This is a genomic window from Sphingopyxis sp. GW247-27LB, assembly GCF_002277025.1.
GTDB lineage: Bacteria > Pseudomonadota > Alphaproteobacteria > Sphingomonadales > Sphingomonadaceae > Sphingopyxis.
Genome location: NZ_NIWD01000007.1, coordinates 1 through 56907 on the forward strand (window position 1 = coordinate 1; position 56907 = coordinate 56907).

54 protein-coding genes and 5 pseudogenes (1 of these 59 only partly in view) are annotated in these 56907 nt (G+C 60.6%); 32 read left to right on the top strand and 27 right to left on the bottom strand.

Annotation, left to right across the window (positions count from 1 at the left end; translation table 11 throughout):
- Positions 1-88: 88 nt before the first annotated feature.
- Positions 89-1440, top strand: a protein-coding gene (locus CD928_RS06465; protein ID WP_095386316.1) for an IS3 family transposase whose coding sequence is annotated in 2 segments (ribosomal slippage) — positions 89-425 and positions 425-1440 — 1353 coding nt in all. Because the reading frame shifts where the segments join, the coding sequence is not laid out codon by codon here.
- Between the two features lie 835 nt (positions 1441-2275).
- On the opposite strand, the gene istB is transcribed toward CD928_RS06465, so the two are convergent.
- Both istB and istA read right to left on the bottom strand, forming a co-directional pair.
- Positions 2276-3004 (bottom strand): IS21-like element helper ATPase IstB, encoded by a 729-nt coding sequence (gene istB / locus CD928_RS06475; RefSeq protein WP_031304487.1) that lies wholly within the window; start codon positions 3002-3004, stop codon positions 2276-2278.
- Positions 2991-4452 (bottom strand): annotated as a pseudogene (gene istA, locus CD928_RS06480) (IS21 family transposase). The gene istB and the pseudogene istA overlap by 14 nt, the downstream one beginning before the upstream one ends.
- A gap of 318 nt (positions 4453-4770) precedes the next feature.
- Between istA and CD928_RS06485 the strand changes: the two are divergent.
- Positions 4771-5001, top strand: a complete 231-nt coding sequence (locus CD928_RS06485) for a hypothetical protein (RefSeq protein WP_095386317.1) — start codon at positions 4771-4773, stop codon at positions 4999-5001.
- 4 nt (positions 5002-5005) lie between these two features.
- On the opposite strand, the gene CD928_RS06490 is transcribed toward CD928_RS06485, so the two are convergent.
- The 18 genes from CD928_RS06490 to CD928_RS06575 are packed head-to-tail and all read right to left on the bottom strand — an operon-like array spanning position 5006 to position 23001.
- The gene (locus tag CD928_RS06490; RefSeq protein WP_095386318.1) at positions 5006-7708 is read right to left on the bottom strand and encodes a conjugal transfer protein TraG N-terminal domain-containing protein; all 2703 of its coding nucleotides are present in this window, start codon (positions 7706-7708) and stop codon (positions 5006-5008) included.
- A 39-nt stretch (positions 7709-7747) separates the two neighbouring features.
- Positions 7748-9172: a conjugal transfer protein TraH gene (locus tag CD928_RS06495; protein WP_095386319.1), complete on the bottom strand. Its 1425-nt coding sequence runs from the start codon at positions 9170-9172 to the stop codon at positions 7748-7750.
- A gap of 1 nt (position 9173) precedes the next feature.
- Positions 9174-10010, bottom strand: coding sequence for a conjugal transfer protein TraF (locus tag CD928_RS06500; protein ID WP_095386320.1), 837 nt, complete (start codon positions 10008-10010; stop codon positions 9174-9176).
- Complete coding sequence (locus CD928_RS06505) at positions 9991-11712, bottom strand: conjugal transfer protein TraN (RefSeq protein ID WP_095386321.1); 1722 nt, start codon at positions 11710-11712, stop codon at positions 9991-9993. Before CD928_RS06505 ends, CD928_RS06500 begins: the two co-directional genes overlap by 20 nt.
- Complete coding sequence (gene trbC, locus CD928_RS06510; RefSeq protein WP_095386322.1) at positions 11709-12473, bottom strand: type-F conjugative transfer system pilin assembly protein TrbC; 765 nt, start codon at positions 12471-12473, stop codon at positions 11709-11711. The genes CD928_RS06505 and trbC overlap by 4 nt, the downstream gene beginning before the upstream one ends.
- Positions 12470-13438 carry a conjugal transfer pilus assembly protein TraU gene (traU, locus tag CD928_RS06515; protein WP_095386323.1) on the bottom strand — a complete coding sequence of 323 codons (969 nt, stop codon included), beginning with the start codon at positions 13436-13438 and terminating at the stop codon, positions 12470-12472. Before traU ends, trbC begins: the two co-directional genes overlap by 4 nt.
- 56 nt (positions 13439-13494) lie before the next feature.
- A complete protein-coding gene (gene traW, locus CD928_RS06520) occupies positions 13495-14139 on the bottom strand; it encodes a type-F conjugative transfer system protein TraW (RefSeq protein WP_095386324.1) in 645 nt (214 codons plus the stop codon).
- Positions 14136-14660 (bottom strand): S26 family signal peptidase, encoded by a 525-nt coding sequence (locus CD928_RS06525; RefSeq protein WP_095386325.1) that lies wholly within the window; start codon positions 14658-14660, stop codon positions 14136-14138. Before CD928_RS06525 ends, traW begins: the two co-directional genes overlap by 4 nt.
- Complete coding sequence (locus CD928_RS06530) at positions 14647-15042, bottom strand: TrbI F-type domain-containing protein (protein ID WP_255247062.1); 396 nt, start codon at positions 15040-15042, stop codon at positions 14647-14649. The genes CD928_RS06525 and CD928_RS06530 overlap by 14 nt, the downstream gene beginning before the upstream one ends.
- Positions 15043-15050: 8 nt before the next feature.
- On the bottom strand, positions 15051-15446 hold the full coding sequence (locus tag CD928_RS06535) for a hypothetical protein (RefSeq protein ID WP_095386327.1): 396 nt from the start codon (positions 15444-15446) through the stop codon (positions 15051-15053).
- 32 nt (positions 15447-15478) lie between these two features.
- Complete coding sequence (gene traC, locus CD928_RS06540) at positions 15479-18025, bottom strand: type IV secretion system protein TraC (protein WP_095386328.1); 2547 nt, start codon at positions 18023-18025, stop codon at positions 15479-15481.
- Positions 18025-18780, bottom strand: coding sequence for a conjugal transfer protein TraV (locus CD928_RS06545; RefSeq protein WP_095386329.1), 756 nt, complete (start codon positions 18778-18780; stop codon positions 18025-18027). The genes traC and CD928_RS06545 overlap by 1 nt, the downstream gene beginning before the upstream one ends.
- Before the next feature lie 5 nt (positions 18781-18785).
- On the bottom strand, positions 18786-19676 hold the full coding sequence (locus CD928_RS06550; protein WP_095386330.1) for a DsbC family protein: 891 nt from the start codon (positions 19674-19676) through the stop codon (positions 18786-18788).
- The gene (locus CD928_RS06555; protein WP_095386331.1) at positions 19673-21007 is read right to left on the bottom strand and encodes a TrbI/VirB10 family protein; all 1335 of its coding nucleotides are present in this window, start codon (positions 21005-21007) and stop codon (positions 19673-19675) included. The genes CD928_RS06550 and CD928_RS06555 overlap by 4 nt, the downstream gene beginning before the upstream one ends.
- Complete coding sequence (locus CD928_RS06560) at positions 21000-21758, bottom strand: type-F conjugative transfer system secretin TraK (RefSeq protein WP_095386332.1); 759 nt, start codon at positions 21756-21758, stop codon at positions 21000-21002. The genes CD928_RS06555 and CD928_RS06560 overlap by 8 nt, the downstream gene beginning before the upstream one ends.
- The gene (locus CD928_RS06565) at positions 21758-22330 is read right to left on the bottom strand and encodes a type IV conjugative transfer system protein TraE (protein ID WP_095386333.1); all 573 of its coding nucleotides are present in this window, start codon (positions 22328-22330) and stop codon (positions 21758-21760) included. Before CD928_RS06565 ends, CD928_RS06560 begins: the two co-directional genes overlap by 1 nt.
- 12 nt (positions 22331-22342) lie before the next feature.
- Positions 22343-22630 carry a type IV conjugative transfer system protein TraL gene (gene traL / locus CD928_RS06570; protein WP_007013892.1) on the bottom strand — a complete coding sequence of 96 codons (288 nt, stop codon included), beginning with the start codon at positions 22628-22630 and terminating at the stop codon, positions 22343-22345.
- Between the two features lie 26 nt (positions 22631-22656).
- On the bottom strand, positions 22657-23001 hold the full coding sequence (locus CD928_RS06575; protein ID WP_095386503.1) for a TrbC/VirB2 family protein: 345 nt from the start codon (positions 22999-23001) through the stop codon (positions 22657-22659).
- A gap of 348 nt (positions 23002-23349) precedes the next feature.
- On the opposite strand from CD928_RS06575, the gene CD928_RS06580 reads away from it, so the two are divergent.
- The 4 genes and pseudogenes from CD928_RS06580 to CD928_RS06595 all read left to right on the top strand — a co-directional run.
- Positions 23350-23811 (top strand): transcriptional regulator, encoded by a 462-nt coding sequence (locus CD928_RS06580; protein WP_095386504.1) that lies wholly within the window; start codon positions 23350-23352, stop codon positions 23809-23811.
- 49 nt (positions 23812-23860) lie between these two features.
- The gene (locus CD928_RS06585) at positions 23861-24124 is read left to right on the top strand and encodes an AlpA family transcriptional regulator (RefSeq protein ID WP_095386334.1); all 264 of its coding nucleotides are present in this window, start codon (positions 23861-23863) and stop codon (positions 24122-24124) included.
- A 431-nt stretch (positions 24125-24555) separates the two neighbouring features.
- Positions 24556-25313 (top strand): IS5 family transposase gene (locus CD928_RS06590; protein ID WP_095386335.1). Its coding sequence is split into 2 segments (ribosomal slippage): positions 24556-24889 and positions 24889-25313, totalling 759 coding nucleotides; the frame shifts between segments, so codons are not numbered across the junction.
- Positions 25314-25807: 494 nt separating this feature from the next.
- Positions 25808-26248 (top strand): annotated as a pseudogene (locus CD928_RS06595) (excinuclease ABC subunit A); the annotation flags it as partial.
- A gap of 424 nt (positions 26249-26672) precedes the next feature.
- Here the strand turns inward: CD928_RS06595 and CD928_RS06600 are convergent.
- Positions 26673-26846: pseudogene (locus CD928_RS06600) on the bottom strand (IS3 family transposase); the annotation flags it as partial.
- Positions 26847-26933: 87 nt separating this feature from the next.
- Here CD928_RS06600 and CD928_RS06610 point away from each other — a divergent pair.
- Positions 26934-27134 (top strand): annotated as a pseudogene (locus tag CD928_RS06610) (transposase); the annotation flags it as partial.
- Positions 27135-27216: 82 nt separating this feature from the next.
- Here the strand turns inward: CD928_RS06610 and CD928_RS06615 are convergent.
- A complete protein-coding gene (locus CD928_RS06615) occupies positions 27217-28125 on the bottom strand; it encodes a LysR family transcriptional regulator (RefSeq protein ID WP_141237113.1) in 909 nt (302 codons plus the stop codon).
- Between the two features lie 309 nt (positions 28126-28434).
- Here CD928_RS06615 and CD928_RS06620 point away from each other — a divergent pair, with 309 nt between their 5' ends.
- The 20 genes and pseudogenes from CD928_RS06620 to CD928_RS06715 all read left to right on the top strand — a co-directional run.
- Positions 28435-28749 carry a non-heme iron oxygenase ferredoxin subunit gene (locus CD928_RS06620; protein WP_095386337.1) on the top strand — a complete coding sequence of 105 codons (315 nt, stop codon included), beginning with the start codon at positions 28435-28437 and terminating at the stop codon, positions 28747-28749.
- 51 nt (positions 28750-28800) lie between these two features.
- Entirely contained in the window at positions 28801-30321 is a 1521-nt protein-coding gene (locus CD928_RS06625) for an aldehyde dehydrogenase (RefSeq protein WP_095386338.1), read from the top strand.
- A complete protein-coding gene (locus tag CD928_RS06630) occupies positions 30318-31379 on the top strand; it encodes a 2Fe-2S iron-sulfur cluster-binding protein (protein WP_095386339.1) in 1062 nt (353 codons plus the stop codon). The genes CD928_RS06625 and CD928_RS06630 overlap by 4 nt, the downstream gene beginning before the upstream one ends.
- A gap of 26 nt (positions 31380-31405) precedes the next feature.
- Positions 31406-32656 carry an aromatic ring-hydroxylating dioxygenase subunit alpha gene (locus CD928_RS06635; RefSeq protein ID WP_095386340.1) on the top strand — a complete coding sequence of 417 codons (1251 nt, stop codon included), beginning with the start codon at positions 31406-31408 and terminating at the stop codon, positions 32654-32656.
- Between the two features lie 14 nt (positions 32657-32670).
- Positions 32671-33138 (top strand): aromatic-ring-hydroxylating dioxygenase subunit beta, encoded by a 468-nt coding sequence (locus CD928_RS06640; RefSeq protein WP_176473485.1) that lies wholly within the window; start codon positions 32671-32673, stop codon positions 33136-33138.
- Positions 33139-33187: 49 nt separating this feature from the next.
- Positions 33188-34093 carry a VOC family protein gene (locus tag CD928_RS06645; protein ID WP_095386342.1) on the top strand — a complete coding sequence of 302 codons (906 nt, stop codon included), beginning with the start codon at positions 33188-33190 and terminating at the stop codon, positions 34091-34093.
- Between the two features lie 481 nt (positions 34094-34574).
- A complete protein-coding gene (locus CD928_RS06650) occupies positions 34575-37076 on the top strand; it encodes a TonB-dependent receptor (protein WP_255247064.1) in 2502 nt (833 codons plus the stop codon).
- A gap of 38 nt (positions 37077-37114) precedes the next feature.
- Positions 37115-38095, top strand: a complete 981-nt coding sequence (locus tag CD928_RS06655) for a dihydrodipicolinate synthase family protein (protein ID WP_217983735.1) — start codon at positions 37115-37117, stop codon at positions 38093-38095.
- A 10-nt stretch (positions 38096-38105) separates the two neighbouring features.
- Positions 38106-38705, top strand: coding sequence for a 2-hydroxychromene-2-carboxylate isomerase (locus tag CD928_RS06660; protein WP_095386344.1), 600 nt, complete (start codon positions 38106-38108; stop codon positions 38703-38705).
- Positions 38706-38729: 24 nt separating this feature from the next.
- Positions 38730-40061 (top strand): aromatic ring-hydroxylating dioxygenase subunit alpha, encoded by a 1332-nt coding sequence (locus tag CD928_RS06665; protein ID WP_217983736.1) that lies wholly within the window; start codon positions 38730-38732, stop codon positions 40059-40061.
- 40 nt (positions 40062-40101) lie between these two features.
- Positions 40102-40677 (top strand): aromatic-ring-hydroxylating dioxygenase subunit beta, encoded by a 576-nt coding sequence (locus CD928_RS06670; RefSeq protein ID WP_095386346.1) that lies wholly within the window; start codon positions 40102-40104, stop codon positions 40675-40677.
- 79 nt (positions 40678-40756) lie between these two features.
- Positions 40757-41578, top strand: a complete 822-nt coding sequence (gene hcaB, locus CD928_RS06675) for a 3-(cis-5,6-dihydroxycyclohexa-1,3-dien-1-yl)propanoate dehydrogenase (protein WP_095386347.1) — start codon at positions 40757-40759, stop codon at positions 41576-41578.
- A 27-nt stretch (positions 41579-41605) separates the two neighbouring features.
- Positions 41606-42514, top strand: coding sequence for a fumarylacetoacetate hydrolase family protein (locus CD928_RS06680; RefSeq protein WP_095386348.1), 909 nt, complete (start codon positions 41606-41608; stop codon positions 42512-42514).
- A complete protein-coding gene (locus tag CD928_RS06685; protein WP_176473486.1) occupies positions 42450-43547 on the top strand; it encodes a 2Fe-2S iron-sulfur cluster-binding protein in 1098 nt (365 codons plus the stop codon). Before CD928_RS06680 ends, CD928_RS06685 begins: the two co-directional genes overlap by 65 nt.
- The gene (gene gtdA / locus CD928_RS06690) at positions 43537-44586 is read left to right on the top strand and encodes a gentisate 1,2-dioxygenase (RefSeq protein ID WP_095386349.1); all 1050 of its coding nucleotides are present in this window, start codon (positions 43537-43539) and stop codon (positions 44584-44586) included. The genes CD928_RS06685 and gtdA overlap by 11 nt, the downstream gene beginning before the upstream one ends.
- A 70-nt stretch (positions 44587-44656) precedes the next feature.
- Positions 44657-45319, top strand: a complete 663-nt coding sequence (locus tag CD928_RS06695) for a fumarylacetoacetate hydrolase family protein (RefSeq protein WP_255247065.1) — start codon at positions 44657-44659, stop codon at positions 45317-45319.
- Between the two features lie 15 nt (positions 45320-45334).
- A complete protein-coding gene (locus CD928_RS06700) occupies positions 45335-46591 on the top strand; it encodes an aromatic ring-hydroxylating dioxygenase subunit alpha (RefSeq protein ID WP_095386351.1) in 1257 nt (418 codons plus the stop codon).
- A gap of 1 nt (position 46592) precedes the next feature.
- Positions 46593-47084, top strand: a complete 492-nt coding sequence (locus CD928_RS06705) for an aromatic-ring-hydroxylating dioxygenase subunit beta (RefSeq protein ID WP_095386352.1) — start codon at positions 46593-46595, stop codon at positions 47082-47084.
- 12 nt (positions 47085-47096) lie between these two features.
- Positions 47097-47738 carry a maleylacetoacetate isomerase gene (gene maiA, locus CD928_RS06710; RefSeq protein ID WP_095386353.1) on the top strand — a complete coding sequence of 214 codons (642 nt, stop codon included), beginning with the start codon at positions 47097-47099 and terminating at the stop codon, positions 47736-47738.
- Positions 47739-47897: 159 nt separating this feature from the next.
- Positions 47898-48162: pseudogene (locus CD928_RS06715) on the top strand (transposase); the annotation flags it as partial.
- A 235-nt stretch (positions 48163-48397) separates the two neighbouring features.
- On the opposite strand, the gene CD928_RS06720 reads toward CD928_RS06715, so the two are convergent.
- The 5 genes from CD928_RS06720 to CD928_RS06740 form a co-directional block, all read right to left on the bottom strand.
- Positions 48398-48871: an IS110 family transposase gene (locus CD928_RS06720; RefSeq protein ID WP_217983737.1), complete on the bottom strand. Its 474-nt coding sequence runs from the start codon at positions 48869-48871 to the stop codon at positions 48398-48400.
- Between the two features lies 1 nt (position 48872).
- Positions 48873-49019 carry a hypothetical protein gene (locus CD928_RS06725; RefSeq protein WP_176473487.1) on the bottom strand — a complete coding sequence of 49 codons (147 nt, stop codon included), beginning with the start codon at positions 49017-49019 and terminating at the stop codon, positions 48873-48875.
- Complete coding sequence (locus tag CD928_RS06730; RefSeq protein ID WP_095386507.1) at positions 49016-50212, bottom strand: CaiB/BaiF CoA-transferase family protein; 1197 nt, start codon at positions 50210-50212, stop codon at positions 49016-49018. Before CD928_RS06730 ends, CD928_RS06725 begins: the two co-directional genes overlap by 4 nt.
- A gap of 153 nt (positions 50213-50365) precedes the next feature.
- The gene (locus tag CD928_RS06735; RefSeq protein WP_095386354.1) at positions 50366-51295 is read right to left on the bottom strand and encodes a hydroxymethylglutaryl-CoA lyase; all 930 of its coding nucleotides are present in this window, start codon (positions 51293-51295) and stop codon (positions 50366-50368) included.
- Positions 51295-51969: a GntR family transcriptional regulator gene (locus CD928_RS06740; protein ID WP_095386355.1), complete on the bottom strand. Its 675-nt coding sequence runs from the start codon at positions 51967-51969 to the stop codon at positions 51295-51297. The genes CD928_RS06735 and CD928_RS06740 overlap by 1 nt, the downstream gene beginning before the upstream one ends.
- A 398-nt stretch (positions 51970-52367) precedes the next feature.
- On the opposite strand from CD928_RS06740, the gene CD928_RS22985 reads away from it, so the two are divergent.
- The 5 genes from CD928_RS22985 to kdpC form a co-directional block, all read left to right on the top strand.
- The gene (locus tag CD928_RS22985; RefSeq protein ID WP_141237114.1) at positions 52368-52595 is read left to right on the top strand and encodes a hypothetical protein; all 228 of its coding nucleotides are present in this window, start codon (positions 52368-52370) and stop codon (positions 52593-52595) included.
- 391 nt (positions 52596-52986) lie between these two features.
- Positions 52987-53076 (top strand): K(+)-transporting ATPase subunit F, encoded by a 90-nt coding sequence (kdpF, locus tag CD928_RS06745; protein ID WP_095386356.1) that lies wholly within the window; start codon positions 52987-52989, stop codon positions 53074-53076.
- 11 nt (positions 53077-53087) lie between these two features.
- Complete coding sequence (gene kdpA / locus CD928_RS06750; protein ID WP_095386357.1) at positions 53088-54791, top strand: potassium-transporting ATPase subunit KdpA; 1704 nt, start codon at positions 53088-53090, stop codon at positions 54789-54791.
- An 11-nt stretch (positions 54792-54802) separates the two neighbouring features.
- A complete protein-coding gene (gene kdpB / locus CD928_RS06755; RefSeq protein ID WP_095386358.1) occupies positions 54803-56839 on the top strand; it encodes a potassium-transporting ATPase subunit KdpB in 2037 nt (678 codons plus the stop codon).
- A 10-nt stretch (positions 56840-56849) separates the two neighbouring features.
- A protein-coding gene (gene kdpC, locus CD928_RS06760) for a potassium-transporting ATPase subunit KdpC (protein WP_095386359.1) crosses the window boundary here: on the top strand, positions 56850-56907 show its 5' end (the start). Its footprint extends 533 nt past the window's final position; 58 of the gene's 591 nt are visible here — the first part of the coding sequence; its start codon is at positions 56850-56852; its stop codon lies beyond the right edge, outside the window.

The following is a 56907-nucleotide window of genomic DNA, read 5'->3' on the forward strand; positions in this document are numbered from 1 at the left end:
GTGTTCCCCGTCAGCGTTCATGAGACAGATTGAGGTAGTTGGATAGAGGAGTGTTTTGGTCTCATCGCAGTGACTGTAAGGAACGAAGATGAGATCAAAACGAGCAAATTCCAAAGCGCCTGCCGAGCGGGTGGTGAAGGACATTCGGCGCAAAACACGGCGTCAGTTTTCAGCCGAAGAGAAGATCAGGATCGTGCTGGATGGCCTGCGCGGTGATGACAGTATTGCCGAGCTGTGCCGCAAGGAAGGCATTGCCCAGAGCCTGTATTACACTTGGTCGAAGGAGTTCATGGAGGCTGGTAAACGCAGGCTTGCTGGCGATACGGCCCGTTCTGCGACCACGGATGAGGTGAAGGATCTGCGCCGCGAAGCGCGTGATCTGAAGGAGGTTGTGGCTGAGCAGACGCTTGAGCTGCGCCTGCTCAAAAAAAGCATGATCGCGGATGGGGGAGACGAAGAATGAGGTATCCCGCATCCGAGAAGCTGGAGATCATCAGGCTGGTGGAACGGTCCCATCTGCCAGCGAAGAAGACACTGGACATGCTGGGTGTTGCCCGTCCCACCTTCTATCGTTGGTATGACCTTTATCAGCGCTTTGGCGAAGCGGCGTTGGAAGATGGGAGGCCGGGGCCAGGGCGTGCTTGGAACCGCGTGCCTGAGGGTGTCCAGCAGCAGATCGTTGATATGGCGCTCGAACACTGTGAGCTATCACCCAGAGAGCTGGCGGTGCGCTTCACCGACGAGAGGCGCTACTTCGTGTCCGAAGCGACCGTTTATCGGCTGCTCAAGGCCCATGATCTGATTACCAGTCCTGCCTACACTGTGATCAAGGCTGCTGATCAGTTCCATACGCAAACGATCCGCCCGAACGAGATGTGGCAGACCGACTTCACCTACTTCAAGATCGTCGGTTGGGGATGGATGTATCTATCGACCGTGCTCGATGATTACTCGCGCTATATCATCGCTTGGAAGCTTTGCACGACGATGAAGGCTGAGGACGTCACCGAGACGCTGGACATGGCTCTGCAAGCATCGGGCTGCGAGCACGCCCACGTCAAGCACAGGCCAAGACTGCTGTCGGACAACGGACCGAGCTACATCGCCGAGGAACTGGCCGATTATCTCGGCAAGAACGGCATGGATCATGTGCGCGGTGCGCCCTTCCATCCACAAACCCAGGGAAAGATCGAGCGCTGGCACCAGACGCTCAAAAACCGTGTGCTGCTCGAGAACTACTTCCTACCTAGCGACCTAGAGCGTCAGATCGAGACGTTCGTCGAGCACTACAATCACCAGCGCTACCATGAGAGCCTCAACAACGTCACACCTGCCGATGCCTACTTCGGCAGAGCCACAGCCATTATCCAACAACGAGAAAGGATCAAACAGCAAACACTCGAGCAAAGGCGCTTGCTTCATCGTAAGCTAGCCGCCTAAAACATACCAACCAGACGAGACCAAACACTCGCTAAGCCAAAGCACAAGCGTGTCTCAATTTATCTGACGACGGACAGNAACAACGAGAAAGGATCAAACAGCAAACACTCGAGCAAAGGCGCTTGCTTCATCGTAAGCTAGCCGCCTAAAACATACCAACCAGACGAGACCAAACACTCGCTAAGCCAAAGCACAAGCGTGTCTCAATTTATCTGACGACGGACAGCCAGCTCTTCGCATGCGGACGCTCCGCGAGGGATGGAGTTTCTCTACAGTCTCAATCGCCTCAACGTTGCGACATCCCGCGCGAAATGCGTGACGATTCTGGTTGGCTCTCCGAAAGTCTTCGAATCCGAGTGTCGCACCCCCCGGCAGATGCAGTTGGCCAATGCGTTTTGCCGGTATCGCGAATGCGCGCTTTTACACTGAACGCTTGGCTCTGGATGGGCCATTAAAAAATACGCTGTGTAGTGGAATGACCCTAGGCGATTGAACAAACTGACTCCTGTCGTGACCATCGAAGGAAGCTCATTCCAGGTCCGCTTTCGAGCAGAAGCTGACATGCCATTTCTGCATTCGGCATTTCCGCTATCCCAATCAACGTGCTCAAAAGCGGACTTCTCGGATCGTCCGCAAACGCCTGCATTACAGAGTGGATGTCAAACGGCGTTCAAAAGGGACCCCCGATCGGCGTCGAAGAGGGACCCCCTTTTCGGATAATATGATGCTGGTTTGTTGAAGATGGCCTTGCGCTGCGTGCGGCGGAGGGCGGGCGTAGCCCGACCGGAGGCGCGCGCAGCGCAAGATAGATTTTTGAAGGCGCCGAAGGTGGCTGTCAGCTGCGGTTTTTGAAGCGCCAGCTGTCGTTGCCCGTCTCGACGATATCGCAGTGGTGGGTGACGCGGTCGAGCAGCGCCGTGGTCATCTTGGGATCGCCGAACACGGTCGGCCATTCGCCGAAGGCGAGGTTCGTGGTGATGATGACGCTGGTCCGCTCATAAAGCTTGCTGATGAGGTGGAACAGCAACTGCCCTCCCGAGCGGGCGAACGGCAGATATCCAAGCTCGTCGAGCACGATCAGGTCGAGCCGCGACAGCTGCGCCGCCAGGGTCCCGCCTTTGCCGATCCGGGTCTCCTCTTCGAGGCGTGTCACCAGATCGACGGTGTTGAAGTAGCGGGCGCGAGCGCCCCTTCGCACGACATTGGCGGTGATCGCGATGGCGAGGTGGGTCTTGCCTGTCCCCGTGCCGCCGACCAGCACGATATTGCGGCGAGGCGGGAGGAAGGAGCCATCGTGAAGGGAGCGGATCATCTCCTCATTGATCGGTGTGCCCTCGAAGCTGAACCGCTCCAGGTCCTTCACCACGGGCAGCCTCGCAGCCGTCATCCGATAGCGGATGGAGGCTGCATCCCGGTGGGTCGCCTCAGCACGGAGCAGGTCGGTCAGTATCTCCATGGTGGTGCGCTTGCGCTGGAGGCCGGTGGTGACCGCCTCGTCGAACGCCGCCGCCATGCCCTTGAGCCCGAGGCCGCGCATCGTGTCGATCATATCATGCCGCTGCATCATAGCCTCGCAGCAGATCATAGCGGGCACAGTCGGCGAGCGGAGGATGCTGCAGCATCCGGTCTTCCGAAGTGACGATGCTGTGGGGTGTCGCCGGCTCGCGGCGCCGGGAGAGGATGTTGAGGATCAGCTCGTCGCTGGCCGTTCCGTTCGCCAACGCTTCGCGCACGGCAGCCTCTACCGGCTCCAGGCCATCGGTGAGCACCGCCGAGAGGACCCGCACGAACCTGCGATCGGCCTCGTCCCCGGTGCCGAGCCTTCGCCGTAATCGGTGCAGGGCGGGCGGCAGATCCCAGTCCTGGAACGGTGCGCCGTTACGCAGCGCGCCGGGCTTGTGCGCGAGGACCGGCAGATAATGCCAGGGATCGTATATCGTGCGGTTCCGACCGAAGTGGCGCTCATGCTCCCCGACGATCGCATCGCCGCAGCGTATGACGATGCGATCGGCATAGGAGCGCACCTGAACGGTCCGGCGTGCGGCCGTCGACATGACCGAGTAGCGGTTGCGATCGAAGCTGATGAGGCAGGTGCCGGTGACGGCATGCTCGCTCTCATGGAAGCCGTCGAACGGTGCCAGGATCGGCTGCAGGGCCGGTCGCTCCATATCCAGCGCCTCGGCGACGGTAATATCCCCGCGTTCGGGATGGGCATGATGCTCGGCCCAGCGCCGGCACTCGGCCTCCAGCCACCCGTTGAGCTCGGCCAGGCTGGCGAACCGGAGTCGCGGCTGGAAGAAGCGGCCTCGGATCGTCTGGACCTGCTGTTCGACCTGGCCCTTCTCCCATCCCGCCGCCGGCGAGCAGGCGGTCGGCTCGACCATGTAATGATCGGTCATGATCAGGAAGCGGCGGTTGAACACACGCTCCTTGCCGCACACCGCCGAAGAAAGCGAACGCCCGCGCATGAGCGTCGAACAGCATCTCCTGGCCCTCGCGCGGATAGGCCCGGACATAGGGTGCGCGCGAGTCGCAGAGACGCATATGCGCCACCTTCACCCGCATCGGCTTGCCGGCGATCTCCACATCCTCGTGGCTCCAGTCGAACTGGTAGGCCTCACCCGGCTGGAAGGTCATCGGGATGAACGCCGGTGCGCCTTCGCCAGCATCCTTCCGCCGCGCAGCACGCCAGCGCGCCGCATAGCGGCGCACCGCATCATAGGATCCATCGAACCCCTCGCGCACCAGCAGGTCATGGATACGCGTCATCCGTAGCCGATCGCGGCGGCCGCGACCTTCGTTCTCCTCAAGCAGCGCATCGAGACGATCCTGATAAGGACCGATCCGCGGCAGCGGCTGGACTTTGCGCTGATAGTTGAACGCCGCCTCCGGCGACCGGATCGCTTTGCGGACGACCTTCCGCGACAAACGAAGGTCACGAGCGATCGCCTTGATCGCCTTACCCGCTGCATGCTCACGCCGAATCCGAACCACTGTCTCCACGATCAACATCCCGTTCTCGCCAACTGATCAAAACCAGTCGGCCGACTAAATCCCCGGGATGAAGGGGTCCTTTTTGCACGCCGATCCGAATCCGAACCACTGTCTCCACGATCAACATCCCGTTCTCGCCAACTGATCAAAACCAGTCGGCCGACTAAATCCCCGGGATGAAGGGGTCCTTTTTGCACGCCGATCACCCCACGAAGGGGGTGCCTATTGCACGCTGATCCTCAAGAGTGGAGGAGGCGTTTGGAACGCTCGTATGAGGAAGCAACTTTTTCGCTGTCTTCGAGTAACCGTTTCCGCTATGTTCCTGAGAGAAGTAAGATGAACGCCATCGTGACGAATTTCGACCTTGAAAGCGCGGAGGCGCGCCAAACCCGAAACTGGGAAGGGTTGTCTGAGATTGATCAGGCGATCCGTGACGATCGGCTCATGGAGTATCGGATAAAGAAATCCTGGGCCGACCCTTGGGGGCGAAAACTCACGATTGCGGTATTCCTAATCCTCTCGATCTTCGCCGGTTTTGTAATCTACTGGGATGTCTTTAGGGGCTGAAATTCTACCATTCCTTGACGTCATCAGCTGCTTCTGCACTTGCCCCTTGCGCTCCTTTGGTAACTGCATCCAGACGCTCTCGGGATCCGCGGATTCTCTGACGGCCGGCTGTTTGGGCATGCTGAACCTCGTCGTGAATACCGCCCGCTTCCACCTGCGGCACTGTTCCTGAACCCCCTCCACCGATTGGGGCACGACCGCGTACAGATCCCGGCCCTGTGACCGAAGGGCGCGAGATTGGCTGTCCTGGCGTCAGGACGAGCCTGTCCTCAATGCCGTTGCCAAGCTGTTCCGCGTAACTTTCGATGAACCTGCCCTGCAGCGCCTGGCCTTCCGGGCTGAGCTGGAAGGTCAGGTCGTCGAAGCGGACACTGCCGTAGAAGTCGCGATTGCGCTCGATCTCGACCAATCCCCATTCGCGGTAAGCTTGCGACAGGTTAAGGCTGCCAGCGGCACTGTTGCCCTCGAAGAACGATGCCTGGCTTTCGAGGCGGTTCGCCAGTTCCTCAGCCCGCCGCGCTTCGCGACTGTAACTCTGCGCCTCGGTTAGCGAAGCGTTCATGCCGCTCGCGGTCGACGAGATCGAGGAACTCGAAGACGTGCTGACGCTGCGAATAAACCCGTCGCGTGTGCTCGACCAGTTCCGGCTGTCCGACATCTGGGCGAGGCTTCCGAAAATTCTTGAGCGGTCCTCGGATGCGATGCCGATATCGCTGTCGGTCCACGATTGGTTTCGGCCTCCTTTGGCGCCAATATTTGCAGATGCCACCCCGTTCGTAACACCAGCGCTGGCACCCGCTTCACCGTTAAGGAACCAGGCAACAGTGATGTCGTCGGCGGCCCTCCGTGACAGGCCGAACTGGCGCTGCAGGTTCGTCGATGCCTGGTCGACCTCGTTGAAGGCGGTCTGGATGCTGTCGGAGTTGGATGTGCCGGTGGCGCTCTCGAAAGCCGATCCCCGGCTGAATTGGCTGCGCAGCTCGCGGAACTTCGTGACGGCGCTGGTGGTCGATTCCGTGGCAATGTTCGCATAGCTCTCGCTGTTCGAGCGGGCCTGCGATGCCATCGTCGACAGGCGTGATGTGAACTCCTGTCCGAGGCTGGGCGTGAAGGGATAGCTCGAGTTGGGAAGCTGGTCGTAGCTCGCTTCGGGGAAACTCGTCGTCATCGAGCCCGTATCGCTGAATGTCCGGGTCTGCGCCGCGCCATAGGTGAAGCTGGGCGCGATCGTCCCTTGTGCGAACTGGCGGGTCAGAACGCTCGAATTCTCGAAGCTGGTATTGCCCAGTGAGACGTTGCCCGTGCTCGCTTCGCGCGCCGCTTCCTCGGCAGCATTCTGGCTCGGATTGAGATAGCTTGTCGCATGGTGCGAAATCGCCATGGCGCCCTTGGCGACGCCGCCGGCCAGAAACGGCACCGAGGCGATAAGATAGCCGGCCAGCAGCCCGATATCGCTATTCACATCGGCCATGCCGGTGAAGCTTGCAAGACTGAGCCCGCTGCTTCCAGCAACCGCGGTCATGTCCGCCGCCCCCTTGTACATCAGCATCATGTGCAGGATCACGAACAGCGGTCCCCATGCCGCCAGGTAAAAGAAGCCTGTCACATAGCCTTTGAGTGCCAGCGGCCCGGTCTTGGGCAGCAGAAACAGCGGGAAGAGGACCGGAAACAGGGCATAGAAGAGCACGGTCAGCACGACATTGAGGAGCGGCACCCACTTCATCGCGTTGCTGGCGATCGAGCCATAGGTCCGCTCGGTCTGAATATCCGCGCGCGTCTGGGCGTAGACATCGACATTGCCCGCTCCGCTCGTCGCCGCCATCGAATGCATGGCCTGGCTCATCGCGTTGATTGTAAGCGTCTGCTTGAAGATCTCGGTCGCATTGGCCGAGACCCCGGTGAGGTACTGGTAGGCCACCGGCAAGTCAGCAAAGAGCTTGGCCTTGGCGAGGGCGGCAGTCTGGTTGGGATAGAGCTGGCGCCCGAAAACCGTACCCATACCGTCGATCAGTCCGGCCCACTGAGCGTTCAGCGCGTCATAGGCTTCGCGGCAGGTGATGATATTGGAAGTCACCTGACCGGTCCCGTTGTCGCGGGTGAGGAAGCGCTGGGCCCGCGCCTGGCTACCGGGCGCAATGGTCGTCCAGATGTCGCTGGTCTCGGCGAGTTCCTTCATCGAATATCGGCCAAGCAGCACGTCGTAGAACACGCATTGCCGGAAATGCTCGTCGAGATTGGCGGCAAATTCCGGGTCGGAAATGCGCAAGGATCGCGTCGCATCGTAGAGCCGCGCGCCATAGATCATGCCGTTCTTCGAGTAGTTGAGGTCGCCCGGCAGCCCGAACACCACCTCGGCCGAGCCGGTCAAGTAATCGCCAACCTGGCTCGTGAAGCTCGCCATCAGCGCCAGGCCCAGCGGCACATTGCTGACATTGGCGGGAGCGAGGCTCGGGTTGAGCCGGTCGGTCACATGGACGTCGAGCCGCGGCACCATCAGGCACGAGTAGATCAGCGTCGCGCCAAGGAACCAGTTGATCCAGGCCCGCCAGTCCTGATTGAATGCCAGCGTAATGGCAGATAGGCCAAGTCCCATGACGAGGACGACCTGGAGCAGGCTTTTGTAGCCCCCATTGCCTGTCCAGGCGGCGACCGCCTGAAAGACATTGACCAGGTAATCGCCGCCGCCAACCGTGAAAATCTCGACCATGTTGCTAGGCTCCCGCCGTTTCCGACGCGCTGAAAGGGATCAGTGGGTAAGGGCGCGCGACTGGACGCCGCGCGACCAGTCGAGCGAGGCGGCCATGCCCGGCGACATCGAGGCGGCGAGCACGTTCTCGATGAACGCGGTCTTCTCGATGATTTGCATGATGGCGTTGACCTTTAGGTGCGTGTTCGCCTGCCGGTCCGCGAGTGCCTGCCGGACGACATTCACTTGGCCCTGCCACATGGCGATTTTGGCTTCGTCCGCCCCGATGAAACTCGACATCGAGCGGCCCGCTTCGCTGACGATGCGGTCGAGGACGGCAAACAGCAGGTCGACGCTGGCGATCTCCGCCAGCGTCTCGCGATCGTCGGTCGGCATCCCGCGGCCATAGGCCGCCTGAACGGTAAGAATCTTGTAGAGCGGGATCGAGGCGACCTGAAGCAGCTCCTTCTGCGCGTCGGTGATCGCGGTGTCGTCATGGATCGCCTGGACCATGCCGGCAATCAGGGCTGCAACGCGCGGGCGCAGGGCCTTGGATGCCGGAAGGCTGAGCGACTTGAAGCCGGGATCGAGGCACTTGTCCGGCTCGTCGCAGTCAAAAATCAGGACATTGCCATTGCTCGTTCCGTCAAGCAGCGAGGTAACCAGTGTCGATGACGCTTCCCCGACGATAGGTACGAACTTGCCCGGTTCATCGTCCGTTGGGGGCACGTAGATAATCGTGCCGAGCAGCGTCATCGCATATTCGGCAAGTTCCTCGTCGAAGGTGCCATTTGGCGAGAAGAACGCGGACTTCTTGAGGATCGTCCAGGTGTAGTTCCTCGCCACGGCAGGATTGACGTCGTCATATTTGCCTGCACCTTGCGCCGTGGTGCTCGAACGCTGGCCCTTGGTTCCGCAGCCATGCTTGGCGGCGGCATAGTCGGTGAAGATGCCTTCCGAATTGCCGATCGCCTCGCAGATTGCCTTGTCGGCAAGATCGCCCTTGGGCCAGATGCCGCCCACCAGTCCCTGCGCCATCTCGCAGGAGTTGATGTTGAGATTGTTCATGAGCTGAGCCTTCTGGCTGAACTCCTGCATGATCTTCGAGCATTCCGGACAGACCGTGTCGATCGCCAGACTGAAAGCGAAGCCTACCGCATTGTTGGCGACCGCCTTCAGCATCGCGACGATCTCGCTCGCGTTGATGAAGCTGAAGGACCCGGCAAAAATGTCGATACCGCCGCACCCTGCACGGGCGCGCGGCAGCTGCAGGTTGGCGATGTTGGTCGTCTTCTGAGGGAAGCGCGTCCAGACATTGCCGAGGCTGTAATAGCCTGCCGACTGGCCCTGGAATGCGGTCGGCCCATTGACGTTGGCGGCGCCGCCGATATCGTTGAGGAACGAGTCCATCGAACTGCCGACATCGGCTGATGCGCTGGTAAGGGGGAGGGTGGCCGCGAGGATCGCGGCGACGGCACGTTTCATCCTAGTAGTCACGTCCGGCTTCCTTCGATGTGAGGAGGTAAATGCGATCCTGAAGCTCGTCGGCACTCATCACGCCGTAGCCGATCGGGATGGGCTGGCCCTTGGCGGCATCCCAGAGCACCACCGCTGGCGTGACCTTGGGTTCGAGCCCCATCCGGCTGCGCTGGTTGGTTTCGACCGTGTAGTTCGGGAAATGGCGCGAGGGGCCGCCGTCGGTTGAAATCGCGCGCACCGTGATGTGCCAGGTCGAAGCAACGCTCTGGACGATCGGCGACATGACTTCGCAGGCGCCGCAGCTCTGGGCGAAGAAGTAGAACAGACCGTAGCGTTCGGACAGCTGCGCCATGACCGCATTTCGCTCGGCGTTGCGCGAGTCCTGCCACTGACGCTTGCCGAGCGTCGAGACCGGACGCTGGAGCGTATAGTCGAGGTCAGGATCCTGCCAGATCGCCCGCTGCCAGACATCGCTGAACAGAGATGCCCGGTCGAGCTGGGCGCGCTGAAAGCGGATATAGGCCGTCACATTGGCCGGCGTCGGCTCGAGGATCGCCTTGGCTTTCAGTTCGCGCAGATTTGCCGTGATTGCATCGAGCTGGTTCGTCGCACTCGGAGCAGGCTCAGATGCCTCCTCCTGCACCTCGGGCAGCTTGGGCTTGGCGCAATAGAACCAGTAACCAAGGCGGCGCTCCTCGCAGTAGAAGCTGTCCTGGCTGTCGCTGGTCGTGACCAGTGGCGGTTCCTGGCCGCGGGCCGGAGCACTGAGCGCGGGCGCAATAGCGGTGAACGAGAGGCAGGCGGCAAGCAGCCGCCGGGCGGCCTTATTGGCTGGCGCGGGCATAATAGTCCTCGATCTTCTGTTGGATTTCGGTGGCGGCCTGGAGCTCGTCGGGCAGGCGAGCGGCATCGGTGAACTCGGCGTAGACTTCGCCGAAATCCATCTTCGAGAGATCGAGCCGCGAAAACTCGTCAATGGTGAAGCCCAGGCATTGCTCCGTCTTGGGCTTGCCCCAGGGTTTGTTCAGCTGCTGGCGGCCCTGTTCCTGCAGGATCCGCGAAAGCTTGGATTCAAAGCAGCAATAAACCTTCTTCTTGGTCAGGCAGACGCCGAGGAAGCTGTCCGAGCAATAGGTGCCGACATAGGCGCACAGGCCTTGCGCATCGCGTTGGTGGAGCAGCATCTCTTCGCGGCTGCACCCCAGTGCAACGAGCAACTGGATGCCCGGGATCAGCGGGAAGCCTTTGCCCTTGCAGCAATTGAGCACGCCGAAGACTTTGGACGAGCAGGTGTTCCGCGTGCCCCTGAACAGGGTGAGTGTGTCAGGATCGAACTCACGCCGCGCCTGGTCCATTGCGTTTAGCGCGACGACCGCGTCCTTGAACTCGTCATTGGCTTCGCGCTCGATCGTTTCGCACGAGCCATCGATGCAATAGACTTCGCCATCGCAGATGAATTGGCTGGTATTCGCGGGCTGGTCGGGAACCGGGCAATCATAGACCCGCTCCCAGGTCCGGCAGGGCTCGCCGGACAGGCAGTCCTCGCGCACCAGCGAGCAGCCCGACGTGTTCTCGAGAGTCTGGCAATCCTGCGCCTCGGTAAACTGCGCGCAGGTGTAGCTGCGGGCCCATGCCCAGCAAGGCTGGGTGACCGCGATGCCATCGACGATCCGGGTGACCGGATCGCTGTCGGTGCAGGTCTCGGTGTCTTGCTGGCAGGAACTGTCCGCGGCGAGGCCAGCGCATTGGCTTTCATCGCGGCTCGTCGTGACGACGTTCTCGCCGGTCACGCTGTAAGGCGTCGCGCCATCGACCGGCTCCGTACAGCTGACCAGATCGACCCGCAGGTCGCCCGAATTGCAGCCCCAATAGATGCCAAGATAAGGGTCGCACAGATTGATCGGATAGGACTGGGTGACCGTGCACTTGGGCGCCGGGTAGCGATTGCAATTGTAGATCGATGCTGGATCGACGCCGCTCCCGCCGACGCAATAATAGCCATAGACCTGCCGCTGCTCGACCTTGGCTGTCAGCGTAACCGGGCAGGTTCTGGTCTCCTGGGTGGCGGTATAGCCAACGTTGCAGGTCGCCATGTAGCGCGCCGCCGTGCCGCTTCCGGGAGGGAGTGGGACGCAGCGACCCTGGCTGCCGCTGATGGTCATCCCGCTCGTGTAGGAGAGCGGATCATCGCTGATCACATTGCTGCGCGCGACGACCGCGTCGAGATCCTGGGGCGCGAACCGGGCGCGGCGATCCATGGAATCGCGCATGGTCCGGTATCCGGTGTTTGCGGTGGCCTGGCTTGACGCTTCCCGCGCCATCCGGTCGGGATCGTCGAAATAGTCCGACTGGCTGGGCACACTCCCGAAATTGGGTATCCGGCTTGCGTCCGGTTCGGTCGTTGCCGCGCCTTGCGCGTCGGCCGCCTTGTCGCGTCCGAAAGCCTTGCCGTCGGCTTTGGCGGCCTCGGTCGTGGTCTGGGCCAAAGCACCTGACGGCAAGGATGCGCAGGCGAAACAAAGCAGGGGGAGGAGAAGGCGCTTCATGGGTCACTCCGTTGCAGGCGGGCAAGATGCTGGGATGCGAGCAGCGCGCCCGGACCGCCGCCTTGCGCGAAGGTTGCGAGCGCATAGGACACGCTGACATTGCCGCTCATCCGGTCGTGAGGCGGAACCTGCGTCCGGCAATCGAAGCCATCGCACAGGTCGAAATCGCTGCTGGTCACGACATAAGTGGGCACCGCCTCGATCCCGAATGCGCGGAACAGGCGCGGGTCGATGCCGACTGCGTCGAGCGCCCCGCCGTCATCGGCGATTTTCGCGAGCGCAGCCGTGAGGGTCTTGGCGCTGCCACCCGGCAGGCCGCGCAGCACAACGACGCCGCCAGCCTTGGCGACATCGTCCGCCATGGCCCGCAAGGCAGCCGGCGGCATCGAGAGCGAAGCGAACGCGACGAAGCGGGGTGCTTCACCCAAGTCCTCGCTTGCCATGGTGCCCGCGTCGGCCACCATCTTGTCGAAGTCGAAGACGTCCTCGCTTTCTGGCCGCGCGGATCTTGCTGCGTGCTCGGTGTAGCGTCTGCCATGCGCCTGAGCTTCGGCGGCGCTGTCATTGGCTTGGCTCAGGACCGCCTCGGCGCGCGCACGGGCACTGGCGGCAAGCGCATCGGCTTCGCTCGCCTCGACTTCGGCGCGCGCACGGATGGCCTCCAGGTCGATCTCTGGTTCGCTCGTCTGCGCCGCAGCCCCTGCCATGATGGCAGTGCCAGTGATCGACGCGATTACAAGGAGATGAGGGAATATCTTCATAGCGCACAGCAGTTCCGTTTGCGCCAGACCAGATAGCCCATGTCCTCGCCGATGGCGGGATAGACCTGACCTGCCGACATGAAGGTGGTGGAGGCGCCAATAGGCGCGCAGGCATAGCGGCCCTTGGTCTGCGGATTGGGATTGGTGGCCTGGAAGCGGTACTGCTGCTTCCTCATCACCGGCATCAGATACTTGCCGCAGAGCCCCTTGCTGCCCATCGTGCCCCAGGCAACGAGTTCGCGGTGCAGCTTGTAGGAGAAGCGCGCGAGCGCGAGCCGCGATGCCTGGACGTGCCCGATCGTCGTCGAGACATTGCCGTTCAAAGGATACATGCTGCCCTGGCATCCGGCACACCAGAACAGTTGATCGGTCGGCAGCTTGGCCGTTGCCGCCACGCAATCGGCCGCGCAGGCCGCAAGCGCCAAGGGATTGGCGAAGAGCACCGCTTCGGGATTGATGATCGCGGTGAGCTCGCTGTCCTGCCAGAGCGGATCGATCTTGGTGATATAGAGGATATCGACCGAGCCCTGTTCCAGGCACAGGAAATCGGCAACGATCTCCATCCAGTAGATCAGCGGATAGGCATACCAGTGGACATGCCATTGCGAATTGTACTGCGTCGCGCCGCCGACGGCCGAGGGTCCCGCCATCGACTTGAAGCCGATGTCGAAGCCGGGATCGAGTTTCATCCCGCCGAGATTGACGAAGCACCAGGGCTTCATGCTGACGTCGGCAAGCCGCACCGGCTCCCAGAAGCCCATGGCGATGCCCGGCCGCAATCCGCAGAGGCAAACGGGAAGCGCCGGGTTGCTCGTGTCGGGTCGGCTCGACGGCCAGATCTTCAGGCCGCCGATCGAGATCGGAAACAGGCACGACCAGCAGATGTCGGTGATCGGATTGACGAACTTGCCCGTGCAGCGGCCCGGGCCTGCCGATGCCTGTGCGGGCGCAGCTGCGGCGAGCATGAGACCGAGAAAGAGGATCGCACTGCATAGCCATGTAAATAGGGGAGACTTTGTTCTCATGACGGTGCGCGCTCCTTGGGCCGGACAGGCTGCTCGGTGATGATGAGGATGCGGCCCTGCTGCACGACCGTGGCGGGCACGGCGCGGATGCCGAAGTGCTTCACAAGACTGCCGCCCTGGTCGAAATAGAAACGGCGCTGGCGGGCCTTCATCAGTTCAAGCGGCGCGCCGCGCACGAGGATGAGTTTGGCCTTGGTGCTGGCATAGCGCCGGGTTGCCCAGGCAAGCTGCTCGGGATCATCGCCGTCGAGGAACACCAGCGGCGCGCGCAGCGGCACGGTGTCGAGCGGATTGACCCGAGTTCCGGCGGCGACGATCACCCGGCCCTTGTCGTCGGCAATGTCGCGCTCGACGCTGATCGTCGGATCAAACCGCCAGCTGCGCGTTGCCGCCGCGGAATTAATCCCCGCGACCGGCTCAGGGCGGTTGACCCGCGCGATCGTCCGCCGCTTCAGCTCCTCGTTGAGCTTGGCCGTCTCGCCGGTTTTCTCGAGATGGGTGAGACGCGCATGGATTTGCTCAAGCAGGTCAGGCTCGATCACGGACCAGACCGTGCCTTGCTGGCCGTAGTCGCGGGCGCTTGCCGGCGCGGCCACCAGAAGACCGGCTACGAGGAATGGGGCGGCGCGAAGCGGTGTCACAGGATCGGCCTCCCGACCCCGAGAATGCGCCTGGCGCAGATCCACCCGATCGCCGCATAGCGGCTGTCAAAACCGTCCTTGTGCGCGGTGGTGACGAAATAGCAGCCTTGAGGCACCACGCCAGTCGGGCCGAGCGCCAGCGGCTCGCCGAAACGGCTTGCCCGCTTGGCTACCGCAACCTTGCGGCCATTGACGAAGAAGCTGCGCTCCTTTTCGGTCACGATATCGCCTGGCATGCCGCTCACCTTCTTGCCGAACGGCTTGGGCTTCTTGCCGAAGTGCCTTTCGAGGAGTGGTGAGGCGGGCGGATCAAACAGAATGATGTCGCCGCGCTGTGGCAGCGCGCCGCGATCCAACCAGATCGCCCAATAGGGCAGGCTCGGACTGGCGTTGATCATCAGCGCGTGATCCTTCGCGAATGTGCTGAGCGACGTGAGCGCGAGCGCGGCCGCGCCGAGCCCCGCCCACAGCGTGAGCCGGCGCCCGGTGGGCGAGCGGAGGACAAGGTCAGCGGCGGACATCGGGAATGGCTCCCACGCGGCGCGCGACATCGGCGCGCACGGCTTCGGTGAGATCGGGAGTGCTGCCCGCCACCACCGCTTCGGCGACAAGGACCGTGCGGCCCTCGCGGCCCAGATGTTCGACAGAGGCTTCGACCGCCTGGAGATAGGCCTGGACGCGCATCTTCGTTTCTTCTGGCGGTCGGCCAGCGCGCGCCTCAGCTTCAATGAAGTCGCCCATGATGCGGCTCAGCTGGACGGTCACCACCTCGCGCTTATCGAGCGCGAGCAGCTTGTCGGTGGCCCAGACGCCCCAGAGTGCCGAGCCGACCATGCTCAAGCCGAGCACAGCGGCGGTCCAGTTTACCCCGCCCATGCGGCTGCGCAGAGATTGTGTTGCCAATATGTTCTTCACAGCTTTTCTCCCGAGAGTTCGCGTTCGAGATCGTTGATGAAGCGCGGCAGGCGCCAGACCACGACCAGCGTCGCGACACCGATGAGGACGAATTTGAACTCGTCGAGAAAACCGATCTGCCGACCCTGCTCGGCACCGAGGAAACGGTCCGAAATATTGGCGAGATGGGCGAAGAAGACTCCGGCATCTCCGCCGGAAATCAGAAGGAAGAAGAGCAGCGGGAGCCCGAGCGCCATGAGGTAGCTCGAGGCAAGGAAGGTGCTGCCGCGAAGCACGATGTAGCAAAGGTCAGCGGTATGCGAGCGCCAACCCTTGGCGGGCAGGTCGAGGCTGTCGCTGTCGGCACGGGCGTCCTGGGCCCGGTCGATCGGCGTGACGAGGTGGAGTGGCATTGGTTCTGGGTATCCTTGGATAGAGGAAGAAGTCAGGTTCGATTGGCAAAGGCGATCCGTTCGATCGCGTCTGCAAGCTGATGGCCGCGCGCGATCTCGGCATCGATCGCGGCAAAGGTCTGGGGTGAGCTCGAGAACAGCGTCGCTGAATAGTCGTCGAGCACTAGCCGTCCGATGGCTTCGGTCTCCGGGCCCTTGATGAAGACTTCCGAATAGTCGCTGCCCGAGCGCTTCAGGCTGCGGATCAGGGTTTCGGTGCGATCGTCCATGTCGAGCCGCTTCGACGCCTTGAAATCGGCGATCGTCTCGGGCTTCTGTTGAAGGATCAGCATCCAGTCGCTGTTTTCCAGCGCAGCGGTCGCACCGTCCGACTTGTAATAGTCGTTGAGCGACTGCGTGGCGGTTGCGAGCGCCCCTCCATATTTGCGGCAGGTGCGGGCGTAGGTCTCGACGAACTCACCCATCGAGCCGCCCTTGAGCATCGACCACGCCTCGTCGATCAGGAGAAGCTTCCTTACCGAACGAGGGCTGCGGGTCATGGCCTGGCTGGTCATGAACATGATCGCCGAGAGCACGACCGCGCGCAATTCTTCGCGCGTGGCGAGATCGGACATCTCGAAGACGGTGAAGTCGGTATCGAGATCGAGGCTCGCCTGGCCTTCGAAGAAGGCGCCATAGGTGCCGCCCGCCATGTAGGGCGCGAGCGCGGTCGCAAGATCGCTCGCTGTCTCGTTGCCAAGACCGGCCAGCGCTTCGCCGACGCCGGTGATCGAGGCTGCTACGCCTAGGTCGTTCCAGACCATGTTGACCGCCCGGTCGATCAGGCCGCGCTCGGTATCGTTGAGCTGCGCGCTGTGCCGCGCCATCTGGCCAACAATGGCCTTGACCATGCCGAAGCAGTCGAGCCGGTAATCCTCGTCTTCGGCCGCGCGCTCGCCATCGATCATCGAGAACGGGTTGAGGCAGAAGCCTGCCTTCATGGTGAACTCGACAAACCGGCCCCCCTGCAGTTTTACCGAGTGCTCGAAGCTGCGCCCGTCGTCGATCACGACGACCTGCGCGCCCGCACCGCGCAGCGCCGCGCACATCTCCTGAAGCAGCACCGACTTGCCCGAGCCCGACTTGCCGCAGATCGCGACATTGTGGTTGCCGGCCTCGTTCTCGAATGGCGACCAGAAGAAGGGCTGGCCGCGCCGGCCCACGAACAGGAGATGCGGATGGACGCTGCCAAGATATTCGCCCTGCATCGGCGCGATATTGGCGGCGGTGGTCGAGAGCACGGTCTTGAAGCGCTTGAGACGCTCCATGTCGGCGCCAAGCCCGTCGGCCAGCGTCATCGGCATGGCTGCCAGCAGACCCTGGATTTGCAGGTAGCGCTCGTCGGCAAGGTCCCAGCCTGCCGCCTTGTAGATCGACTTGATCGCGCGTTCGTCCCGGTCACCGCGGCCGAGCGGCGAATAGGTCGTCAGGCCATAGAAGACACGCACGAGGCGGCGACCCTCCTGCAGCTCGGACTGGACGTGCTGCCATTCGGCGGCCTGCTCGCCGATCCGCGGCAGGAACCGTGCGCTGCGCGTTCCCGCAAGGCTGGTGGTACGCATGAACTTGAAGCCGGCCTTGGCCGAAGCTGCCTCCTGGTCAGGATAGACGAGGCACAGCATCGTCGCGGCCGGGCAGGGGAAGCGCAGCTTGTCGGTGAACATGTCGCCGATGAGCCGCGCGCACTCCCACGGCGCCCAGCGCTGGGGCATGTTGCGGGAGGAAAAATGCCGCACATCGAAGGCGTCGGGGTAGACCGTCCCGATCTCAGGAACCCCATCGTCAACCTTGCCGGTCGCCCGAAACCTCTCGGTGACGAGCCGCATCCGGTCTTCCAGGATGACGAGTTCGATATCGTGGCGGATCGCCTGCGCCGCGATCGCGTCATTGGGATTATAGGGCACAGCGTCGTCCTGCGGCGCGGTCGTTGGCGAGGTCAGGTCGTCGATGATCGCAATCAGCTGCTGCGGCTCGACTTCGGCAACGCCAAGGTTGAGCGACTTCAGCATCGCGATGAGGCCGTCGCGCGTCTGCTTGAGATCCTCGTTGCTCACCGCTTTGGCAGCGGGCACGCCGACCGAAACGATCACTTGATGATGCCGCGCATGGAACGGTGCATCCTGCGAACCCGATTCCCAGACGAGGCCGTAAAGTCGACGAGCGCGGTGGCGGGCAATCGCCTCGTAGACGCCGCCCTGGACATAGCGCGGCGCAAACCAGGGAGCGACGATCCGGCTGATGCGCGGGGACGCGAGATGCAGGACCTGAAGGCAGGCACCGGGTGGCAGACCCTCGGAGAAGAACGATCCAAGGATCTCGCCGGTACGCTCATCGGCACCGATCAACGGCGTGACAGCAAGGACAAAGCCCTTCGATCGCGCGTTGAAATAGAGCCGGCTCGCCGGATCATAGACCCGGTAAGGGAGCCAGTCCGACAGCAGATCGAGCATCAGGGCAGGCCGGTCATGTTCAGCGTGCTCGGCATCGCCCAGAAGCCCGGTGAGGAGCCGGTCGACAATCGTCTTCAGTTTCTCGGCCATCACTTGGGCTCCTTCTGTGCCTGAGCGGCGTTCTTCGCGGCCTCGATTGCCTCGATGGTCGGGAAGATCAGCGGGGCCTTGTCGGCAGAAGGCCGAGGGGCTCGATCATGCGGGGGCTGCGCCATGTCGAACCCCTCGACCGCCGGGGCTTTCGCTCCGGCAACGGCCTCGCGCGCCGTGGAGGGGAAGACCAGCGGCGAGGCAGAGGGGGTGTCCTCGAGTGAGGACGAAGGTTGAAAGGGCTGTCCGAGATCGAACGGCTCGGCTTCGGGCTGTTCGGCAGGCTGCTCGGCGGCCGTGCCTTCATGCGTATTGCTCGTTGCCTCGATCTGCGCCTGTACGGCTTTGAGCGTGCGGCGCAGCTGGCGCATCAGCGGCGGGGCGGTGTCCTCACCAACCTTGCGGCGCAGTTCTGCGGCCCAGCGCGGATTTTCGACGACTGCCCAGGCGACCGCATCGTCATGCAGCGTCCCGGTCTCATCGACATGGGCTGGAAACACGATCCTGAGCGTTCGCTCGGACGTCCGGGCCCGATCGCCTGCCGCGACCGGGACAGGCGCACGATCGTCGTTCTGGAGCGAGCCGGTTGCGGTCATGTCGCCGGTTGCGCGGGCGTCGATCACATGGCTGGGCGCGCAGTCGCCCTTGTGGGCACGGCAGGTGAAATCGCCTTCGATGTTGGTGCCGAAAGTCGCGCACGCGCTTGTCAGCACAGCAAGGCAGGCAGAGGCGAGAATACGGTGGGGAAATCGCATGACGATTATCCTTTCTTGGCCGGAGCGGGCGCGGCCGCTTTGGCGGGCGTGAGGAATTCGCGGAGCACGGAAGCGGGGCGATAGCCTTCGAGGATCGCGCCGTCGGACGGGCGCACGATGACCGGCGTGCCGTTGAAGCCTTGGCGCTTTGCAAAGGCTTCGTTGGCATCGAGCCCGCTTGTGTCGCAGGGTTTCGGATTGGCGAGGGCGAGACCCGAATAGGCCATGTGCAGCGACACCTCGGGGCGCGGCGAGCACAGCACCCGTTCGGCATCACGGCGGCTGTCGGCGCCGAAGATTGAAATGGGCCGCTCCTCGACCCGCGCGCCGATCGCCTTCAGTTCGGCTTCGAGCTTCTTGCAATAGCCGCAGTGAAAGTCGGAGAAGACGACCACCTTGGGACCATTTGCGGGACCCCAGGTGATCGCGCCGTTTGCGGGCAGACCGGCGAGCGACACCTTCTGCGGTGTGGCGCGCGGGCTGGGCTGGCTTTCTTCGCCAGCGTTGGTCCGCCGCGCCGCACCGGCAGCCAGCAGATCGGGGTTGAGCGCAAGGAGACGGGCTGCGGTCAGGTCCTGACGCGCTTCCATGTCGTAGATGCGCCCAATCACCAGATATTTGGCCGCGCGATCGACGTAAAACAGTGTCGATTTCGAGGCGACCTCGCACAGGCCGCCAAGGCCATCGCAGGTGATCGCATCGATCGGCGTCTTCGGCAGGCGCAGCTTGAGCGCGGCGCGCACCTTTGCCGTATCGGGAGCCTGGGCCGGGGAGGCGAGGCTGGCCACGCCCCAGCCCGTCGCTGCGGACAGGGCGATGACGGCGGCGGCGGACACAACCGGTCGCAGCCAGCGCCGCGGCTTGCTCGGGGTCGGGTTGTTTGCGGCGGGGGTCATTGGGAGTTCCTCACATAGACGCCGTCGAGGAAGACGATCTCGACATCGATGCCGGTCGGCATCTCGACGACGGGTTGGTATTGTTCGGCGCGCTCGATCAAATATTTGCTGACCGTATCGGCGGCATCCGCAGCGCCCTGGCCGAGCCCACCGCCGAGGATGTCGCCGGCAGAGAGCTTCGAGCGGGTGCCATCGGCATTGGTCGTGACGCCGGAGAAGATGCTGTTGGCGTTCGCCGAAAAGCCGCGCCCGAACCCGCCGACAATCCCGGCAAGCAAGGCCTGACTGACAAGGCTGCCCTCGCGGCTGACGACACGGCCACGCACGCCCGATTTTCCGGCGAAGCTTATGAAGCCTTTGACCTCGCTCACCGCGACGCGCCCGCCGGGCTGGTCGCAGGTCATCCGCGCCAGCTTCACATAGACCTTCTCGGACGAGAGATCGCCGCGCGCTGCGCCATTGACGATGCAGCCCTGAAGCCGCGTGGTCAGAACCTTGCCGTTCTGCATGACCGATCGCGCCGGACCGGTAATGCGCAGCACCACGGGAAGTGGATCGGTCTGGCTCGCGACGCCCGCCGACGCATCGACGCCGACGATGACCTTGGCCGGAGCATAGGAATTGGGCGGCAGATAGTCGGGCGAGTCCTCGACCACCACTGGCGGCGCTTCCGGGCGAGCCGCCCGCAGTCCGCTGGCTCCTGCCTTGTCGGAGGTGAAGCTCATGAGTTTGACTTCGCCGGGACCGGGGAGGCCGGTTTCGCTTGCGCCCAACGCAGCACCCGCAGGAGCAGGCTGAACCGGTCGACCGCGCGCATCATAGCCACCCGCCTGCGGGCCATAGGCCGGTGGCGGCAGGCTTGCGGTTGCCGGGGCGGCCTGGCTTGCGAGGCGCGACTTGAGATCCGCATTCTCAGCGGAGATCGCATCGATCGCGGCCTGGCCGTCGACCCGCATGGCCTGGTTTTCCGCCTTGAGCGCGGCAAGCTGGGATTCGATTTCCTCGCGCGGGAGGCTCGCGTCCTTCATCGCCTTCTGCTCGCGGGTCACGGCGTCGAGACGGTTGCCGTAGGTCGCGACGAACTCGCGCTGCGAAAGGTCGCGATTGATGAGCCCTGCCGTGTCGATGGTCTGCGCGGCGGTGGGATCATCGCTCTTCGCGTTGTCGTCGCCGCCCAGGATGAACCAGCTGCCGCCGACAAGCGCGAGTGCGCCCAGGGAGCCAAGCAGAAGCTTCTGCCGCCGTGCGGTCTTCGCGTTGAGGCTGGTGACTGGCGACGGCGATGCCGGATCGGCCTGTACCGGGGTTGAGATCGAGGGAGCATCAGTCATGGCCCAACCCTCCGTTCGAACCGACGATGAAGGCGACCGTGCTTTCTCCCGATTGGAGAGTGGGCTGGGCGATTGAGATCGCAAGGGTCCGGGACGACGCGAGATCCGCTTCGGCAAGCGTCAGCGGTTTGCGGCCACGGTTCGCCAGACGGATGACCTTCCCGCCGAGCGCGCTGCCGCGATAATCGGCGATCAACTGGACCTCGAGGTCGCCGACCCGTGCTGGAAGGGCCGAGGATTGCCTGACTTCGAAGCCATCGACCGTGCGGTCATTGGCCATGGCCTGGATCAGCCGCACCGCGCTCGTCTCCAGCGGCGTTTCGCTTTCCCAGCCTGCCGCCTTGTTCGTCGCGATCGCCGGGTTTGTGATGAAGACCTGCACTGCCGGGACAGGCTCGACCTGGCAGGAAACCTTGTAGACGAAGCCCTTCTTGGTCGTGGCGAAGAAGCTGATCGACCGCGCCGCAAAGGTCTCGGGCACCGACACATAGATGTCGCCGCGCAGCGGCTCGTTGGTGACCGCAAAATCGTTGTAGGGCGTTCCGGTCGAGATCTTCGAAACGCTGGCAAACTGGTCGTCGACAAGCGCGAAGCGCGTCAGCTCGCGGGCCGACACGGCGCATTCGATGCTGGCTCCATCTGCAGCCTGTTTGAACTGGTCGGCGGCCTGAGCGCCGCTTCCTGAAAATGCGAGGATGGTACTGGCACAAAGAGCCAGGCTCCAGGCGCGCGTCTTGCGTCGGTAAGCCATTACTGGGCCTCCTTCGTTGGGTCTTTGGGGGGCAACTGGCTGAAGCCTGACAGCGCGAGACGCAGGCCCCGGTAGGTCCAGTTGAAGCGGAAACGGCGTTCGTCGCTCGCGATGACCTGGGCGCCGACAAAGGTCTTGAGCGTGCCCGTCACATCGGAAGTCAGCATCTTGGGGTCGACGGTCATCGACCGGATGACGAAGGCCTGGGTGACATCCGAACCCCGTTGCTCTTCGACAATCCGGACGAGATCGGCCTTTAGCCGTCCGTAGCTGGCCGGATCGGCGAGCTTCAGGATCTCGTCCATCCAGTAGTCGAGGCCTTCGGGGCTGCGATTGAGGAGAACGAGCGCGGCATCGCGGGTCACGAGTTCGAGATAGTCGGCCTCGACCCCCGCGCTGCTGACAGTAAGCTGCTTGGGGAGCGTTGGCAGGAGAACGACTTCGCGGTCGCGGGTGGCAGCAAGGCTGACCGCTACGACGAGCGCAATGCCGAGCCCGGCGCTGGTGAGCGCAAAGAGGTTGCGCTGGCGCAGCAGCGACTGCTGACGCTCGTGTGAAATGTCGGCAAACATGGATATCTCCCCTCAACCGGCAAGCAGGCGGCAGTGGGAAGGCGGCGTCGATTTCAGGCCCAGCAATCCGGCCGGCAGATACCAATAGGCGGCATGGGCTACCCAGGAGCTGGCGCGTCCTGCTTTTGCCTTTCGCAGCGCGAACCAGGCGCCGAAGGCAACGATGATGCCGATAAAGATATGCTGGCTGAGGATCCCCCAGGTGAAGGGGATGAGCATCCCGGCGAACTCGTCGATGGTCCAGAAGCCGATGAGCTCCGGATCGTCGAGCCGACGCGGGATGATGTATGGGTCTGCCATGGCGACGCGCCTTCCCGTCCGATGCGTCAGATGACCGCGGTGACGACCGAGGTGACGATCGGAACACCCGTGCCGACGCCGATGCCGACACCGACCGGAACAGCGACCTGTCCGAGCGAGAACCGGCCCGAGGCGAGACCGATGAGGCCGCCTGCAAGGCTGAGGACAGTGATGATCTTGCCGCCCGAGCCTTCGAGGAAATCGGTGAATTTCGTGAGGGCAGGGGTGAAGGTCGTGTCGGCGCCCGCGTAGGCCGCGCTGGCGGCGAGGGCTGCGATTGCCAGCGGTACCGCGAAGGTCAGGACGCGCCCGAACTTCGAGGGGCGCTGGTCGATGGCGCCGGAGCGCCGGGAGAGGGTGAGAGACTGCATATGGAGCTCCATCTGGAGGGGTGAACCCAGCGTTCTTTCGTTCGCTGTGTGTTCCACATGCATCTAGGAAATCGATGTAGGAAAGTCAGATTGCCGGTGGGGCTGAAATGGCGGCCGGATATGGACGCATCAGTTGGACGGTGTCGGCGATCATAGGCAGAAACAGCCGCTTAACTCGTAATCAGCGTCGACGAATCCCGACAAAAGTGGCGGAGATTGTCGGCGAATCGGGCCAAAGGACCGATTCGCCTAGAAACGAGATGTTCTGCAATTGTTCTTTTCATTTTCCTACATCGATCACGCGCGATATGGCTACGACTCAGTTCCTCATCGTTGGAGTTTTTGTCGATGCACCAGCCCGCGCCATTCCGAGGCGAAGCCAACACCAGGCTCGCGCACATTCTTGCCCATGCAATCGAGTCGTCTGACAAGCCCAAGCATCAGATTGCCCGGGAAGTCGGCATCCACCGCGAGACCCTGCTTCGTGTCATGCGCGGCGACCGGCCGATCGGCCTTGATGAAGCCGCGCGCGTTCTCGATGTCTGCGGCGCCTTTCCCCGCTCCAGCATGATCCTCGCCTTGGCTGGTCAGGAGGATCTCGCCTGCGAATGGATGCGCAGCGAAATGGGAGAGTTTCTTGAGGACTTCTTCACGGCCTTGCCAGGTCAGCTAGAACGCACGCTTGGGCGACGCGTCGAAGATTTGCGACCCCGGTGGGCGAACGGCACTTCGCAGCTCGTCGCCCGCATGCTTGCCAAGCATATCGATGATTTTGCCAACCGCGACATTTCGATGGCGCTGCCGCGCTGATCCAATTCACCTCGGAGGGGACCGAGAAATTAATCCGACAGGAGCGATCATGAAGGCAGAACCCCAGCTTACCGATGACGGCGTGACTGCAGAACAGGCGTTGCCGCAAGTTCCCCCGCCAGCCAGGCTCTTGCGGCTACCTGAAGTCATGGACCGGGTCGGCCTGCGTCGTTCGGCCATCTATCAGCGGATGAGCGAAGGCCGCTTTCCGAAATCCCGCTCGCTCGGCCCCAAGTGCGCGGTATGGGTTGAGGCGGAAATCGACGAGTGGATTAAATCAATAGCGGACAAGCCGCATCGAGACGCCAGGTAAACTATCCCGAAAAATCATCGCGCTAATTTGCGGGCTTGGTTTATCGATACCCGGTGAGCGTTCCTCTCCATCCTGAAGACTTAAATAGGGAATTAGCGCTGGCTTCGCGATGGCTTTCAACGCGTTTGACCCTTCGCGTTCAATGCGCGCACTATTGGGTCTACCCGTGCCGAAGTAGATAAAAGTTCGGGGCTTTTGCCTTTGTGCCTCTCGGCTTCGCGGATATGATCGCATGACCGATCAGATTGCCGGTTAGTTGAACGGGCAACTCACTCGAATTCGAAACTCCCTCTTTCGAGACAATGATCGACGCTCCATGTCTGAGCACCGGGAGTTCCATGCCTTCCTAGGGTCCAAACCCAATCAGCCTCTTGAAAGTTTGCGCACACCTTGATTCAGAGGGTCCTCGCTGAATCAGGAGGTCCTTGGGTATGTCGCGTTCGTTGTTCTGGCTGTCGGATGAAGCATGGGCGGCGATCGAGCCGCACTTGCCGAAGAACCAGCCCGGAGCGCGACGGGTCGATGATCGCAGGGTGATCTCGGGCATCATCCACATGCTCAAGTGTGGTGGCCGCTGGGCGGACTGCCCGTCCGAATACGGCCCTTCGACGACGGTCTACAATCGCTGGAACCGGTGGAGCCGCCGCGGCATCTGGACGCGCATCCTGGCGGCGCTGACCGAGCAAGGCTGGATCGCGGAGACCGGCCAGATCGACAGCAGCTACATCAAGGCTCACCGCTCTGCCGGTGGCGCAAAAGGGGGGCGCGGGCCAATGCCATTGGCATCTCGCGTGGAGGCAGGACAACGAAGATCCACGCGCTTGTCGATGTTCTCGGAAGACCACTGCGCCTCGTCCTGACGCCCGGCAACACGTCGGATGTGAAGGGCGCGGACCTGCTGATCGGCGAGACCATCGGCATGAAGCGGGTGATCGCCGACCGTGGCTATGATGCAAACCGCATCAGGGTCGCCTTGCGTGAGCAGGGCACGATCCCTGTGATTCCCGGACGGCGCAACCGCAAGCGCCCGATCCAGTATGACGAACGCCGCTATAAGGACCGTTGGCGGGTCGAGGCCATGTTCTGCCGCCTCAAGGACTTCCGCCGCATCGCTACCCGCTACGACAAGCTCGCCAGAAACTTCCTGTCAGCCGTAAGCCTCGCTGCCGCCGTAGCATTCTGGCTTTGAACGAGTCTGGACCCTAGAGTTTCGGACGCCGTGAGGCGTCGGAAAGTCGGCGGTGCCCGAACCCGCGGGGCCCGGGGCGGTGGTCTATGGGGATTTGGACTTTGGGCTGTTCTGGGCGGTATCGGATGCTGCCGATATGCGGACGGATTTGAGAGCGGACCGGCTGCTTTTCGGGCGGCGAGGAGGGTGCGTAGAAGCGGACCGTCCGATTTTGGCGGCTGAGAGTCCGCTTCTGCGCGGGCTCGACGCAACGCCGGGCGTTCCCCGCGACAGGCGTGCAGCGGGGGCGATCGATGATATGCCGTGCCGGATCACGACGACGGGCTCCCGGAGGCTCACCAACCGCATGACGGACATGGCGAAGGGGCTGAAGCGCGACGCGCAGGTTGAATCCCTGCTGCGCAGCCGCACCCGCGAGCTGGGCATCAAGACAGAACTCGGTCGCGATCTGGCCCGCGACCTTGCCACTTCCATCTCGATGGAGCGGAGCCGGTCAAGGGCGCTGCCCTGTGTGCGAGGGCGAGGGATACGTCATGGTGGAGCTGCTGTTCCTGCCGAGCGTTTTTGCCCCGTGCTCGACCTGTCATGGCTCTCGCTACAACCCGCAAACGCTCGAAGTCGAATGGAACGGGCGCAATATCGCCCAGGTGCTCGAACTGACGGTCGACGATGCGTGCGATTTCTTCGCTGGCGAGGCATCTGTGATGCGCTCCCTCGACGTGTTGCGGGAGATCGGGCTTGGCTATCTGAGGCTCGGTCAGCCGGCGACCGAGCTGTCTGGCGGGGAGGCGCAGCGCATCAAGCTGGCGACTGAACTGCAACGCGCTCAACGCGGCAACACGATCTACATCCTCGACGAGCCAACTTCGGGGCTTCACCCCTCCGATACCGACCGGCTGATGCAACACTTGCAGGGCCTCGTCGATGCCGGCAATATACGGCCCTCGTGCGTGAAGCCCGTGTCCGACCCGATCTCCCCGAGCACCGTCACGCCTTCCGTGTGGCGGGTGAGCGCGAGCAGTGCCAGCCGTCTCGATCGACAGTGCCCAGCACGCGGGCGCCATCCGACAAATCCAGGCAATAGTCGCGCTCGCCATCGGCTGGCGGCAGGACATAGGTCAGCCGGACATCGCCAGACACAGTGAGGCGGTCGCCCCGGCACAGGACGTTGATAGACATTGGCAGCTCCGCGAATCGGTGAGCGACCATCGTAGCGCGCAGACTTTTTGTTCTCAATACGTTCTCACGCGGTCATGTTCCTGCCTATGCTGCGCACCATGTCGAGTCGCCCTGAAAAGCTCACCATGTTTGCTCTCTACGCTTTGGAGGACCTGGCGCCGCGTTCTGCGGCTCTCGCGTGCCTTCCTTGCGGCACAGCCCGGCAATGCTGTCATCACCGCGCAGGCCGTCGAGAACGATCCGGATCTTGTCTTCTGCGGAAAAATGCCGACGGGTCTTGCGGCGGATGGCCTTCACCACCCGCTCAGCGGGGGCCTTCACCGGCGATTTTGCATTGGAGGGTTTGGGCTTCATCTTCGTTCCTTCGTCACTACGACGAAGCCCAAACCCTCCTTAAATCACAACCTCAAATCTGTGCCATGGGCGCTGACGGCGGACAGGACGATCGAGATCATCAAGCGGTCCGACCACGCCAAGGGCTTCGAGGTCTTGCCCAGACGCTGGGTCGTCGAGCGGACCTTTGCATGGCTCGGTCGTAACCGGCGTCTTGCCTAGGAGTTCGAGCAGACCATCGCCTCAGCAACCGCCTGGCTCTTCATCGCCTCAATCCAACTCTTCACACGTCGCATCGCAAGACTATGAAATTACGCTGGATATTTTCAAATCAGACTCTCAGAGGCCGTCCGGAATTGCACCAAAGATGATGAAAGCTGGCAGGAGATCGTCAGGCCTCCTTGAAAAGTATGCTGACTTGCTGCCGGAGCCATTGATTTGCAGGATCGTTATGCGCCCTGGAATGCCAGACCGAGCTGATGGAATGCTTGGGCAGATCAACCGGGAATGGCATGCTTTTCAGTCCGAAAGCCTCGTCGATCACTGTGGTGTATTTTTCCGGTACGCAGGCGGCGAGATCGCCGACCGCTAGCAAAGGGGCAAGCGTCCCGAAGTTGGATGTCCAGACCACGATGTTGCGATCCATGCCCACCTTGAGCAATTCGGCATTCACGCTTGCCAATCCGGATCCCTCAGAGCGTACGCCAATCCAGCGACAGGCCAGCAGGTCCTCGCGCGGCGCTTTGCTCGAAAATATGGGATGATCTTTACGGGCCAAAATGCTCCAACCCTGATAAAATAGACGGAATACGAACATGTTCGTTATGAGATCGGGCCGAAACCCGAGAAGTATATCTACTTCACCATTTTCGAAAGAGTCGACAATATGTGGCCTGTTGTTTCTAACAAACTCTATAGTTATATCCTGTGATATGTCTCTGATATGAGAAATCAATTTTGGCCCAAAATACATATCTCCTAGGTCAGAGGTTGCGATTACGAAATGCCGTTTGTCGCGCCTGGGATCGAAACTCTCCGATGCCTCTATGGCGATTTCGAGCGTCTTGAGCGCGTAGGAGATCGGTTCGGCCAATTGCATGGCGTATTGTGTCGGGGTCATGCCACTCTTGGTGCGGACAAACAATTCATCGTTGAACAGCTCGCGCAGCTTTTTGAGCGCGTTGCTGACAGCAGGCTGCGAGATCCCAAGGATCTCGGCTGCCTCCACAACCTTTCTGGTTTGAAACACGCATTCGAAGACGCGCAGCAAGTTCAGGTCGACATCGCGAATCTTCACCACACCAACTTCCCTCAACCAAGAAATCGTTCCGCAGCGTAAACAGGCCCAACATGGCGCACAATCGCCTTGGCTGCGCCTCTGTCCGTTCTCGACCCCGACTGCCCCGGCCAAAGGACTGGTGCCCGGGTTCTGCAACCTCGCCTCAATTCCGCAGGCCGCCCCCCGCGTTCGGGAGACTCGGGTATTCGAGGAAATATCACTGTCCGTGATGGAGTCTATTTGAACCTGCTGTTTGACGCAATGAGGTTCCAAGCTATCCGCATTAGGAAACTTGGTGACTTGAATTCTGGATAAGGCGCGGGTGAGCGCATGCGAAAGGCAGTGGCAAAAGTTGAGGCAGTTACGCCGGGGGAGATGCTTCCCGTGGACATCGAGGGGCTGCCTCCAATCGTGATCTTTAATCTGGATGGAGAATTATTCGCGACCAGCAATATTTGCACGCATGCCGTCGCCCGGCTCAGCGACGGTTTTTTCGAGGAGGGGGTTATAGAGTGCCCGCTTCATTCCGGGTGCTTCGATGTGAGAACCGGCGAGGCCACGGAATTTCCATGTGAAATACCGCTCAAGACCTACAACGTCGAGGTCGATGGCGATGACATCCTGGTTGAATTTGACGAGGCGTGAATTGAATTCATTTAGCCCGTGAAATGGGCCTAGTGCAGGAGAATGAGGAAGATGACTGGGGATCAATCAGTTATTAAGCGCCATCAGGAATTGGCGCAAAAGTTGCTCCAGCCGGTTTACGGGCACTACATCAATGGCGAGTGGGTTGAGTCTCGCTCGCGCGAGACGATTGACATGGTCGATCCGACGACCGGCCAGGCGCTAGCGAAGATCCAGTCAGGCGTTGGGGAGGATGCTGTGCGTGCCGTTGAGGCAGCGGCGGCGGCTTTCCCATCCTGGTCTGCGACTTCGCCGGCCCAGCGCCAGGAGATCCTGGCCGAAATGGGGCGCCGGCTGAAGGCGCGGGCCGAGGATTTCGCGATGATCGACACGCTCGACAATGGCAAGCCGTTCATGGAGGCGATGCATTTTGACATCCCGATGGCCATTGAGCAGTTCCAGGTCTTTTCCGGGATGCCATGGTTGATTCATGGTCTCACCATGGAGGTGCCGAACGGCTTGGGGTTGGTGTTGCGCGAGCCGCTGGGGGTTTGCGCCCAGATCATCCCCTGGAACGTGCCACTCATCATGATGGCGTCGAAGATTGCGCCCGCGCTAGCGGCGGGCAACACCGTTGTCCTCAAGCCGGCCGAGGCGGTCTGTCTTTCGGTTCTCGCATTTGTCAAGGAAGTGCAGGATCTCCTGCCGCCGGGCGTTCTCAACGTGGTGACCGGCTATGGGCCGAATATCGGCGAGGCGCTCGTCACGCATCCCCTGGTGCGCAAGGTGGCGTTCACCGGCTCGCGTCCCACGGCGCAAAAGCTGATCCAATACGCATCGGTCAACATCATTCCCCAGACCATGGAGCTGGGTGGCAAGTCGGCCAATATCGTTTGCGCCGATGCCAATCTCGATGGCGCGGCCGAAGGGGCTGCAATGTCGACTGTGCTCAACAAGGGCGAGGTGTGCCTTGCCGGCAGCCGGACCTTCGTTCACGTGGATGTTCTCGAGGAATTCACCGAAAAATTCCTGGCCTTGCTTGCTCGCGTGCCTTCGGGCGACCCTACCGAACCGGGGACGGTTCTGGGGCCGCAGGCTTCGCGGATGCAATATGACAAGGTTTTGGGCTATATCGATGCGGGGCGCAAGGAAGGCGCGCAATGCCTGATTGGGGGTGGCCGTCGCGAGGTCGAGGCTTGCCCGGACGGGTTGTTCATCGAGCCGACGGTGTTTGCCGGTGTGCGCAATGAAATGCGTATCGCGCAGGAGGAAATTTTCGGACCGGTCAATGTCGTGATCCCATGGAGCGACGAGGATGAGGTCATTCGCATGGCCAACGATAATCTCTATGGTCTGGGTGGTGGCCTTTGGACGCGCGATCTCAATCGTGCGCACCGCATGGCGCGTCGGATGGAAACGGGAACCGTCTGGATCAACCGCTATTACAACTTCGTCGGCGGCATGCCGATCGGCGGTTACAAGGGCAGCGGCTTCGGCCGCGAGTTTGCGGCCGAAGTTCTCAACCATTACACGCAAACCAAGAGCGTCATCATCTCGCCCGACGATGGCCCGATGGGGGTCTTCGGCGCATGAAGACGGGTTCATGCCCCGGCAAGGTCGCGATCCGAATCGCCGACAGCGATATCGACTTCCATGCCGAGCCGGGCGATCCGCTTTTGCGCGCGGCCCTGCGCAGCGGTATCGGCATGGCGTATGACTGTAATTCGGGCGGCTGCGGTTCGTGTCAGATAGAGCTGGTGGAAGGCGAAATCGAGGACATCTGGCCCGAAGCGCCGGGGATTGGCGCGCGTGCGCGCAAGAGGGGGCGGTTGTTGGCGTGCCAGTGCCGCCCCCTTTCCGATTGTGTGGTGGAGGCCCGTGTCGAGGATCGTTTTCGTCCCGTTGTCTTGCCGCAAAGAAGGTCGGTCCGGTTGGTCGGTTTCCGACCCATCACGCATGATCTGGCCGAATTCACCTTTGCCAGCGAGGATGGAAAGGCCGATTTCCAGCCCGGTCAATATGCGATGCTGGCGATTCCCGGTGTCGAGGGCGAGCGGGCTTATTCGATGGCCAACCTTGCCAATGCCGAGGGGCAATGGTCATTCGTGATCAAGCGGATGGCCGGTGGCGCCGCTTCGAACCGCTTGTTCGACGAGCGCGAAGCGCTCGAAGGGCTTGAGCTCGATGGACCCTATGGCACCGCCTACCTGAGAGAGGAAACGCCAAGAGACATCATTCTCGTGGCCGGTGGTTCAGGCCTTTCGCCCATCCTGTCGATTGCCGCTGGTATCGCCCGGAGCGAGAAGCTGGCGGGCAAGCGCGTCATGGTCTTTTACGGTGGGCGCGAGGCCAAGGATCTGTGCGCGGCCCGCCAACTCGACCGCCTTTTCCCGGACGGGCATCGGTTTGAAGTGATCGAAGCGACTTCCGAAGGCGAGGAAGGCGCCTGGGAGGCGGGAGCTTCGCGCGTGCAATACAAGGGCTTTATCCATGAGGTCCTTGCCGCGTATCTCAAGGAGAACGCATTGGATTTCGGCGGCTTTGCTTATTATTTCTGTGGCCCTCCGCCGATGACCAACGCATTGATCAGAATGCTGCAGCTGGAATTCAATGTTCCAGAAGATCAGTTGTTCTTTGATAGCTTTCTGTGAGCGGTTTTGGATTGGAGAAAGCAATAATGTCGACGATACGAACTCTGGAACATTCGACGCCGAGCAGCATAGATTACCGGGTCTACGATGATCCCGAGATCTTTGCCCTCGAGCAGGAAAGGATTTTCCGGGGTCCGGTGTGGAGCTTCCTTGGGCTTTCAAGCGAGGTTCCTGAAGAGAATTGCTACAAGAGCACCTTCGTCGGCGAAACTCCGGTCGTCTTGGTCGGGGGCAAGGATGGCGCCTTGCACGCTTGGGTCAATCGCTGCGTGCACAAGGGGGCCAAGGTCTGCCGCAATGCGCGAGGAAGGGCGGAGGGCGGCGCCTTCGTTTGCGTCTATCATCAATGGGCTTACGATACGACCGGCGCCTTGCGCTCGGTTCCCTATCGCCGCGGCATGGTGGGCAAGGGCGGGATGCCCGCAAGCTTTGACATCAAGGCGCACAGGATGATGCCGCTACGGGTCGATAAGGTGGGCGACATGATATTCGCAACATTCTCGGATGAGGCGCCCGATCTGCGCAGCTTTCTCGGTCCGGCCATGTGCCGGGCCATCGAGCGGATCTTTGTCCGCCCAACCAAGGTAATCGGACGGGTTGCGCAACGCATAGAGGCGAACTGGAAGCTCTATGCCGAGAACAGCCGCGACAGCTACCATGGCGGCCTGCTGCACCTGTTTTACACCACTTTCGGGCTGTGGCGTCCTGCTCAGGATTCCAAGGCCGAGATCGACGAGGTTTATGGATTTCACAACTCGTTCCAGATCCGCAAGCCGCAGCAAGCAGAAGATCCTCAGAAGCACAAGGAGGAAACCGCCCGTCCGCTCGACGCGATGACCTTGCTTGACCCCACATTGCTTGAATTGCGACAGGATATCGGGGACGACATTTCCCTTTCGATCCAGTCGATTTTCCCATCCGTCGTATTGCAGCAGATTGGCCAGGCCCTTGCCGTGCGGCATATGATCGTCCGCGAACCGGGCGCCATGGACCTTGTCTGGACCTATTTCGGTTTCCAAGATGATGAGGAGGAAATGACACGTCACCGCTTGCGGGCCATCAACATGGTCGGGCCGGCTGGCTATGTTTCGGTTGAAGATGGAGAGGCGGTCGAAATCTGCACCGATGGCATCAAGGGCCCTGACGGCCATTCGCTCATCCTAATGGACATTGAGAAAGCCGAAAACCCAACGGTCCCGATGGGGCTCGATGAGAATGCTGTGCGCGGATTCTGGAAGGGCTATCTTAAACTGATGCGCGCGGGAGAAGGGCAATGACAGGCGATCGGAAGATGGAGGGGCTTGCCGCGGCCGTCGATCGTTTCAATACGCATTACGTCTATGTTGTCGACAATGACGTTTCCAGCTGGCCGGAGTGCTTTGCGGAAGATGGCGGCTATCACGTCCTGACGAAGGACAGCGCATCGGAAGATCTTCCGGCGGGTTTCCTCTTCTTCGAGCGCAAACCCCAGCTTATCGACCGGATCAATGCCTTGCTCAATGCGAGCATCTATCCAAAGGCAAACCTGCGCCACCTGATCGGCGCATGCAAGATCCACGAGGCAACAGGCGATCGGATCAAGGCGACCGCGCCCTTCGTGGTTTACGAATCGCGCGAACAGGAAGTGCCGAGCGTTTACGCGACCGGCCAATATGAAGACGAATTTATCCGGAACGAGGGCGGAGAATTGCTCCTCTTGTCGCGGCGATGCGTGCTCGACAATGACATCGTCCGCACGATGATGGCGCTTCCTCTTTGATACGCATTTGCTGAAAAATCGAATAAGATCTCAGTCAGGAGAAGAATAGATGTCTGGTCCAATTATTGAGCTCGGCTACATGGGCCTTTCGGTTTCGAACGCAGATGCATGGAAGAATTTTGCCGGAAAAATAATGGGCCTTGAGATCAGCGACGAAGGTGAAGGCGACCGCTTTTACCTTCGAATGGACGAGTGGCATCATCGTTTCGTCGTTCATGTCGATGGCCAGGATGACCTTGCTTACATGGGGTGGCGCGTGGCCGGCCGACAGGAACTCGATCAAGCGGCTCGGCTGCTGGAAGCCAATGGAGTCGAGGTCACCTTCGGTTCACCCGAGGAAGCGGCCGAACGGCGCGTTCTTGGTTTGCTCAAGCTCCAGGACCCGGGCGGCAATCCCACGGAAATCTTCTATGGCCCGCAGGTCGATGCCCATCGTCCCTTCCATCCCGGTCGGCCCATGCACGGTCGTTTCGTCACCGGCGCGCAAGGCATGGGGCACAGCATCCTTCGCCAGTCGGACGATGACGCGGCCTATGCCTTTTACGAAATGCTCGGCTTTCGTGGCGACGTGGAATACCACTTGCCCCTGCCCAATGGGATGACGGCCAAGCCGATCTTCATGCACTGCAATGAGCGCGATCATTCGGTCGCTTTTGGCATGGGTCCGATGCCCAAGCGCATCAATCATTTCATGTTTGAATACACCGATCTGCGCGATTTCGGCAGGACGCATGATCTTATTCGCAAGGAAGGCACCGATGTTGCGCTGGCCCTGGGCATGCACTCCAATGACCGGGCGCTCACCTTTTACTGCGCCAATCCATCGGGCTGGCTGTGGGAGCCGAGCTGGAATGGACGGCCGTCGAGCGATGTGCAGGAATATTACGTTTCCGATATTCTTGGCCATGACAATGAAGCAGAAGGCTATGGGATGGACCTTAGGCTGAAGTCGTAGCCTGTGCGGGAGTTGCGAAGTCGTAGGCGGAATTCGACGCAACCATCAAGGGGGTGAGAGCGGATTCGGTCGAGCGAATTTGCCGATGCGCTACGCCAGCATGGCTCGATTTGAGGCTGCCTTGGATTCGGATTACTTCATGGCCTCGCGATCTGTTTGCGTGATCGCTTGGCGCAAGGACTTGGCGTGATCGCTCGACCTCTAGGCGGTGCGATCCAGAAAGCAAGGCGCAGCCGATGCCGCCTGCGCGCCATCCTCTCCACGCCGCCCGCATATCATCTGGGATATGGCGAAGAGGGGGCGGCCTTTGGCGAGAGCCCAATATCCGATCTGGTGATATGGTTTATCAGGCAATCGGTCTGTGCATATATCGCTGACCCCTTTAAATTGGGTTCTAACCTAACCGAGTGAGGCGTGGACGTGCGTCGATGCCTGAAAGCTCTGTCGAATTAACAGATCCAACGAACTGGGAGGGGTGAGCATGTTGATGAATGAAGCAACCGGTAAGAAAAATATCTCTACGAAATTGACCGGGTCGGTCATGGTGCGCGGATCGCTATTGGCTTTGGCTGTCAGTCTGGGGTCTGCGGCTCATGCGCAAGATCAAGGCTCTGCGGCTCATGCGCAAGACCAAGGCTCTGCGGCGCAGGCTCAAGACCAAGGCGAAGGCGGCGACGGCGCCGTGGAACAGGCGCGATCGGGCGGATTGGATGAAATCGTTGTGACCGCCCGGAAAAGGGAGGAAAATCTTCAGGACACCCCCATTTCCGTGACGGCCTTCAGTAGTGAGGCGCTTGAGCGGCGTCAGGCGGATACGGTTGGCGATGTAGGTCGTTTTGCGCCCAACGTAAGCCTTGAACCGGTCGCCAATATTTCCGGCTCAAGCGCATCGATCACCACCTTCATTCGCGGTGTCGGACAGACCGACTTCAATATCACCGTCGATCCAGGCGTGGGGCTATACTACGACGGAGTTTATGTCGCGCGGACAGCGGGGGCATTGCTCGACCTTGGAGATGTGCAGAGCATCCAGATCCTGCGTGGACCGCAGGGAACCTTGTTCGGCAAGAACACTATCGGGGGCGCCATTATCGTCAATTCAATTCCGCCTTCCAATGACTTTGATCTGGAAGGCGAGATCGCAACCGGTAGCTTCAATCGTCTCGATGCCAGGGGGATGATCAATGTCCCCGTCTCCGATCGGGTCGCTGTTCGCGCTGTGGTCGGATTGCGGACCCGCGATGGCTATCAGGAGCGTCTTTCCGATGGGGGACGCCAGGGCAACGTCGACACTCTGGGCGGTCGCATTGCCATTCGTGCGGAGCTGACCGATGATTTCAAGGCGACGCTCAGCTTCGACGCCAACCGGCGGCGCGAGCAATCCGCGGCCAACACATTGCTTCAAGTGTCTGAAGGATTTGATGTTATCGGAGTAGCGGGTGGCTTTCCGGTAACCAATGGTGGCTTTCAGAGTTTCTTCTGGAACAAGGTGCTTCAGGCGCCCAATTGCGGACCGGTGGGAACTCCGGCTCCGGCAACAGTCAATTGCTATGGGCCGCACTGGTTCACCAACAATATCGATAAAACCTGGGGGACGAACCGGAATCTCTCCAATTTTGATCTGTGGGGCACAAACCTCACACTCGATTGGGAAATCGGTTCCGTAGACTTCAAGTCAATTACCGCCTATCGAGAAACCAAGGCACACTTCTCCTTTGATTTTGATGGCTCGCCCATTCCTCTTGGTGAGAGCTTCAACAATATCGATCAGAAGCAATTCTCGCAGGAGTTCCAGTTAACCGGAACGTTATTCGATGGCGTGGTCGATTTCACTGGAGGCCTTTATTACCTGAAGGAGAAGGCCACCGATAGCAATCTTCTCACCTTCGCCTTTGCAGACTTTGTCAGCGGCGGTGATGTCGACAACGATAGCTATGCGGCCTATCTCCAGGCAACCATCAATGTAACGGATCGGTTCTCGATCACCCCGGGCATCCGTTATACCGACGAGACCAAGCGTTTCGACCCATCGCACCAGCGGATCACCGACGATCGAACCGGGGGCGCCTTGCTCCTTCTGAGCCGCTGTTTCGTGCGGCAGACGCCAATCATTCCGCCCGATCCGGCGCTGTGCCCTACGCCGGATACGACGCTCAATCCGCAGGGTGACCATATTCTGCCGGCTGTCGAGGTGCAAACGAAGGCGAGCGAGTGGACGCCCGCGCTCTCGCTGGACTACAAGGTCACCGACCAGACGCTGATCTATGCCTCCTATTCCAAGGGGTTCAAGAGCGGTGGCTTCACACAGCGTATCTTCCCGCCCGAGCCGGCGGCCACGCCGTTCGCGCCGGAATTCGTGGAAAGCTATGAAGTCGGGGTCAAGAGCGAATTGTTCGACCGTCGCCTGCGGCTCAACATTGCGGCGTTCCAGGCGGATTACACCGACATTCAGATTGTCGTGAACGAAGGAATCGCACCGAAGGTTCGCAATGCGGGTCGTGCGCGTATCCGGGGTATCGAGGTCGAAACGCAGGCGAAACTGGCTGACTTCCTTACCATTCAGGGTGGCTTTGGCTATCTCGATGCCTATTACCGGGAGGTTTCGCCGACTGCCGCGCCGGTGAACGTCAATTCGCGCTTCCCTCATGTGCCGAAATGGACAGCCTCCGGTTCGTTCGACGCTGAGCTTTACAAGGGCGATGCGGGCACACTCAGCCTCCATGGCGACTGGAGCTACAAGGGTGGCCACTTCAAGGACGCGATCAACACGCCCGCGCTTTACCAAGAAGGGTACAGCATGTTTGGCGCGAACCTGAGTTACGAACTGCCCGGGGATAACTGGGATGTGAGAGTCGGGTTCACGAACCTGACTGACAAGCGCTATCTCCTGGGCGGATATTCCGACCTTCAACAGACCGGCGCCACGACTGGGGCCTATTCTCGTCCTCGCGAGTGGTTCCTCAAGCTTCGTTATCGTTATTGAACGGTTGAGCCAGAGGCAGGAAGGATCGGATTATTGCAATGGCTAGTCATAGAGTAGGGGTGGCTGATGTGCAGGGGGTGTGGGCCATCATGCCCACACCGTCCAAGCCCAACGCAGAGGACCCTAATGCGCGCGATACGGTGGATCTCGACGAAACCGCGCGGGTCGTCAAAGCGCTGATCGACTCAGGGGCCGACGGCATCCTGACGCTCGGTTCGCTGGGGGAGGTGGCCACGCTGACCTGGGATGAGAAGCGCGATTTCATGAAGGCGCTTGTCGAGGCTGCAGGCGGCAGGGTGCCTGTCTTTGGGGGGACTTCGACCCTGTCGACGCGCACCACAATCGATGAAACGCGCGCGGCGCGCGATATCGGGGTCGATGGCACCATGGTCGGTCCGCCGATGTGGTGCGCGCCCGATGTTCCCACGGCCGTGCAGTTCTACCGCGATCTTGCGGAAGCCTGCCCCGACATGTCGATTTGCATCTACGCAAATCCGGAGGCCTTCAAATTCGAATTCCCGCGCCCCTTTTGGGCGCAGGTTTCCGAGATCCCGCAGGTTGTCACTGCAAAATATCTGGGCATTGGCGCACTGGTGCCGGATCTCAACCTGACGAAAAGACGGATCCGCTTTTTGCCGATCGATATTGACTACTATGCGGCGGCGAAGATCGATCCGGAATTCTGCACGGCCTTCTGGTCGAGCGGCGCGGTATGCGGTCCCAACCCGGTGATCGCTTTGCGTGATGCGGTGGCGCAGGCCAAGACGTCAGGCGATTGGAGCAAGGCCGAAGAGCTGACCGGCGCGATGGCACAGACCTATCAGACGCTCTTTCCGCAGGGCTCGTTCAAGGTCTTTTCTTCCTATAACATCCCGCTCGAAAAGGCGCGGATGGATGCCGCAGGATGGATGAAGGCTGGTCCTTGTCGTCCGCCCTACAACATTGTTCCCGAGGATTATCTCGAAGGCGGGCGCGAGTCCGGGCGGCGTTGGGCAAAACTTCACAAGAGCTTGGCGTGAGGCGCGAGTGATGGAGCAGCGCACCAAGGTGATCGATTTCTTTTTCGATTTCATGAGCCCGTTTGCCTATCTGGCGCATAGCCAATTGCCGGAGCTTGCGCGCAAGCACGGTTATGAACTGCGCTATCGCCCGATCGATCTGCCTGCGGCCAAGTTGGCTGCAGGCAATACCGGTCCGCCCAATGTGTCGATGCCTATCAAGTTGCGCTATCTGCGTAAGGATCTCGATCGCTGGGCTGAGCGGTACAAGATCCCGATCTCCTTTCCTCCATCCCTGAAGTCGGAGCTGGCCAATAAGGGCGTGTTTTTCGCCGAGGCCAAGGGGCAGTACGAGGATTATGTCCGCCATGTTTGGTCCCATTCCTGGGGTGAGGGGCAGGACATGTCGAGCGAGGATCTGCTGGCTGAGATAGCGAGCGAGTTGGGGTGGGAGCCAGATGCCTTTCTCGCCTATGTTCACTCCGAAGAAGCCGAAGATGCCTACCGATTAAGCAATGAGGAAGCGCATTCGCGCGGCGTATTCGGCGCGCCGATCATGATGATTGGCGAGGAAATGTGGTGGGGGAACGACCGATTGTTCTTCCTTGATGAATATCTATCGAGCCAGTGAAAAATTGAAATTGGGATTTATGCTATGGATGACCTGATCGACACCAAGCGTGGTTTGCAATCCGCCAGTATGTTCATCGATCCACATCTTTATGAGGTGGAGATGGAGAAGATTTTCGGCCGTTGCTGGCTCTTTCTCACTCATGAGTCGGCCATTCCGAATTATGGCGACTTTGTTATTGCGAAAATGGGCGAAGACGAAGTCCTCGTGGTTCGCCAAGCGGACGGAACGGTCAAGGCCTTTCTCAATGTCTGTCGGCACCGCGGTGCTCGCGTATGCCCTGTCGAGGCGGGGAACCGGCGTGCCTTCGTCTGCAGCTATCACGGGTGGTCCTACGCCGCCGATGGGTCATTGGCGACCGTCCCCTTCGAGAAGGAGCTTTATGGCGGCAAGATCGACCGCTGCGCGCACGGTTTGAAAGAGGTGGCAAAGGTTGATAGCTATCGCGGCTTCCTGTTCGGCAATTTCGATCCAGGGGCGATCTCGCTTGAAGACTATCTGGGCGATGTCCGCTGGTATCTGGATATCTGGATGGAAGCGAGCGGGGGTGTGGAACTGATCGGTCCGCCGGCGCGCTCGATCGTTCATTGCAACTGGAAAGCGCCGACTGAAAATTTTGTTGGTGATGCCTATCACGTTGGGTGGACTCATGCTTCCTCTTTGGCGGTGAGCCGTTCGATGTTTTCCCCGATGTCGGGAAATCAAAGGCTGCCCCCCGCAGGGGCTGGTGCGCAGATTGCAACGCGCTTTGGCCACGGACTGGGCATTCTTTACGATGTCAATCCGGGCGGCCAACCCGCGCAGACGGCCGAGAAAATCCTGGCCTGGCAGGCCACGAAAAAGGGCAAGATCGCGGAGAAATACGGGGAGCTCAAGGCACGTTTCTACGGTTCGCATCTCAACGGTTCGTTGTTCCCGAATGTTTCCTACCTTTGGGGGACCAACACGTTCAAGATCTGGCAGCCGCGTGGTCCGAGCGAGACGGAAGTTTGGACCTGGGCGATCGCGGAAAAGGATACGCCCGAGGATCTGAAGCGGGATATCTACAACGGCGTACACGGAACCTTCGGAACCGCAGGCTACTGGGAAGCTGACGACAACGACAACATGGAATCGGCTTCGCTTCTACCGACAGGTTGGCAGTCGCGCAAGTTGCGACTCAACGCCCAGATGGGGATCGGCAACGACACGGTGATGGACGAAATGCCCGGCGTGATCGGCCAGGCGGCGATCGGCGAAACGTCCTACCGCGGATACTACCGCTTTTATGACGAGATCCTGAAGCTTCCTTCTTGGGATGCTTTCGATCTGAATGACGAGGGATGGAAGCAGCAATTGATCGACGCCGATTGCTGATCATCCCTTTGCAAAATCTAGGCTTTCAGGATGCTATAAAATGGAAAACGCAAATCAAATCGTCAAAACGATGGGCGCGGATGTATGGGATGGCGATCCGGAGCTGATCGCCGATCACGATCTGCTTCACAGGGTGCAGGCTTTCACCAATCGCGAAGCGAGGTTGCTCGATACCGGGCGGGTGCGGGAATGGCTCGACGAGATGATCCATCCCGACATTTGTTATGTCATAATCAGCCGACAGCTGCGATACATCGAAGAGCGTCGCTATTCGCCGCCCGACAGCGTTTTCATCTACGACGATGATCACGGTGCGCTCAATGCACGTGTGGAGCAGCAGTTGCATCCGCAGAATTGGCGCGTCAATCCACACGAGGCTTATGTGCGGATCGGCACAAACCTCGAGGTTACCAAAGGTAGCGCAAAAGACAGGCTTTTCGTGCGGACGAATTGGCACCTTCGTCGCATGCGTCGGCAGTATGAGATCGACGATTTCATCTATTCCCGACACGACGAGCTGGTCATCACCCCGGATCAGGGGTTCAAGTTCGTGAAGCGCTTCATTGCGTTCCCGGAGCGCTGTGTGCAGGGCCGTAATATGACGCTGTTCCTGTAAGCGCCTGCATAAAGCAAGAAATCTGTAGGCTCGACCTTGTTTGAGCGCTGGGTCGGCGTGCGGATCAAGGAGGACAAGAATGGGTTGGTTGGAAGGTAAGATTGCGTTGATCACTGGCGGAGGCGCTGGCCTTGGGCTGGCACTGACGCGGCGTTTTGTCAAAGAAGGCGCGCGTATTCTCGTCATGGAGCGCGATGCAGAGCGCGCGGCCAAGGTCAAGGACGAGCTGGGCGACAAGGTGGAGATTCATGTTGGTGATGTCACGTCTTATGCCGACAATGAAGCCGCGGTTGCCAAGGCGGTTGAGAGCTTTGGCCAGCTTGATTGTTTCGTGGCCAATGCGGGCGTCTTTGACTTTTTCAAGCCCCTTGCCGAATACAAGGGGGATGAGCTGGCGGCCGCTTTCGATGAGCTGATGGCCGTCAACCTCAAGGGTGGGCTCCTTGGCGCTCGCGCTGCTTTGCCCGAGCTGGTCCGCTCCAAGGGCAACATGATCTTCTCGATCTCCAACTCCGGGTTCTATACTGGTGGAGGCGGACCGGTCTACACTGCGTCCAAGCACGGGGTGGTCGGGCTGGTGAGGCAACTGGCTCATGAGCTGGCGCCCAAGGTGCGGGTCAATGGGGTCGCGCCAGGCGGAATGCATACCAATCTCTCGGGGCTCAAGGCGACCGATACGGACAACCAGAGCCTCAAGGAGATGGAGGGTTTCGACGAGCTGATCATCGGAATCACGCCGCTGCGTATGGCGCCGACGCCCGAGCAATATTGCGGGCCTTATGTCCTGCTCGCCTCTGAGGAGAACGCGGCACCGACGACGGGCGTCGTCATCAATACCGATGGCGGCCTTGGCGTGCGGGGTATCATGAACGTCAATGGCGGCGACGAGCTCGAGATCTGAGCGCAGACACACAGAGAGGCGGAGCAGATGAGAATCTGCAGGTTCAATACGGATCGGGTCGGGATCGTCGAGGGCGATGAAGTTTTCGACGTCAGCGGGGCATTGGCTTGCCTTCCCGACAGCCGCTGGCCGTTTCCGCAAAAGGACATATTCATCGCGGAGCTTGCACGATTGCTCCCGCTCATGTCGGAATTGAAGGAACAGGCCACGCCCACGCCGATCGCGGATGTCCGGCTCGAAGCCCCTGTCGCCAACCCATCGAAGCTGATCAACGCGCCGATCAACTATCGCGCGCACATCGAGGAAACGGCGGCCAACCAGGAAATTGCCCATGGTCGCGACATGACCAAATGCATCTGGCATTGGGGGCTGTTCCTAAAGGCCAACAGCGCCCTTTCCGGGGCTGGCGAACCTATCCGCCTGCGTTATCCAGGGCGCAGGATCGATCATGAGATCGAACTTGCGGTGATCATCGGCACACAGTGCCACGGTGTGACGCGCGATGAGGCCCTGAAATATGTGGCGGGCTATACGGTCGGATTGGACATCACCATCCGGGGGCCGGAACTGCAAAGTTTCCGCAAGTCGGCTGATAGCTTTGCGGTGCTTGGTCCGTGGATGGTCACAGCGGACGAGATTGACGATCCGGGGTGTCTCGGCCTGGAATTGCGGGTCAACGGCCAGATTCGTCAAAAGGCCAACACCCGCGATCTTGTCTACGACGTTCCCAAGCTGATCGAATACGCCTCCTCGATGTATCAACTCAATCCTGGCGATGTCATTTTTACTGGCACGCCGGAAGGAGTCGGGCCCATCGAAGCGGGAGATAGGATCGAGGCGAGGATCAGCGAGATCGGCGAATTGCGCGTCGATGTGGCTCCTGAAATTGTCGCGCTTCCGCGACACGATCCTGTTCTCAAGGAAATGCAATGCTGAAATCGGCATGATCGTCCAAGTCAAACCGATACGCAGGATCGTGCAATGCGACGAAGGCGAAGGGTTGCTCGACGTGCTTCTTCGGGAAGGTCTGCCCATTTCTTACAGCTGCAAGACCGGCAATTGCGGTATGTGCGAGGTGGAACCTTTCGATCTGTTTGCGCCCGATCGCCACAAGCAGTCTGTCCTGATGCAGAAGAACAAGGCCTTTCTTGCGTGCCAAAGAAACATCTCGATGGACATGGGGGTGCGTCTCCCATCGGTCAGACCGGCGGTGAACGTCCCCTTCCAGTATCATCGCGGCCGGATCACTGCTCTTGAAGAGATAGAGACCAACGTCATCCAGTTTGACTTCGATATCGGGCGAAGGCCGGCGCGTTTTTTCCCAGGGCAGAAATATGCTCTTGCCATGGATCGGGGGCGCTCCCCTCTCCTGTTTCCCGCCAATGCACCTGGTCAGTCGACCCTGAGCTTCCTTGTCGAAGCAGACACAGCGCCACAGTTCCTTGTTGAATTGAAGAAGGGGATATCCGCCGGGCAGGAATTCAAGCTCGTCGGACCCATCGGAAAGGGCTATGTCCTGCCGCAAGACGAGGCCGCTGCCCTGGTTTGCGGGGTTGGCCCTGGAATGGTCGCGGTGCGCTCGATCGTTGAGGCGCTGATCGCGCAGAATCCGAACCGAGCGGTGCAGTTTCTGTTGCAGCCGTCGGCTTCCTTCATGCACCTGGTCGACGGTATCTGCAATTTGTGCACGCAACATCTGCCCAATAGCGAGCTCGTCGTGTTCAACGGACCGCAGCCGAAGGCATCGATGAGGCTGACCAGCCGACGTGGTTCGACGACCGAGATGATCGATTTCATCCAGCTCGAACGCCATCGGATCAAGGCGGAGCAGGCCAATGTCTTCGCCCCCGGCTTCGCTGTTTTGCCCCTCATGATGAGCCTGATGAAAGCTGGCCTCGATCAGGACGCAATATTTTTCACCGAGGCCGAGATCAATTTTGTTGAAGAGGAGGGCGTCAATGTCTCCTGATGGTAAGACGGCGAGCCAAGGGCACAATATCCGCCAGGCATTTTATGAAAAAATTGATCCTCACAACCTTACCCCCTTGTGGGAAGTGCTCGGAGCGCTCGTTCCCGAAACGCCCACTCCTCGCGCGCAAGCCTACAAATGGGATTTTGCCCAGGCGCGGGACTATCTCATGGAGGCGGGCGATCTGATCTCGGCAGAAGAGGCCGAGCGCCGGGTTCTGGTGCTGGAAAATCCGGGCTTGCGCGGGCAATCGCGCATTAGCGACGGTCTCTATGCGGGCCTTCAACTGATCCTCCCCAACGAGGTGGCTCCTGCGCACCGCCACACGCAATCGGCTCTCCGCCTCGTCTTGTCGGGGGAGGGAGCCTATACGGCCGTCGATGGCGAGCGCACGACCATGCGGCGCGGGGATTTCATCATTACGCCGGCCTGGACCTATCACGATCATGGCAATGAAGGTGACCAGCCAGTCATCTGGCTCGACGGGCTCGATATCCCGATCGTTGAATTGCTGAACGCCGGTTTTCGCGAGGGCGCTCCGGAAAAATCGCAGATCGTTCAGAGACCGGAGGGCGATGCGCGTGCGCGTTACGGTAGCAACATGCTGCCCGTCGATTTCGAAGGCGAGCAGGGGATGGCCACCAAGCTCTTCGTTTATCCCTATGTCGATGCGCTCCGATCGGTCGAAAAGATCGCCAGTTCGCCGACCGATGACCATTTTGGATACAAGCTTCGCTATATCGATCCGACGACGGGCTCCTCCCCCATCCCGACGATCGGAGCATTTCTCCAGCTCTTGCCCCGAGGGATGCGCACGCGAGGCTATCGTTGCACGGATTCAACAATTTATGTCTGCCTCGAGGGGCGAGGAACTTCCTTTATCGAAGGCCAGGAATTCCCCTTCGCACAGAACGATATTTTCATCGTGCCTTCTTGGCATCAGCTGGAAATCGCTGCGGCCGAAGAGACGGTTCTCTACAGCTATTCGGACCGGCCCGTCCAGAAAATGCTCGGCTTGTGGCGCGAGGCGCGATTGTAACGTGCATGACTGAATTTTCAGGGGAATTATCTTGAGAGAACTTTGCTTTGAACTTCCGCCATCTCCTACCTTGACGATCGAGGAGAGCGATAAATGCTTTCCGGTCAACCGTATCTACTGTGTGGGAAAGAATTACGCGGCCCATGCCCGGGAAATGGGGCGGGATGAACGCGAGCCGCCGTTCTTCTTCATGAAGCCGGCCAATGCAGCGGTGGATGCAGCCCATCCGATCGAACTCGAATATCCACCGCAGACCAGCAATTTCCACTATGAGCTCGAACTGGTGGCCGTGCTGGGGGCGCCATTGCAAAACGCCACACAGGAAGAGGCGATCGAAGCCATTTTCGGCTATGCTGTGGGCCTCGACATGACCCGGCGCGACCTGCAGCTCGAAGCGCGGGAAAAGGGGCGCCCTTGGGAGCTTGGCAAATCCTTCAGCCGATCAGCGCCGATCGGAGCGATCCGTCAAGCCAAGGAGTGGCCGGATTCGCAGATCGTCCTCACCGTCAATGGCGAGGCCCGCCAGGAGAGCCGAACTTCCATGATGCTTTGGGGCGTGGCGGAGAGCCTCGCCTTTCTCTCGCAATTTGACACGCTTGAACCAGGCGATGTGTTGATGACCGGAACGCCTGCCGGGGTCGGTCCGGTAACACCCGGCGACAAGATGGTGGGAACGATCACGCAATTGCGGCCCATCGAGGTGCTCATCACCGAGCCCAAGCAGGATAGATGACCGGAGGTTAAGGCAATGAAACAGGATGGCCTGAAAGAAGCGATCGGATGGGAAGGCGGAGATTGCGCGACTATTCCTCTCAGCATCTATACCGATAGAGAGGTTTACGAGCGTGAACTGGAACGTCTCTTTTACAACGGGCACTGGTGTTACCTTGGGCTTGAGGCAGAAATTCCCAATCCGGGCGATTTCAAACGCACGGTCATCGGGGAGCGTTCGGTCATCGTCGTGCGCGACAAGAGCGGTGCGATCAACGGCTTTGAAAACCTGTGCGCACACCGCAAGATGAAATTCTGCCGGGCTCGCGATGGCAATGTTGGGGAATTCGTCTGCCCCTATCATCAGTGGATTTATGATCTGCAAGGCAATCTGCGCGGCGTGCCTTACCAGCGCGGACTGCGCCAGGACGGCAAGCTTTCCGGGGGTATGCCTTCCGATTTCAAACGGGAAGAAAATGGCCTTCGCAAGCTGAAAATTGCGACACGCGGGGGCGTGATCTTCGGTTCTTTCGATCAGGATGTCGAGAGTTTCGAAGATTATCTTGGCGAAGAGGTGTTGCGCTATTTCGACCGGATATTCGATGGCCGCAAGCTCGTCATCCTTGGCTACAACAAGCAGAGGATCCCTTCCAACTGGAAGTTGATGATGGAGAACATCAAGGATCCTTATCATGCGGGCCTTCTGCACACCTGGTTCGTGACCTTCGGTCTGTGGCGCGCTGACAGCAAAATGAGGCTCCTGATGGATCCGACAAAGCGCCATGCCGTGATGGCGGGCACGCGCAGTGTTCAGCAAGCGCAGGCCGAGCTCGTTTCCGGTGTCACGAGCTTCAAGGCGGACATGGCCCTTAACGATCCCAGCCAGATCGACATCGTCCATGAGGAATGGTGGGGCGAATATACGGCAACTATGATGACCTTGTTCCCAAGCGTCATCATCCAGCAGCAGGTCAACAGCCTTTCCACCCGGCATATCCAGCCATCCGGACCGAATGCCTTTGACTTTGTCTGGACTCACTTCCGCTTTGAGGACGACGACGAGGAAATGCATGCGCGCAGGCTCAAGCAAGCCAATCTGTTTGGTCCTTCGGGCTATGTCTCTGCCGATGATGGAGAGGTGCTCGAATTTTCTCAGGAAGGCTTCTCGGCCAATCCGTCGGATCGGATGATTGCGCTCATGGGTGGGCGTGGTACCGAAGAAGCCAACGTCATTGCAAGCGAGAACCTGATCCGCGGCATGTATAAATACTGGCGCGAGGTAATGGAGGTTTAAGATGCCTGACAATTTTGAATTGAATAGGATAGCGCAGCTTTATGCCTCCTACGAAAGAGCGATAAACCAGCGTGAGTTTGAATCCTGGGTAGATATTTTTTCATCGGAACCATACTACCGTATCACCGCGCGCGAAAATTTCGAAAAAAATCTGCCGCTTTCCACTCTTGTCCTGAGCAGCAAGGGAATGATGAAGGATCGCGCCTATGGTATTACGCAAACCATTTTCCATGACCCTTATCATCAACGCAACATAACCGGTTTGCCCTTCGTCTCCAGCGTCGAGGACAGTGCATCAGGCAAGGGCAGGCTCGTGCAGTGCGAGGCCAATTTCAGCGTCTTTCGCACCAAGCTGGATAAGTTGAGTGAGGTCTTCTGCGTCGGTCGTTATTTCGATGAAATCGTCGAGGAAGACGGCGCATTGAAGTTCGCCAAGAGGGTGTGCGTCATCGACAGCGAGATGATCCCCAATGCGATCATCTACCCGATCTAGGAACCCGATCCCATGCTGAAACTCTACGAATTTTTTCGTAGCTCTGCATCATACCGCGTCCGGATTGGGCTCAACCTGAAGGGTCTGGACTACACGTCTTGTCCGGTCAACTTCCGCAAGGACGAGCAAATGTCGGAGCCATTCACCTCCCTCAATCCGGCAAAGCTCGTCCCAGTGCTGGAAACCGGGGATGGTTGGTCTTTGGCCCAATCGGCGGCCATTCTCGAATATCTGGATGAGGTCTATCCGGAAAAACCGTTGCTGCCCAGGGATGATCCGAAGGATCGTGCCTTTGTCCGACAATGCGCGCTTGCTGTCGCCTGCGACATTCACCCTTTGAACAACCTGCGCGTTCTCAAATATCTCGTTGGCCCGCTGGGTCTGTCCGATGAAACCAAGAACGAGTGGGTCCGGCACTGGATCTGCGAGGGGTTCGAGGCGCTCGAAGCGATCATTTCAGCGCACAATGGACAACAGGCGCGCTTTTGTTTTGGCGATGCGCCCACGCTCGCGGATTGCTGCCTGATCCCGCAGATATACAATGCGCGCCGTTTTGAGGTCGATATGGCGCAATTCCCGATTCTCGAAAGAATCGACAAGAACTGTGGGGCATTGGAGGCTTTCGCAAAGGCTCATCCCGACGCCGTAGCCTGAAATGGATGACCGCCCAGCTTGCCAAGCTTTCACGCAATCACGATCTCGCCAAGGCGATCAACTATATGTTGCGCCGCTGGGATGCGTTCACGTTGACGTGACCCCCTGATTTTCCTCCAAGCTTGATTAGAGTCCGGCCCTACGAGAAGGACGGACGAGATGAAGAGATCGAGGTTTACAGAGGAGCAGATCATTGGCGTGCTGAAGGAGGCGGAGGCAGACGCGAAGACTGCTGACGTAGCCCGGGCGGCACGGGGTGTCGGAAGCGACGATCTACAACTGGAAGTCGAAGTATGGCGGGCTGGAGGTGTCCGAGGCCCGTTGGCTGAGGGAGCTTGAGAGCGAGAACGCGAAGCTCAAGCGACTGCTGGCCGACACGATGCTGGACAACGTGGCGTTGAAGGATCTCCTGGCAAAAAATGTATGACCCGCCCTGTCCATGCAAGGGTCGATTGGTGTTGACGGTGCCAGTCTGCACAAATGTATCCGGCCTCTCGCGAGTGGGCCGCTGTTGCGGCCAGGCCTTGATGAGATCCGCGCGCCTCGTTCCCAGATAAATGCTTTGGGCTTGCTGCCCGCTTTTTTGCAGGGGTTTACGATGCGCTGGTCCACTGTCTCGTCATCACTCTCACGAACCTCGCAGTTGGTGGCGGCGCTGCTCAGCTGAACGCTGGAACTCGCCGCTCGTAGGTAGCACCCGGCTTGGTCAGGATCACCCAGACAATGCGGGCGATCTTGGCTGCCAGGGCAACCGTGACTTTGTTCTTATGCATCCTGCTCTCAAGCCCATCGAGCCATGGCCCCAACCTGTCCCGGCTGCGGTCAAGATGTGTGACACAGGATCGTGCACGATGGACTATCATCCTTCGCAGATACTTGTTGCCGCGTTTGCTGATACCGAGCAGCTTGTTCTTTCCGCCGGTCGAGTGTTCGCGCGGTACGAGGCCGAGCCAGGCCGCGAGATCACGAGCCTTACTGAACTGCTGCCCGGAACCGGCCGCTGCCAGTAGAGCGGTCGAGGCCAGTGGGCCGATGCCCCGCACAGTCATGAGGCGGCGTGCGGTATCGCTGCGCGCTGCGATGTCTTCGATCTCCTGGTTCATCGTTGCGATGCACTGCTCGAGTTCCATCATCTCACCGTGCCTCTGCATTCGCATAAAGCGGCGAATCGGGATCCAGGTAAGCCATCACGACATCGACGATCAGCAGAGCTGGCTTGTTACCAGGCTCCAGATGGTTTGAAAATGCGTCAGCATAGTTTGCGGATAGGTCTTCGTTCATATGACGCCAGCCTCATTCAGTTTTTCAAGCGCAGTCGCATCAAGCCCGAGTAAAGCACCATAGATTTCGGCGTTGTGCTCTCCGGGGATCGCCGGGGCGGGGCGGCGCACCCCCGAAGGGGTCTTCGACAGCTTGGGAAAGGCGTTTTGCATCTTGAGCTTGCCAAAACGCTTGGTCTCGACCTCGATGATCGCTTCGCGCGCCTGAAAATGCGGATCCTCGATCATTTCGGGCGCGCAATAGAGTCGGCCGGCGGGGATCGAATGGTCGATCATCAATTGCTTGACCTCGGCGACGGTGCGCTGCGCGGTCCAGTGGTTGATGATCTCGTCGAGCTCGCGCTGGTGCTTGCCGCGCGCGATATGGGTGGCAAAGCGCGGATCGGAGGCAAGCTCCTCCTGCCCCATGGCCTTGGCAAGACGCGCGAAGATCTCGTCCTTGTTCGCGCCGATCATGAACATCCCGTCTTTGCACTTATAGACGTTCGAAGGGGCGATGCCCGGCAGGATCGAGCCCGACCGCTCGCGGATCACGCCATTGTGGTCATATTCGGGAACCAGCCCCTCCATCACCTGCAGCACCGCTTCGTAGAGCGCGGTGTCGATGATCTGCCCTTCGCCGGTGCGCTCGCGATGGTGGAGCGCGGCGAGCACCCCCATGCAGCCATAGGTGGCGCACAGCGTATCGCCGATCGAAACGCCCATGCGCGCGGGCGGGCGATCGGGTTCGCCGACGATATAGCGCCAGCCGCCCATCGCTTCGCCGATCCCGCCAAAGCCGGCGCGAGCGGCATAGGGGCCATTTTGGCCATAGCCCGACATCCGCGCAATGATGAGCCCCGGGTTCTCGCGCAAGAGATCCTCGGGCGCCAGACCCCATTTTTCGAGTGTTCCGGGCTTGAAATTCTCGATCAGCACATCGGCCTTGGCGATCAGCTGGCGCGCTAGTTGCTGGCCTTCGGGGATCCGCAGATTGCAGGTCACCGACCGCTTGTTGCGCGCGATTACTTCCCATTGAACCTTTTCTTCGCCCTGACCCCAGAGCCGCATCGGATCGCCTGCCCCAGGAGGCTCGACCTTGATCACATCGGCGCCCATGTCGCCGAGCAGCTGGCCGCAAAAGGGCCCAGCAATGAGCTGACCAAGTTCAACGACGCGAATGTCAGCAAGGGCACCCCTGTTGGAAGGCGTCATCATACTTTATCCCCAAAGCCAATTCCGCGGGCGCACATGGCTGAGGCAAGGTTCGACTTGCGATCTTGCGGTGACCTTTGAATCTCGCCAATCGCTGCTGTTTTTCGAAGGAACCGCCCAGTCTGCTGCGAACGGTTGAACTGCATGGAAGGATTATGAGGCACAGCGTTTTTCCTGAGATGAAGAGGGAAAAAGTGGCGCACGGGCGACCATTCCCGGCAATCTGCGCTGCATCAGATCGCCGAGCCAGTGATTGACCTCAACCAGGGCCTCAAGGTCAAAACCCGTGTCGATGCCGGCTCGCTCGAACATATACACAACGTCTTCGGTCGAGATATTGCCGGTTGCACCCGGCGCAAAGGGGCAGCCGCCCAGGCCGCCCAGCGCCGAATCAATCGTGACCGCCCCTGCCTGAACAGCAACCCATGCATTGGCCAGACCCGTCCCGCGTGTATTATGAAAATGGGCCCTCAACGGAATCCGCGGCACCGCCGCGCGAACTTTGCCAAATAGCGAAGCGACCTGGGCCGGATTGCCGGCGCCGATTGTATCAGCAAGGCAGATTTCGAGCGGCTGCGCCTCAGCCAGAGCGACCGCCATGGCGACGACTCGATCCTTGGCCACTTCCCCTTCGAACGGACAACCAAAGGCCGCGGCAATAGTGACCTGGCCGGTTTTTCCAGCGGCGCGCGCCTTCTCCATAATTTCACGAGCCACTTCAACCGAGCCATCGCTCGTCTGGCCTTGATTCGCCATGGCGAAGCTGTCGGTCGCAACCGCAACCGCCCCAAGCTGGTCGATCCGTCCGGTGGCCAGCGCACGCGCGGCACCGCGCGCATTGAGAACAAGGCTGACATAGGTGACATCTGCGCGCTCGGGCAGTTGCTCGCAAACGGCTTCGGCGTCTGCCATCTGTGGCACGGTCCGAGGATTGACAAAGCTGGTCACTTCGATCCGCCGTGCACCGGCAGCAATCGCGCGATCGATGAGCGAAATTTTATCCTGAGTTGATATGAGGGTTTTTTCATTCTGCAAGCCATCGCGAGGGCCGACCTCAAGTATCTCGACATTTTTCGTATACATTATTGCTCTCGCTCTATCTCTTGGACTTGGCTCAAATCGGGACTGGGTTCAACAAAAGCGTGGTAGGCGCGCATGATGTGAGACCGCAGCAGCGTTTCGGCCATAATGCTATCGCCGCGAGCCAAGGAGTCGATAATTTGCTCATGATCATCATAAGATCGGCGCAGTTCTTCGCGACTGTATTGGTGAACGGTGCGCGAGATTACTGGCCGCTCGATCAAGCCGTTGAGCAGGCTTGCAATATGACGCGATCCTGCCGCCCGGTGAAAAATGGTGTGAAACTCGTGATTTGCATCGAGAAAGGCGTCCGTGTCCACCGAAGGCTTGTCAATCGCCTGACAGATCCGGCGATTCGCAACGCGCAGTCTCTCTATGTCGACGTCGCTTATCCGCGCGGCGGCGCGGTAGGCGGCCCTGCCTTCGAGCAAGGCACGCAGTTCAAAGCTTTCGATCACGTCATCATGCGACCAGTGCGCGATCATCGTTCTATTGGTATCCGTGCGGATCACCAAAAGCTCAGCTTCAAGCTTGCGCAATGCCTCTCGCACAGGTGTTCGTGAAATCCCGCATAATTTTGACAAGGATGCTTCCGTGACCGGCGCTCCGCCAGCCAACTCGCCGCTCAGGATCTTTTCCTTGATCATGCTGTGTGCGAGATCCGAGGCGCGGGACATGACTCGTTTCTGTCAGCTTGAGGTTGAAATTCGACCCGGTGCAGAAATTTGGTATACTTAATTGGGAAACAGTCAAGATCAGATGTCCACCGGACCATTGGCGACATTAGATGGGATTACTGCGATCGATCTTTGAATGGCCCCTTGTGCTCCGGGCGCCTTGGATGATCTTGATTTGCCCAGAAATTCCACACCCGGCCTGCCCGGTCGAAGCGGTGATCGAGGCTGCTGATTGGTTCCACACCAAGATCACCCGGTCGAACGAGATGTGGCCATGCGCGGAAATAGGCCGGCTTCGCTATGCCGGGGCGTCGGGCAATCCGTGCACTAGCCAGAACCTATTGCTCGGAGAATGCCTCGGCAAGATTTTCCGACATTCGCTTGAGCACTGTTAAGCATTGGTCGATTTCGGCCTGATCCATGCCTTGCGCGGCGATCTGGTTGATCTTCGCACCATAGCACATCAGCTCGCTTTCCAGCGCGCGTCCGCGATCGGTCAGCCAGATCTTGAACTTGCGCTTGTCGGCGGCATTGCGTTCACGAACCTGTCAGACTCTACCAAAAAAGCGGTCACAAATCAGGGGAGCACGTCACTCCGTCAGGTGGAACGGCCTGCCGCGATCTAATTTCTGCTCATCGCAAAGGTCCCATGATGGGGGTATTACAGGGGGTATTTTTGGCGAAGCTGATAGAGAAATAACGGTATAACAGCTGGTTAAGTGACCTTGGTGGATCCCTCCTCCGCTACCAATCCATCATGCCCGATCTCCAGATGGCGCCGGGATCTGCGAGAATCATACGAAAATACTATGCGGCGCCTGATTTCGCGCTCTCGAAACCCAACGTTGCTCTCGCCTAATTGATGCTTCGCAGACGAGCCGTGCCGTGACCCGCGGCCGGCGTCTTGCCGGAGCAATACCATGCAGGATCTCTTCTGGATCGGCGTCATCCTCGGCCTTCTCGCCGCGAGCGTCGGCTACGCCCGCCTCTGCGACGACGCGTGACGGAAGGATGCCCATGACAATCGACCTCTGGCTCGCGGGCCTCACCGCGCTCGGCCTGCTCGTCTATCTCGTGGCCGTGCTCGCGCGGCCCGAACGCTTCTAGGGAGGCGCGCCATGACCGTTCAGGGATGGCTTCTCATCATCGTCTTTATCGGCATCCTGCTGCTGCTAGCCAGGCCGATGGGCCAATGGCTCTTCGCGCTCTACGAGGGGCGCGCCACGCCGCTGCACCGGCTGCTCGGCCCGGTCGAGACGCGTTTCTACCGCCTGTCGGGCATCGACCCCAACGAGGAGCAGGGATGGCGCCGCTATGCGGTGCACATGCTGATCTTCAACGTCGCGCTTCTGCTCTTCACCTATGCGATCCTGCGCCTGCAGGGCATCTTGCCGCTCAATCCGCTGGGCCATGACGGGACGAGCGGGGATCTCGCGTTCAACACCGCGGTCAGCTTCACCGCCAACACCAATTGGCAGAGCTATGGCGGCGAATCGACGATGTCGAACCTCAGCCAGATGCTCGGGCTGACGATCCATAATTTCCTGTCGGCGGCGACCGGGATCGCGCTCGCCTTCGCGCTGTTTCGCGGTTTCGCGCGGCGCGAGACGAAGACGATCGGCAACTTCTGGGCCGACGTGACGCGCGTGACGCTCTATCTGCTGCTGCCGCTCTGCGTCGTCATCGCGATCTTCTATATCGCGAGCGGCGTGCCGCAGACGCTCGCGGGCTCGATCGACGTGACGACGCTCGAGGGCGCGAAGCAGACGCTGGCGCTGGGGCCGGTCGCGAGCCAGGAGGCGATCAAGCTGCTCGGCACCAACGGCGGCGGCTTCTTCAACGCCAACAGCGCGCATCCGTTCGAGAATCCGACCGCGCTCACCAATCTCGTCCAGATGCTGTCGATCTTCGCGATCGGGGTCGGGCTGACCTGGACCTTCGGCAGGGCGGTCGGCAACCAGCGCCAGGGCTGGGCGATCCTCGCCGCGATGATGACGCTGTTTCTTGCGGGCGCCGCGATCGCCTATTGGCAGGAAGCGGCGGGCAACCCGGTGCTGCACCAGCTCGGCGCCGCCGGCGGCAATATGGAAGGCAAGGAGGTGCGCTTCGGCATCGCCCAATCGGCGCTGTTCGCGGTCGTCACCACCGCGGCTTCGTGCGGTGCGGTCAATGCGATGCACGACAGCTTCACCGCGATCGGCGGGATGATCCCGCTGTTCAACATGCAGCTCGGCGAAGTGGTGATCGGCGGCGTCGGCGCGGGAATATACGGCTTCCTGCTCTTCGCCATTCTCGCGGTGTTCGTCGCGGGGCTGATGGTCGGGCGCACCCCCGAATATGTCGGCAAGAAGATCGAGGCGCGCGAGGTCAAGCTCGCGGTGCTCGCGATCGCGGTGCTGCCGCTCGTGATCCTCGGCTTCACGGCCATCGCCTCGGTGACCGGGGCGGGGCTCGCGGGGCCGCTCAACAAGGGACCGCACGGATTTTCGGAAATCCTCTATGCCTTCACCAGCGCGGTCGCGAACAACGGCTCGGCCTTCGCCGGCCTTTCCGCCAACACCCCCTTCTACAACGGCCTGCTCGGCGTCGCGATGTGGGTCGGCCGCTTCTTCATCATCGTTCCGATGCTGGCGATCGCGGGCGGCCTCGCGGCGAAGAAATACACGCCCGAAACGGCGGGCAGCTTCCCCACAACGGGGCCGCTGTGGACGGGCCTTCTCATCGGCATCGTGGTTGTGGTCGGCGGCCTGACCTTTCTTCCCAGCCTCGCGCTCGGGCCCATCGCCGATCATCTCGCGATGATCGGCGGCCAGCTTTTCTAAGGATTCCCTCCATGGTCCGATCCGCACAAAAATCGCTGTTCACGGCCGATCTGATCGTTCCCGCGATCGGCGACGCCTTCCGCAAGCTCGATCCGAAGCAACTGATCCGCAACCCGGTGATGTTCACCACCGCCGTCGTCGCGGTGCTGCTCACCATCCTGCTCATCGTCGGGCAGGACGGGCTCGCCACCGGCTTCAAGCTGCAACTCGTCATCTGGCTCTGGCTCACCGTCCTGTTCGGCACCTTTGCCGAGGCGCTCGCCGAAGGGCGCGGCAAGGCGCAGGCGGCGTCGCTGCGCGCGACCAAGGCGGAACTGACCGCCAAGCGCCTGAAGGGCGACGGCCCGGCCCATGACAGCGTTCCTGCGAGCGCGCTCAGGGTCGACGATATCGTCCTCGTCGAAACCGGCGACCTCATCCCTTCGGATGGCGAGGTGATTGCCGGTGTCGCATCGGTCAACGAGGCCGCGATCACCGGCGAGAGCGCGCCCGTCATCCGAGAGGCCGGCGGCGACCGCTCGGCGGTCACCGCGGGCACCCGCGTTATTTCGGACGAAATCCGTGTCCGGGTGACCGTCAATCCGGGGCAGGGTTTCCTCGACCGCATGATCGCGCTCGTCGAGGGCGCCGAACGGCAGAAAACCCCGAACGAGATCGCGCTGACGCTGCTGCTCGTCGGGCTGACGATCATCTTCCTGGTCGCGGTCGGCACGATTCCGGGCTTCGCGAGCTATGCGGGCGGCAGCATCCCGGTCGCGATCCTCGCGGCGCTGCTCGTCACCCTCATCCCGACGACGATCGCGGCACTGCTTTCGGCGATCGGCATCGCGGGGATGGACCGGCTCGTGCGCTTCAACGTGCTCGCCAAATCGGGCCGCGCGGTCGAGGCGGCGGGCGACGTCGACGTGCTGCTGCTCGACAAGACCGGCACGATTACTGTCGGCGACCGCCAGGCCACCGAATTCCGTCCCTTGGACGGCGCGCCTGTGTCGGGTCTCGCCGAAGCGGCGCTGCTGGCGAGCCTCGCCGACGAGACCCCCGAGGGCCGGTCGATCGTCGCGCTTGCGCGCGCGAAGTTCGGGCAGACCGCCGCGGCGCTTCCCGGCGGCGCGGACATCATTCCCTTCACCGCGCAGACGCGCATTTCGGGGGTGAAGATCGGCGAGACCGTCATTCAGAAGGGCGCCGTCGATTCGATCCTCAAGGCCAATCCCGGCGCCGGTGCGACCGCCGCCGCGACCGAACTGCGCCGCATCACCGACGAGATCGCGCGCGCCGGCGGAACGCCGCTCGCGGTCGCGAAGGACGGCCGGTTGCTCGGCGCGATCTTCCTCAAGGATATCGTCAAGGCGGGCATCCGCGAACGCTTCGGCGAGCTGCGCGCGATGGGCATCCGCACGGTGATGATCACCGGCGACAATCCGCTCACCGCCGCGTCGATCGCGGCCGAAGCGGGGGTCGACGATTTCCTCGCGCAGGCGACGCCCGAGGACAAGCTCGCGCTGATCCGCAAGGAGCAGCAGGGCGGCCGGCTCGTCGCGATGTGCGGCGACGGCACCAACGATGCGCCGGCGCTCGCGCAGGCCGACGTGGGTGTCGCGATGAACACCGGGACGCAGGCGGCGCGCGAGGCGGGCAATATGGTCGACCTCGACAGCGATCCGACCAAGCTGATCGAGGTCGTCGGGCTCGGCAAGCAGCTGCTGATGACGCGCGGCGCGCTGACAACCTTCTCGGTCGCCAACGACGTCGCCAAATATTTCGCGATCATCCCGGCGATGTTCGTCGCACTCTATCCGGGGCTCGGCGTGCTCAACGTCATGGGCCTCGCAACACCGCAAAGCGCGATCCTGTCGGCGATCATCTTCAACGCGCTGATCATCCCGCTGCTCGTGCCGCTGGCGCTCAAGGGCGTCGCCTACCGCCCGATCGGCGCGGGACCGCTGCTCGCGCGCAATCTCGCCATCTATGGTCTCGGCGGGCTCGTCGCGCCCTTCGCCGGGATCAAGCTCATCGACCTGGCCGTCGGCGGCCTGGGTCTCGCCTGAGGAAACGACCATGACCAAGGACCTCATCAGCGCGCTGCGTCCGGCGCTCGTCATGACATTGCTCTTCG

What these genes read in the sequence shown, in the direction of transcription:
- CD928_RS06680 (WP_095386348.1), top strand. Translation starts at nt 41,606, where the DNA reads ATGAGAATCTGCAGGTTCAATACGGATCGGGTCGGGATCGTCGAGGGC.
- CD928_RS06705 (WP_095386352.1), top strand. Translation starts at nt 46,593, where the DNA reads ATGCCTGACAATTTTGAATTGAATAGGATAGCGCAGCTTTATGCCTCC.
- CD928_RS06495 (WP_095386319.1), bottom strand. Translation starts at nt 9,172, where the DNA reads ATGAAACGTGCCGTCGCCGCGATCCTCGCGGCCACCCTCCCCCTTACC.
- istB (WP_031304487.1), bottom strand. Translation starts at nt 3,004, where the DNA reads ATGCAGCGGCATGATATGATCGACACGATGCGCGGCCTCGGGCTCAAG.
- CD928_RS06565 (WP_095386333.1), bottom strand. Translation starts at nt 22,330, where the DNA reads ATGTTTGCCGACATTTCACACGAGCGTCAGCAGTCGCTGCTGCGCCAG.
- CD928_RS06555 (WP_095386331.1), bottom strand. Translation starts at nt 21,007, where the DNA reads ATGACTGATGCTCCCTCGATCTCAACCCCGGTACAGGCCGATCCGGCA.
- CD928_RS06580 (WP_095386504.1), top strand. Translation starts at nt 23,350, where the DNA reads ATGCACCAGCCCGCGCCATTCCGAGGCGAAGCCAACACCAGGCTCGCG.
- CD928_RS06660 (WP_095386344.1), top strand. Translation starts at nt 38,106, where the DNA reads ATGGAGCAGCGCACCAAGGTGATCGATTTCTTTTTCGATTTCATGAGC.
- CD928_RS06545 (WP_095386329.1), bottom strand. Translation starts at nt 18,780, where the DNA reads ATGCGATTTCCCCACCGTATTCTCGCCTCTGCCTGCCTTGCTGTGCTG.
- CD928_RS06630 (WP_095386339.1), top strand. Translation starts at nt 30,318, where the DNA reads ATGAAGACGGGTTCATGCCCCGGCAAGGTCGCGATCCGAATCGCCGAC.
- CD928_RS06740 (WP_095386355.1), bottom strand. Translation starts at nt 51,969, where the DNA reads ATGTCCCGCGCCTCGGATCTCGCACACAGCATGATCAAGGAAAAGATC.
- CD928_RS06505 (WP_095386321.1), bottom strand. Translation starts at nt 11,712, where the DNA reads ATGAAGCGCCTTCTCCTCCCCCTGCTTTGTTTCGCCTGCGCATCCTTG.
- CD928_RS06500 (WP_095386320.1), bottom strand. Translation starts at nt 10,010, where the DNA reads ATGCCCGCGCCAGCCAATAAGGCCGCCCGGCGGCTGCTTGCCGCCTGC.
- CD928_RS06640 (WP_176473485.1), top strand. Translation starts at nt 32,671, where the DNA reads ATGGAGGGGCTTGCCGCGGCCGTCGATCGTTTCAATACGCATTACGTC.
- CD928_RS06490 (WP_095386318.1), bottom strand. Translation starts at nt 7,708, where the DNA reads ATGGTCGAGATTTTCACGGTTGGCGGCGGCGATTACCTGGTCAATGTC.
- CD928_RS06525 (WP_095386325.1), bottom strand. Translation starts at nt 14,660, where the DNA reads ATGTCCGCCGCTGACCTTGTCCTCCGCTCGCCCACCGGGCGCCGGCTC.
- CD928_RS06730 (WP_095386507.1), bottom strand. Translation starts at nt 50,212, where the DNA reads ATGACGCCTTCCAACAGGGGTGCCCTTGCTGACATTCGCGTCGTTGAA.
- traL (WP_007013892.1), bottom strand. Translation starts at nt 22,630, where the DNA reads ATGGCAGACCCATACATCATCCCGCGTCGGCTCGACGATCCGGAGCTC.
- kdpA (WP_095386357.1), top strand. Translation starts at nt 53,088, where the DNA reads ATGACCGTTCAGGGATGGCTTCTCATCATCGTCTTTATCGGCATCCTG.
- CD928_RS06685 (WP_176473486.1), top strand. Translation starts at nt 42,450, where the DNA reads ATGTGGCTCCTGAAATTGTCGCGCTTCCGCGACACGATCCTGTTCTCA.
- traU (WP_095386323.1), bottom strand. Translation starts at nt 13,438, where the DNA reads ATGCTCGCCGCAGCTGCGCCCGCACAGGCATCGGCAGGCCCGGGCCGC.
- CD928_RS06550 (WP_095386330.1), bottom strand. Translation starts at nt 19,676, where the DNA reads ATGACCCCCGCCGCAAACAACCCGACCCCGAGCAAGCCGCGGCGCTGG.
- CD928_RS06645 (WP_095386342.1), top strand. Translation starts at nt 33,188, where the DNA reads ATGTCTGGTCCAATTATTGAGCTCGGCTACATGGGCCTTTCGGTTTCG.
- CD928_RS06650 (WP_255247064.1), top strand. Translation starts at nt 34,575, where the DNA reads ATGTTGATGAATGAAGCAACCGGTAAGAAAAATATCTCTACGAAATTG.
- CD928_RS06665 (WP_217983736.1), top strand. Translation starts at nt 38,730, where the DNA reads ATGGATGACCTGATCGACACCAAGCGTGGTTTGCAATCCGCCAGTATG.
- CD928_RS06735 (WP_095386354.1), bottom strand. Translation starts at nt 51,295, where the DNA reads ATGTATACGAAAAATGTCGAGATACTTGAGGTCGGCCCTCGCGATGGC.
- CD928_RS06670 (WP_095386346.1), top strand. Translation starts at nt 40,102, where the DNA reads ATGGAAAACGCAAATCAAATCGTCAAAACGATGGGCGCGGATGTATGG.
- CD928_RS06700 (WP_095386351.1), top strand. Translation starts at nt 45,335, where the DNA reads ATGAAACAGGATGGCCTGAAAGAAGCGATCGGATGGGAAGGCGGAGAT.
- kdpB (WP_095386358.1), top strand. Translation starts at nt 54,803, where the DNA reads ATGGTCCGATCCGCACAAAAATCGCTGTTCACGGCCGATCTGATCGTT.
- maiA (WP_095386353.1), top strand. Translation starts at nt 47,097, where the DNA reads ATGCTGAAACTCTACGAATTTTTTCGTAGCTCTGCATCATACCGCGTC.
- CD928_RS06575 (WP_095386503.1), bottom strand. Translation starts at nt 23,001, where the DNA reads ATGCAGTCTCTCACCCTCTCCCGGCGCTCCGGCGCCATCGACCAGCGC.
- traC (WP_095386328.1), bottom strand. Translation starts at nt 18,025, where the DNA reads ATGGCCGAGAAACTGAAGACGATTGTCGACCGGCTCCTCACCGGGCTT.
- CD928_RS06725 (WP_176473487.1), bottom strand. Translation starts at nt 49,019, where the DNA reads ATGAACGAAGACCTATCCGCAAACTATGCTGACGCATTTTCAAACCAT.
- CD928_RS06560 (WP_095386332.1), bottom strand. Translation starts at nt 21,758, where the DNA reads ATGGCTTACCGACGCAAGACGCGCGCCTGGAGCCTGGCTCTTTGTGCC.
- CD928_RS06485 (WP_095386317.1), top strand. Translation starts at nt 4,771, where the DNA reads ATGAACGCCATCGTGACGAATTTCGACCTTGAAAGCGCGGAGGCGCGC.
- CD928_RS06535 (WP_095386327.1), bottom strand. Translation starts at nt 15,446, where the DNA reads ATGCCACTCCACCTCGTCACGCCGATCGACCGGGCCCAGGACGCCCGT.
- CD928_RS06720 (WP_217983737.1), bottom strand. Translation starts at nt 48,871, where the DNA reads ATGATGGAACTCGAGCAGTGCATCGCAACGATGAACCAGGAGATCGAA.
- CD928_RS06585 (WP_095386334.1), top strand. Translation starts at nt 23,861, where the DNA reads ATGAAGGCAGAACCCCAGCTTACCGATGACGGCGTGACTGCAGAACAG.
- CD928_RS06635 (WP_095386340.1), top strand. Translation starts at nt 31,406, where the DNA reads ATGTCGACGATACGAACTCTGGAACATTCGACGCCGAGCAGCATAGAT.
- CD928_RS06625 (WP_095386338.1), top strand. Translation starts at nt 28,801, where the DNA reads ATGACTGGGGATCAATCAGTTATTAAGCGCCATCAGGAATTGGCGCAA.
- CD928_RS06620 (WP_095386337.1), top strand. Translation starts at nt 28,435, where the DNA reads ATGCGAAAGGCAGTGGCAAAAGTTGAGGCAGTTACGCCGGGGGAGATG.
- trbC (WP_095386322.1), bottom strand. Translation starts at nt 12,473, where the DNA reads ATGAAGATATTCCCTCATCTCCTTGTAATCGCGTCGATCACTGGCACT.
- kdpF (WP_095386356.1), top strand. Translation starts at nt 52,987, where the DNA reads ATGACAATCGACCTCTGGCTCGCGGGCCTCACCGCGCTCGGCCTGCTC.
- gtdA (WP_095386349.1), top strand. Translation starts at nt 43,537, where the DNA reads ATGTCTCCTGATGGTAAGACGGCGAGCCAAGGGCACAATATCCGCCAG.
- hcaB (WP_095386347.1), top strand. Translation starts at nt 40,757, where the DNA reads ATGGGTTGGTTGGAAGGTAAGATTGCGTTGATCACTGGCGGAGGCGCT.
- CD928_RS06655 (WP_217983735.1), top strand. Translation starts at nt 37,115, where the DNA reads ATGGCTAGTCATAGAGTAGGGGTGGCTGATGTGCAGGGGGTGTGGGCC.